59 protein-coding genes (2 of these 59 cut by a window edge) are annotated in these 54715 nt (G+C 64.6%); 22 read left to right on the top strand and 37 right to left on the bottom strand.

Annotated elements, in window-relative coordinates; all coding sequences use genetic code 11:
* Positions 1-139, top strand: partial view of an MAPEG family protein gene (locus tag ACSHT2_RS24325; protein WP_028179197.1) — the 3' portion only. The gene continues 260 nt to the left of window position 1, outside the view; the window shows 139 of its 399 coding nt (coding positions 261-399); its start codon lies off the left edge, out of view; the stop codon is at positions 137-139.
* A 156-nt stretch (positions 140-295) separates the two neighbouring features.
* On the opposite strand, the gene ACSHT2_RS24320 is transcribed toward ACSHT2_RS24325, so the two are convergent.
* Genes ACSHT2_RS24320 through ACSHT2_RS24305 form a run of 4 tightly spaced genes read right to left on the bottom strand, consistent with a single transcriptional unit; the run spans position 296 to position 4801 of the window.
* Positions 296-1420 (bottom strand): nickel/cobalt transporter, encoded by a 1125-nt coding sequence (locus tag ACSHT2_RS24320; protein ID WP_440637007.1) that lies wholly within the window; start codon positions 1418-1420, stop codon positions 296-298.
* Positions 1417-2076, bottom strand: a complete 660-nt coding sequence (locus tag ACSHT2_RS24315) for a DUF1007 family protein (protein WP_440637006.1) — start codon at positions 2074-2076, stop codon at positions 1417-1419. The genes ACSHT2_RS24320 and ACSHT2_RS24315 overlap by 4 nt, the downstream gene beginning before the upstream one ends.
* A complete protein-coding gene (locus tag ACSHT2_RS24310) occupies positions 2073-2720 on the bottom strand; it encodes a DUF1007 family protein (RefSeq protein ID WP_440637004.1) in 648 nt (215 codons plus the stop codon). Before ACSHT2_RS24310 ends, ACSHT2_RS24315 begins: the two co-directional genes overlap by 4 nt.
* The gene (locus ACSHT2_RS24305; RefSeq protein ID WP_440637003.1) at positions 2720-4801 is read right to left on the bottom strand and encodes a M3 family metallopeptidase; all 2082 of its coding nucleotides are present in this window, start codon (positions 4799-4801) and stop codon (positions 2720-2722) included. Before ACSHT2_RS24305 ends, ACSHT2_RS24310 begins: the two co-directional genes overlap by 1 nt.
* 135 nt (positions 4802-4936) lie before the next feature.
* Here ACSHT2_RS24305 and ACSHT2_RS24300 point away from each other — a divergent pair, with 135 nt between their 5' ends.
* The 5 genes from ACSHT2_RS24300 (at position 4937) to ACSHT2_RS24280 (ending at position 9767) form a co-directional block, all read left to right on the top strand.
* Positions 4937-5191: a hypothetical protein gene (locus ACSHT2_RS24300; protein ID WP_440637001.1), complete on the top strand. Its 255-nt coding sequence runs from the start codon at positions 4937-4939 to the stop codon at positions 5189-5191.
* 671 nt (positions 5192-5862) lie between these two features.
* The gene (locus ACSHT2_RS24295; protein WP_440636999.1) at positions 5863-7005 is read left to right on the top strand and encodes a type III PLP-dependent enzyme; all 1143 of its coding nucleotides are present in this window, start codon (positions 5863-5865) and stop codon (positions 7003-7005) included.
* Positions 7006-7135: 130 nt separating this feature from the next.
* Entirely contained in the window at positions 7136-7723 is a 588-nt protein-coding gene (locus ACSHT2_RS24290) for a GNAT family N-acetyltransferase (RefSeq protein ID WP_440636997.1), read from the top strand.
* A gap of 144 nt (positions 7724-7867) precedes the next feature.
* Positions 7868-8257, top strand: coding sequence for a RidA family protein (locus ACSHT2_RS24285; RefSeq protein ID WP_440642918.1), 390 nt, complete (start codon positions 7868-7870; stop codon positions 8255-8257).
* A 67-nt stretch (positions 8258-8324) separates the two neighbouring features.
* Positions 8325-9767 carry a homospermidine synthase gene (locus tag ACSHT2_RS24280; RefSeq protein WP_440636996.1) on the top strand — a complete coding sequence of 481 codons (1443 nt, stop codon included), beginning with the start codon at positions 8325-8327 and terminating at the stop codon, positions 9765-9767.
* Positions 9768-9897: 130 nt separating this feature from the next.
* Here the strand turns inward: ACSHT2_RS24280 and ACSHT2_RS24275 are convergent, their stop codons facing one another.
* The 11 genes from ACSHT2_RS24275 to ACSHT2_RS24225 form a co-directional block, all read right to left on the bottom strand.
* Positions 9898-10230, bottom strand: coding sequence for a hypothetical protein (locus ACSHT2_RS24275; RefSeq protein ID WP_440636995.1), 333 nt, complete (start codon positions 10228-10230; stop codon positions 9898-9900).
* Positions 10231-10331: 101 nt separating this feature from the next.
* Entirely contained in the window at positions 10332-11048 is a 717-nt protein-coding gene (locus tag ACSHT2_RS24270) for an MgtC/SapB family protein (protein ID WP_440636993.1), read from the bottom strand.
* 30 nt (positions 11049-11078) lie between these two features.
* Complete coding sequence (locus ACSHT2_RS24265; RefSeq protein WP_440636991.1) at positions 11079-12098, bottom strand: WD40 repeat domain-containing protein; 1020 nt, start codon at positions 12096-12098, stop codon at positions 11079-11081.
* A complete protein-coding gene (locus ACSHT2_RS24260) occupies positions 12098-13132 on the bottom strand; it encodes a CobW family GTP-binding protein (RefSeq protein WP_440636990.1) in 1035 nt (344 codons plus the stop codon). The genes ACSHT2_RS24265 and ACSHT2_RS24260 overlap by 1 nt, the downstream gene beginning before the upstream one ends.
* 53 nt (positions 13133-13185) lie before the next feature.
* On the bottom strand, positions 13186-14049 hold the full coding sequence (locus ACSHT2_RS24255; RefSeq protein WP_440642917.1) for a metal ABC transporter substrate-binding protein: 864 nt from the start codon (positions 14047-14049) through the stop codon (positions 13186-13188).
* A gap of 2 nt (positions 14050-14051) precedes the next feature.
* A complete protein-coding gene (locus ACSHT2_RS24250) occupies positions 14052-14921 on the bottom strand; it encodes a metal ABC transporter permease (RefSeq protein ID WP_440636989.1) in 870 nt (289 codons plus the stop codon).
* A gap of 6 nt (positions 14922-14927) precedes the next feature.
* Positions 14928-15683, bottom strand: a complete 756-nt coding sequence (locus tag ACSHT2_RS24245; RefSeq protein ID WP_440636988.1) for a metal ABC transporter ATP-binding protein — start codon at positions 15681-15683, stop codon at positions 14928-14930.
* A 2-nt stretch (positions 15684-15685) separates the two neighbouring features.
* Complete coding sequence (locus ACSHT2_RS24240; protein ID WP_440636987.1) at positions 15686-15922, bottom strand: hypothetical protein; 237 nt, start codon at positions 15920-15922, stop codon at positions 15686-15688.
* Between the two features lie 44 nt (positions 15923-15966).
* On the bottom strand, positions 15967-16467 hold the full coding sequence (locus ACSHT2_RS24235; RefSeq protein ID WP_440636986.1) for a hypothetical protein: 501 nt from the start codon (positions 16465-16467) through the stop codon (positions 15967-15969).
* A complete protein-coding gene (locus tag ACSHT2_RS24230; protein ID WP_440636985.1) occupies positions 16464-17075 on the bottom strand; it encodes a permease in 612 nt (203 codons plus the stop codon). Before ACSHT2_RS24230 ends, ACSHT2_RS24235 begins: the two co-directional genes overlap by 4 nt.
* Before the next feature lie 245 nt (positions 17076-17320).
* Positions 17321-17917, bottom strand: coding sequence for a superoxide dismutase (locus ACSHT2_RS24225; protein WP_027573470.1), 597 nt, complete (start codon positions 17915-17917; stop codon positions 17321-17323).
* Positions 17918-18162: 245 nt separating this feature from the next.
* Between ACSHT2_RS24225 and ACSHT2_RS24220 the strand changes: the two genes are divergently transcribed.
* The 3 genes from ACSHT2_RS24220 to ACSHT2_RS24210 all read left to right on the top strand — a co-directional run bounded on the left by ACSHT2_RS24220 (position 18163) and on the right by ACSHT2_RS24210 (position 20697).
* Positions 18163-18690, top strand: a complete 528-nt coding sequence (locus tag ACSHT2_RS24220; RefSeq protein WP_440636983.1) for a GNAT family N-acetyltransferase — start codon at positions 18163-18165, stop codon at positions 18688-18690.
* Between the two features lie 81 nt (positions 18691-18771).
* Entirely contained in the window at positions 18772-20157 is a 1386-nt protein-coding gene (locus ACSHT2_RS24215) for an MATE family efflux transporter (protein ID WP_440636982.1), read from the top strand.
* Positions 20158-20262: 105 nt separating this feature from the next.
* The gene (locus ACSHT2_RS24210; RefSeq protein ID WP_440636980.1) at positions 20263-20697 is read left to right on the top strand and encodes a DUF2147 domain-containing protein; all 435 of its coding nucleotides are present in this window, start codon (positions 20263-20265) and stop codon (positions 20695-20697) included.
* Here ACSHT2_RS24210 and ACSHT2_RS24205 read toward each other — a convergent pair.
* On the bottom strand, positions 20694-21845 hold the full coding sequence (locus ACSHT2_RS24205; RefSeq protein ID WP_440636978.1) for a DUF3095 domain-containing protein: 1152 nt from the start codon (positions 21843-21845) through the stop codon (positions 20694-20696). The genes ACSHT2_RS24210 and ACSHT2_RS24205 overlap by 4 nt on opposite strands.
* Before the next feature lie 210 nt (positions 21846-22055).
* Here ACSHT2_RS24205 and ACSHT2_RS24200 point away from each other — a divergent pair, with 210 nt between their 5' ends.
* Positions 22056-22454, top strand: coding sequence for a hypothetical protein (locus tag ACSHT2_RS24200; RefSeq protein ID WP_440642916.1), 399 nt, complete (start codon positions 22056-22058; stop codon positions 22452-22454).
* Positions 22455-22559: 105 nt separating this feature from the next.
* Here the strand turns inward: ACSHT2_RS24200 and ACSHT2_RS24195 are convergent, their stop codons facing one another.
* The 10 genes from ACSHT2_RS24195 to ACSHT2_RS24150 form a co-directional block, all read right to left on the bottom strand.
* On the bottom strand, positions 22560-22769 hold the full coding sequence (locus ACSHT2_RS24195; RefSeq protein ID WP_440636976.1) for a hypothetical protein: 210 nt from the start codon (positions 22767-22769) through the stop codon (positions 22560-22562).
* 126 nt (positions 22770-22895) lie between these two features.
* Positions 22896-23618: an SDR family NAD(P)-dependent oxidoreductase gene (locus ACSHT2_RS24190; protein ID WP_440636975.1), complete on the bottom strand. Its 723-nt coding sequence runs from the start codon at positions 23616-23618 to the stop codon at positions 22896-22898.
* Positions 23611-24993 carry a class I adenylate-forming enzyme family protein gene (locus tag ACSHT2_RS24185; protein ID WP_440636973.1) on the bottom strand — a complete coding sequence of 461 codons (1383 nt, stop codon included), beginning with the start codon at positions 24991-24993 and terminating at the stop codon, positions 23611-23613. Before ACSHT2_RS24185 ends, ACSHT2_RS24190 begins: the two co-directional genes overlap by 8 nt.
* The gene (locus ACSHT2_RS24180; RefSeq protein WP_015688794.1) at positions 24980-25225 is read right to left on the bottom strand and encodes an acyl carrier protein; all 246 of its coding nucleotides are present in this window, start codon (positions 25223-25225) and stop codon (positions 24980-24982) included. The genes ACSHT2_RS24185 and ACSHT2_RS24180 overlap by 14 nt, the downstream gene beginning before the upstream one ends.
* 143 nt (positions 25226-25368) lie before the next feature.
* Positions 25369-27183 carry a long-chain-acyl-CoA synthetase gene (locus ACSHT2_RS24175; RefSeq protein WP_440636971.1) on the bottom strand — a complete coding sequence of 605 codons (1815 nt, stop codon included), beginning with the start codon at positions 27181-27183 and terminating at the stop codon, positions 25369-25371.
* Between the two features lie 350 nt (positions 27184-27533).
* Entirely contained in the window at positions 27534-27836 is a 303-nt protein-coding gene (locus tag ACSHT2_RS24170) for a DUF3551 domain-containing protein (protein ID WP_440636969.1), read from the bottom strand.
* 9 nt (positions 27837-27845) lie between these two features.
* A complete protein-coding gene (locus ACSHT2_RS24165) occupies positions 27846-28127 on the bottom strand; it encodes a DUF3551 domain-containing protein (protein ID WP_194391353.1) in 282 nt (93 codons plus the stop codon).
* A gap of 129 nt (positions 28128-28256) precedes the next feature.
* A complete protein-coding gene (htpG, locus tag ACSHT2_RS24160) occupies positions 28257-30134 on the bottom strand; it encodes a molecular chaperone HtpG (RefSeq protein ID WP_440636968.1) in 1878 nt (625 codons plus the stop codon).
* Positions 30135-30246: 112 nt separating this feature from the next.
* Positions 30247-30669: a hypothetical protein gene (locus ACSHT2_RS24155; protein ID WP_440636967.1), complete on the bottom strand. Its 423-nt coding sequence runs from the start codon at positions 30667-30669 to the stop codon at positions 30247-30249.
* 249 nt (positions 30670-30918) lie between these two features.
* Positions 30919-31518 carry a nuclear transport factor 2 family protein gene (locus ACSHT2_RS24150; protein WP_440636965.1) on the bottom strand — a complete coding sequence of 200 codons (600 nt, stop codon included), beginning with the start codon at positions 31516-31518 and terminating at the stop codon, positions 30919-30921.
* Between the two features lie 183 nt (positions 31519-31701).
* Between ACSHT2_RS24150 and ACSHT2_RS24145 the strand changes: the two genes are divergently transcribed.
* Positions 31702-32172, top strand: coding sequence for a TonB family protein (locus ACSHT2_RS24145; RefSeq protein ID WP_440636964.1), 471 nt, complete (start codon positions 31702-31704; stop codon positions 32170-32172).
* 66 nt (positions 32173-32238) lie between these two features.
* Here ACSHT2_RS24145 and ACSHT2_RS24140 read toward each other — a convergent pair whose 3' ends face one another.
* A complete protein-coding gene (locus ACSHT2_RS24140; protein WP_440636963.1) occupies positions 32239-33045 on the bottom strand; it encodes a response regulator in 807 nt (268 codons plus the stop codon).
* Between the two features lie 218 nt (positions 33046-33263).
* On the opposite strand from ACSHT2_RS24140, the gene ACSHT2_RS24135 reads away from it, so the two are divergent.
* A complete protein-coding gene (locus ACSHT2_RS24135) occupies positions 33264-33494 on the top strand; it encodes a NepR family anti-sigma factor (RefSeq protein ID WP_199752298.1) in 231 nt (76 codons plus the stop codon).
* Entirely contained in the window at positions 33494-34042 is a 549-nt protein-coding gene (locus ACSHT2_RS24130) for a sigma-70 family RNA polymerase sigma factor (RefSeq protein WP_140976407.1), read from the top strand. Before ACSHT2_RS24135 ends, ACSHT2_RS24130 begins: the two co-directional genes overlap by 1 nt.
* Before the next feature lie 76 nt (positions 34043-34118).
* On the opposite strand, the gene ACSHT2_RS24125 is transcribed toward ACSHT2_RS24130, so the two are convergent.
* From ACSHT2_RS24125 to ACSHT2_RS24090, 8 genes are all read right to left on the bottom strand, one after another.
* Positions 34119-34832, bottom strand: coding sequence for a nitroreductase (locus tag ACSHT2_RS24125; protein WP_440636960.1), 714 nt, complete (start codon positions 34830-34832; stop codon positions 34119-34121).
* A gap of 171 nt (positions 34833-35003) precedes the next feature.
* Positions 35004-36248 (bottom strand): acyl-CoA dehydrogenase, encoded by a 1245-nt coding sequence (locus ACSHT2_RS24120; protein WP_440636959.1) that lies wholly within the window; start codon positions 36246-36248, stop codon positions 35004-35006.
* A gap of 115 nt (positions 36249-36363) precedes the next feature.
* On the bottom strand, positions 36364-37611 hold the full coding sequence (locus ACSHT2_RS24115; protein ID WP_440636958.1) for an acyl-CoA dehydrogenase: 1248 nt from the start codon (positions 37609-37611) through the stop codon (positions 36364-36366).
* A 119-nt stretch (positions 37612-37730) separates the two neighbouring features.
* A complete protein-coding gene (locus ACSHT2_RS24110) occupies positions 37731-38858 on the bottom strand; it encodes an acyl-CoA dehydrogenase family protein (RefSeq protein WP_440636957.1) in 1128 nt (375 codons plus the stop codon).
* 157 nt (positions 38859-39015) lie between these two features.
* The gene (locus ACSHT2_RS24105) at positions 39016-40887 is read right to left on the bottom strand and encodes an AMP-binding protein (RefSeq protein ID WP_440636956.1); all 1872 of its coding nucleotides are present in this window, start codon (positions 40885-40887) and stop codon (positions 39016-39018) included.
* A gap of 43 nt (positions 40888-40930) precedes the next feature.
* Positions 40931-41737, bottom strand: coding sequence for an enoyl-CoA hydratase/isomerase family protein (locus ACSHT2_RS24100; protein WP_440636955.1), 807 nt, complete (start codon positions 41735-41737; stop codon positions 40931-40933).
* Positions 41738-41923: 186 nt separating this feature from the next.
* Positions 41924-42682, bottom strand: a complete 759-nt coding sequence (locus tag ACSHT2_RS24095; protein ID WP_024337318.1) for an SDR family NAD(P)-dependent oxidoreductase — start codon at positions 42680-42682, stop codon at positions 41924-41926.
* Between the two features lie 52 nt (positions 42683-42734).
* Entirely contained in the window at positions 42735-43337 is a 603-nt protein-coding gene (locus ACSHT2_RS24090; protein ID WP_035707126.1) for a TetR family transcriptional regulator, read from the bottom strand.
* A gap of 211 nt (positions 43338-43548) precedes the next feature.
* Between ACSHT2_RS24090 and ACSHT2_RS24085 the strand changes: the two genes are divergently transcribed.
* Both ACSHT2_RS24085 and ACSHT2_RS24080 read left to right on the top strand, forming a co-directional pair.
* Positions 43549-44721, top strand: a complete 1173-nt coding sequence (locus ACSHT2_RS24085; protein ID WP_319339181.1) for an acetyl-CoA C-acetyltransferase — start codon at positions 43549-43551, stop codon at positions 44719-44721.
* A 116-nt stretch (positions 44722-44837) separates the two neighbouring features.
* Complete coding sequence (locus ACSHT2_RS24080; RefSeq protein ID WP_440636954.1) at positions 44838-46382, top strand: acyl-CoA synthetase; 1545 nt, start codon at positions 44838-44840, stop codon at positions 46380-46382.
* A gap of 70 nt (positions 46383-46452) precedes the next feature.
* Here the strand turns inward: ACSHT2_RS24080 and ACSHT2_RS24075 are convergent, their stop codons facing one another.
* Entirely contained in the window at positions 46453-46995 is a 543-nt protein-coding gene (locus ACSHT2_RS24075; RefSeq protein ID WP_440636952.1) for a methylated-DNA--[protein]-cysteine S-methyltransferase, read from the bottom strand.
* Positions 46996-47128: 133 nt separating this feature from the next.
* Here ACSHT2_RS24075 and ACSHT2_RS24070 point away from each other — a divergent pair, with 133 nt between their 5' ends.
* The 6 genes from ACSHT2_RS24070 to ACSHT2_RS24045 all read left to right on the top strand — a co-directional run bounded on the left by ACSHT2_RS24070 (position 47129) and on the right by ACSHT2_RS24045 (position 53298).
* Entirely contained in the window at positions 47129-47947 is an 819-nt protein-coding gene (locus ACSHT2_RS24070; RefSeq protein ID WP_440636951.1) for an alpha/beta fold hydrolase, read from the top strand.
* Between the two features lie 3 nt (positions 47948-47950).
* On the top strand, positions 47951-48763 hold the full coding sequence (locus tag ACSHT2_RS24065) for an alpha/beta fold hydrolase (RefSeq protein ID WP_440636950.1): 813 nt from the start codon (positions 47951-47953) through the stop codon (positions 48761-48763).
* Positions 48764-48948: 185 nt separating this feature from the next.
* On the top strand, positions 48949-49626 hold the full coding sequence (locus ACSHT2_RS24060; protein ID WP_440636949.1) for a GntR family transcriptional regulator: 678 nt from the start codon (positions 48949-48951) through the stop codon (positions 49624-49626).
* Positions 49627-49758: 132 nt separating this feature from the next.
* On the top strand, positions 49759-50559 hold the full coding sequence (locus ACSHT2_RS24055) for a phytanoyl-CoA dioxygenase family protein (protein ID WP_440636948.1): 801 nt from the start codon (positions 49759-49761) through the stop codon (positions 50557-50559).
* 156 nt (positions 50560-50715) lie between these two features.
* Positions 50716-52029, top strand: a complete 1314-nt coding sequence (locus ACSHT2_RS24050) for an NAD(P)H-dependent oxidoreductase (RefSeq protein ID WP_440636947.1) — start codon at positions 50716-50718, stop codon at positions 52027-52029.
* 180 nt (positions 52030-52209) lie between these two features.
* A complete protein-coding gene (locus ACSHT2_RS24045) occupies positions 52210-53298 on the top strand; it encodes a TRAP transporter substrate-binding protein (RefSeq protein ID WP_440636946.1) in 1089 nt (362 codons plus the stop codon).
* A gap of 456 nt (positions 53299-53754) precedes the next feature.
* Here ACSHT2_RS24045 and ACSHT2_RS24040 read toward each other — a convergent pair whose 3' ends face one another.
* Positions 53755-54351 (bottom strand): hypothetical protein, encoded by a 597-nt coding sequence (locus ACSHT2_RS24040; RefSeq protein ID WP_440636945.1) that lies wholly within the window; start codon positions 54349-54351, stop codon positions 53755-53757.
* Positions 54352-54565: 214 nt separating this feature from the next.
* Here ACSHT2_RS24040 and ACSHT2_RS24035 point away from each other — a divergent pair, with 214 nt between their 5' ends.
* Positions 54566-54715 carry the beginning of a DUF2199 domain-containing protein gene (locus ACSHT2_RS24035; RefSeq protein WP_440636944.1) on the top strand. 357 nt of this gene lie beyond the right edge of the window, so only the first 150 of its 507 coding nucleotides appear in the window; it begins with the start codon at positions 54566-54568; its stop codon lies beyond the right edge, outside the window.

The raw sequence follows: 54715 nt of genomic DNA, 5'->3' as shown, positions 1-54715 counted from the left end.
CCTGATCGTGCGCCTCGCCTATGTGCTGACCTATCTCGGCAACCGCCCGACCCTGCGCTCGATTCTCTGGAGCATCGGCTTTGCGATCAATCTCGCGATCTTCTTCATGCCGGCCTTGAAGCGGTTCCTGCCGGTGTGAGGTTGTGAGACCGTGTCCCGGACGCGGTGCAGCGCCCTTGCGCTGCTCCGCAGAGCCGGGACCCAGAGGACGCCACCGAGCGTGCGGAGAGGTGGGCCCCGGCTCTACAGCGCACCGTCGAAGGGACGCTGCGCCGCGTCCGGGGCACGAGTGTGGCTAGAAACACGTCGTCCGTTCAGCGGCGATGTAGCCGAACAGCAGGCCGACACCGAACAGCAGCACGAGGCCGGCGGCGCCGAACTCAATGCCGCGCATGAAGAGAGCGCCGCCGCCGTCGCGCCCGGCGCTGAGGCGGGCGGCGATGTCCTTGGCGGAGACGGCGACGATCGCGATGGCCGCGACCGTGATCGCGGTGCCGAGACCCATCAGGAAGGTTGCGGCGACGCCGGCCCAGAACAGGCCCTGGGCCAGTGCGAACACCAGGACCAGGATCGCGCCCGAGCACGGGCGGATGCCGACGGTCAGGATCGCAGCGAACCCGCGCCGCCAGCCACCGGGCCCAGCCAGCTCGCCGGGAGTGGGGCCGTGGGAATGGCCGCAATGCTCGTCATGGACGTGACCATGGCCGTGGTCGTGATGAGCGTGGCTATGGCCATGGTGGTGATCATGGCCGTGATCGTGGTCATGATGAGCATGGGCCTCACGATGATGGTGATGATCGTGATCATGATGGTGCGGCACGCCCGCAATCGCCGGCACCGGCTGGGCCGCCTGAAGCGCGCGGATGAAGGTGCCGCCCTTGACCCAGACCAGGCGCAGGCCGAACAGCGCGATCAGGGCGTAGCTCGCGATCTCTATCGCCCCTTCCGCCTTGCACATGGTCTTTGCGGTCGCATTCAGGATCCAGGCCGAAATGCCGACGATGAGAATCGCCACCAGCGACTGCATCAGGGCAGAGGCGAAGGACAGCGCAATTCCGCGGCGCGCGGTCTCGCGGTTGGCAACCAGATAGGAGGCGATGACCGCCTTGCCGTGGCCGGGACCGGCGGCGTGAAAGATGCCATAGGCAAACGAGATGAACAGCAGCGTCCACACCGCCGAGCCGTCGGACTTCGCGGCCCGGATGGTCGCCGACATCTGGCGATAGAACTCCGACTGTTTTGCCAGCAGCCAGCCGATGACGCCGCCGGCCTCGGGCCCGGCCGCCTGCTGGGGGCGCGGCGCGCCGAACGGATTTTGCGCGAGCAGATCATGGAGCGCGGCATCGGCCACGGCCGCGACCAGCAGGACGGCGGTGCAGGCGAGCAGCCCGCGCGCGAGCGGAGAGAGTTGCGGCTTCAAGGGCAATCCACCGTGATCTTGTTGGCGAACATCATGCCGAAATTCGAGTTCTCGCCGCTCAGGAAGGTCTGCTCGTTGAGCTTCTGCGCGCTCGCGGTGCCGTCGTTCGGTCGCTCCAACTTCATCTGGCAGCCCGCGGGCGCGCCGACCAGCTTGACCGGATCGTCCTTGGCCATCTGGAAGTCGATGAAGAAGGAACGGTCGAACACTTCGAGCACCAATTGCTTCGGCTTGACCGGGCTCTTCAGCGGCAGCGTGAAGTGCAGGGTCAGCACCGTATCCTTGTAGTCGAGGAAGTAGTCGACCGGCTCCTGGAATCGTTCCTTCTTGCCGTCGGCTCGCGCAAAGGTGAAGTAGGCATATTCCTTCAGCGACTCGACATTGGTCTGCGCCAGCGGCGTCAGCTCCTCGCGCGTATAGACGCCCTTGGTCTTGGTTTCGAGCCCCTGCACCGCATAGGTCGAGAACATATCGTCGAAGGTCCAGGCGTGGCGGACTCCGGTGATGCTGCCGTCGGCAGCGTAGAGCAGCTCGCTGGTCGCGGTGATCCAGACATGCGGATGCGCGCTTGCCGCACCGGCGGCGAGCATCATCGCGGCGGCCAGCAGCGATCCGAACAGGCGGCGTCTCGAAGGTATCCAAACCGGCAGGATCATGGGCACTCCACCTCGATCGGCACGATGAACAACAGGCCGACAGCAACGTTCGCACCGCCCTCCTTGAAGGTATCCTCGCTCGCATCCTGCACCAGCTTGCGGTCCCGGTCGTTGCCAACTGACCGCCGCAGCCATACCTCACAACCGGTGGGCGCACCGATGAGTTTGAGCGGATGCTCCTTTGCCAATCGAAAATCGATGAAAAAGGAACGATCGAAAATAGTCAGACGAACATACTTCGCCTTCACAGGCGTTTTCAGCGGCAGCGTGAAATGGAGAGTGAGGTGGCCGTCCTTGTAATCGAAAAAATAATCGACCGGCTCTGCAAACGGGAGCCTCTCGCCCACCCTCAAGAAAGTGAAGTAGGTGTTATCCTTTAGTGCCTCGACTTGGGTCTGCGCCAACGGCGCCAGCTCCTCGCGGGTATAGGCGGCCGTAGACGCCCCCCGAAGCCCCTGCACAGCACTGGCCGAGAATGCGTCGTCGAAGGTCCAAGCGTGACGCAGACCGGTAACGCTGCCGTCCGCCGCGTAAAGAAGCTCGCTGGTCGCGGTGATCCAGACATGCGGATGCGCCTGCGCCGCGCCCGCCGCGAGCGTCATCGCGGCGGCGAGCAGCAGGCCGAGAAGAGCACGCATGCCCATCAGGCCGCCTTTGCGTCGTCGAGCAGGCCGCGGCGGCGGAGCAGCGCGTCGGGCTCCGGCGGGCGGCCGCGGAACGCCTCGTAGGCGGCTTCCGGATCGACCGATCCGCCGCTCGAATAGATGTCGTCGTGCAGGCGCTTTGCCACGGCAGGATCGAAGATGTCGCCGGCCTCCTCGAAAGCGCCGAAGGCATCGGCGTCCATCACCTCCGACCACATGTAGCTGTAATAGCCGGCGGCATAATGATCGCCGGTGAAGATGTGGCCGAACTGCGTGGGCCGGTGACGCAGCGCGATCTCCTCGGGCATGCCGATCTTCTCCAGCTCCTTCTTCTCGAAGGCGCGGACATCCTGCGCGGCGGCGGCCGGCTGGGTGTGGAATTCGAGGTCGATCAGCGCCGAGGAGACGAACTCGACCGTGGCAAAGCCCTGGTTGAATTTTCGCGCGGCCAGGAACCGTTGCAGCAGTTCATCCGGCAGCGGCTCGCCGGTCTGGTAATGGCGGGCGAACTTCTGCAGCACCTCGGGTCGCTCCTGCCAGTGCTCGTAGAGCTGCGACGGCAGCTCGACGAAGTCGGTGAACACGGAGGTGCCCGACAGCGAGGGGTAGGTCACGTTGGAGAGCATGCCGTGCAGGCCGTGGCCGAACTCGTGGAACAGGGTGCGGGCATCGTCGGGCGACAGCAGCGAAGGCTCGCCGCCGGCTCCCTTGGCAAAATTGCAGATGTTGAGAACGAGCGGCGCGACGTCGCCGTCGAGCTTCTGCTGGTCGCGCAGCGAGGTCATCCAGGCGCCGGAGCGCTTCGAGGGCCGGGCGAAGTAGTCGCCATAGAACAGCGCCTTGTGCTTGCCGTCCGGCCCCTTCATCTCCCAGACCCGGACGTCCGGGTGCCAGACTGGAACGTCCTTGCGCTCCTCGAACGTAATGCCGAACAGGCGCGTGGCGCAGTCGAAGGCAGCGGCGATCATGTTGTCGAGCGAGAGATAGGGCTTGATCGCGGCGTCGTCGAAATTGGCGCGCTGAAGGCGCAGCTTCTCGGCATAGAAGCGCCAGTCCCAGGGCGCGAGCCTGAAATTGCCGCCCTCTTCCGCGATCAGCGCCTGCATCTCGTCGCGGTCGGCGAGCGCGCGTGCCCTCGCCGGCTTCCAGACCCGCTCCAACAGGCCCCGCACCGCTTCCGGCGTCTTGGCCATGGAGTCCTCGAGACGGTAGGCGGCGAAAGTCGGGTAGCCCAGGAGCTTGGCGCTCTCCTCGCGCAGCTTCAGGATCTCGACAATAGTTCCATTGTTGTCATTGGCGTTGCCGTTGTCGCCACGCGCGATGAAGGCTTTGTAGACCTTCTCGCGAAGGTCACGCCGGGCCGAGCTCTTCAGGAACGGTTCGACCGAGGAGCGCGATAGCGTCACGATGGCCTTGCCTTCCATGCCGCGCTCTTCTGCCGCAGCCCTGGCGCCGGCAACAAAGCTCTCCGGCAGGCCCTGGTGGTCGGCCTCTCCTAGCTCCATGAACCAGTCCTGCTCGTCCCCGAGCAGATGGTGGCTGAAGCTGGTGCCGAGCTGGGCGAGCCGCTCGTTGATCTCGGCCATCCGCGCCTTGGCCTCATCCGAGAGACCGGCGCCGGAGCGGTGGAAGCGGGTGTAGGTGCGCTCCAGCAGGCGAAGCTGCTCGGGCGTGAGCCCAAGATTGGCGCGGTTCTGGTGCAGCTGGGCGATGCGGCCGAACAGCACGGCGTTCATCATGATCGGATTCCAGTGCCGCGCCATCCGCAAGGAGACCTCCTTGTCGATCTCCAGGATGGCCGGGTTGGAATGCGCCGAGACGAGGTCATAGAAGACCGCCGCGACCTTGCTCAGCAGCTTGCCCGAGCGCTCCAGCGCCGTGACGGTGTTGGCGAAATCGGGCGCCGCCGGATCGTTGGTGATCGCCGCAATCTCGGCGGAATGGTCGGCGAAGGCCTGCTCGAACGCCGGGAGGAAGTGCTCCGGCTTGATCTCGTCGAAGGGCGGGGTCGCAAACGGCGTCACCCAGGCCTTCAGCAGCGGGTTGGTCTCGGCGTCCGTAATCTGGCGGGTTTCTGACATCACAAGTCCCGAATTCGTGGCTCGATTGTTGCGGCCAGCTATAGCACGCGATGGGGCTTTTTTGGGCCGTTTGCCCTTGCTCCCGGCCGCCTTTTCGGGGAGATTGCGCCCCTCGAAGCTACGGACCTGGAGCTCATGAACGCGCCTTCCTCATCTTCCCGTCAGATTGCCTGGCCGAGCGTCATCACCGTCATCAGCGCCGCCATCCTGATCGGCGCGGAGGTGTTCGGCGCGGCCTTTGCCGGCGGCTGGGCGCTCGCGATCCTGTTCGGGCTCGGCGACCAGGGCGCCCACATCCTCCAGGCCGTTTTGTTCGCACTCGGCGTGCTGGTGATGACCGCGTTCATCCGCACAGCTCAGCGCGTCGAGCCGTTCACGAAGCGCGGCTGAAGCTCGCGCGCAACAGACGCGCGCGCTGTATGGAGAAGCTTAACGCGCGTTCATCTTCCGCGTCGCCCGCGCAACACTGCGCAAGCAGATGTTAGGCAATTCGGTTGGCAGCCTAAAAAAATTCTTGCGAAGCAGAGCCAAAACCCTTATGTGCGGATTTGCCCAATTTCGCACGTGCCTGTGGTCGTGTGTCAGTCGGTAGGTATCCGGACAAGAGGCCGGACAGCCGCCAAGGGGTGAAGAAGCCGAGGGGCTCTTCGGAAGTGCAGAAGTCAGAGGATCGAGGTCCGAAGACGAAAGCAAACCCGGAGCGCCCAGCATCTCTCTCAAAGAGATGCCATGTCGAAGGTGACTTCGCCCTTTGCAACCGTGACTGGCAGCCGGAGGCGAACCGGCGCACCCCGCTCTCAACGGGGGACGCGACTTAAAGCAACGACGGATCGGGCTTTTTTGGTCTCTACCGGCAGTCCAACGCCGGCGCGGGCTACTGAAAAGGCTTGTCCTTCATTGCCAGGTGTGCGGGCGGGAACACTCCCAACCAATCCACGGCAGCACAGTCTGATCTGAGTCTTGTGGCTTCGTCGCGCCTCCATCGCGCGATCCGGCCAGAGCACTCTTATCCGACGTCATGTTTTGAACGGGCCCGTCGCTGGGCCGTTTGGGAGAGTGCCATGACCGAACGTATCCAGGAATTCCTGCGCAATCGCCGCAAGGATGGCCTCGACACCGAGCCGTGCCTCGTCGTCGACCTCGAGGTCGTGCGCGACAACTACCAGAGCTTCGCCAAGGCGCTGCCCGACAGCCGCGTGTTCTACGCCGTCAAGGCGAACCCGGCGCCGGAAGTGCTGGCCCTGCTCGCCTCCATGGGCTCCTGCTTCGACACCGCGACCGTCGCCGAGATCGAGATGGCGCTGGCCGCTGGTGCGACGCCCGACCGCATCTCCTTCGGCAACACGATCAAGAAGGAGCGCGACATCGCGCGCGCCTTCGCGCTCGGCATCCGGCTGTTCGCCGTGGACTGCGCCGCCGAGGTCGAGAAGGTCGCGCGTGCCGCCCCCGGCGCGAAGGTGTTCTGCCGCATCCTCTATGACTGCGCCGGCGCCGAGTGGCCGCTGTCGCGCAAGTTCGGCTGCGATCCGGAAATGGCGGTCGAGGTGCTCGACCTCGCCAAGCGCCTGGGGCTGGAGCCGTGCGGCATCTCGTTCCATGTCGGCTCGCAGCAGCGCAAGGTGAAGGCGTGGGACCGTGCGCTGGCGATGGCCTCGCAGGTGTTCCGCGACTGCGCCGAGCGCGGCATCAACCTGTCCATGGTCAACATGGGCGGCGGCTTCCCGACCAAGTACCTGAAGGACGTGCCGCCGGTCGTGACCTACGGCCGCTCGATCTTCCGCGCGCTACGCAAGCACTTCGGCAACCAGATCCCGGAGACCATCATCGAGCCGGGCCGCGGCATGGTGGGCAACGCCGGCATCATCGAATCCGAGGTCGTGCTCATCTCGAAGAAGAGCGACGAGGACGAGGTCCGCTGGGTGTATCTCGACATCGGCAAGTTCGGCGGTCTCGCCGAGACCATGGACGAGTCGATCCGTTACGCCATCCGCACCCGTCACGACGGCGCGGACATGACGCCGTGCGTGCTCGCAGGTCCGACCTGCGACAGCGCCGACGTGCTGTACGAGAAGAGCCCGTATCCGCTTCCCGTCACGCTCGAGATCGGCGACAAGGTGCTGATCGAAGGCACCGGCGCCTATACGTCGACCTACTCGTCGGTGGCGTTCAACGGCATCCCGCCGCTGAGGACGTACCACATCTGATCCGCCTCTCTGTCTGAGGCCTGACGAACCCGGGAGCCGGTCCGCCGGCTCCCTTCCTGACATTGCCATTCTGACGACGCTTGAGTCCGCGTGCCCCTGGCGCACGGATTCAAGCGGGGACTGACGCGCCATGACTGCTCCTCGGAAGCCACAGATCGCCCTCTCCTCGAAAGCCGCTCCGTTCGCGATCCGCAACGAGCGTGCTGCCGACGTCGCGATGCGTGAGGCGCTGCTCGATGCCTGCTTTGGCGAGACCCGCCACGGCCGCACCTGCCAGCGCCTGCGCGACGGGCGCGCACCTGCCGCCGGCCTCGCGCTGGCCGCCGTGCGCGAGGGCAGGCTCGTGGGAACCGTGCGGCTGTGGCACGTCAGCGCCGGAGGCAGGCCCGCTCTGGTCCTCGGACCGCTGGCGGTGGACCCTGCCTGCCGCGAGCTCGGGATAGGCGCCGCGCTGATGCATCAAGCGCTGGCCGCCGCCCGGGCGCGCGGGCATGCCGCCGTGATCCTGCTCGGCGACGCCCCCTATTACGCCCGCTTCGGCTTCTCGGCGGAGAAGACCGGCGAGCTCTCGCTGCCCGGCCCGTTCGAGCGCGACCGCCTGCTGGCGGTCGAATTCACCGATCGCGCGCTCGATGGCGCCGAAGGAATGATCGTCCCGACCGGCGCGGCCCTGTCCAAACGGAGGGCGGTTCGCGCCCTCCAGGCGCACGCGGCCTAAGAGATCGCCTTCATAGAAGAGCGAAATAGTACTGAGCGGCAGCGCCCGGCCGCGCCTGCGCTGGCTTCCTTTTGGGGTTGCGCAGGCGCGAGAAACGCCCTTAAACCCCGCGAAACACCCTTCCGTCCGTCGAGGCCCATGACCATGTCCCGCCGCCTGATCTCCACCGGCTCGCCCCTCGAGAAGACCGTCGGCTACAGCCGCGCTGTGATCGACGGCGATTTTGCCTTCGTCGCGGGAACGACCGGCTATGACTACACCACGATGACGATGCCGGCCGATGTCACGAGCCAGTCACGCAACTGCTTCAAGACCATCGAAGCCGCCCTGAAGGAGGGCGGATTCGAGATGGCCGATATCGTCCGTGCGACCTACTACGTCACCGACGCTAGCTACATCGACGCCCACTTCGCCGTCTGCGGCGAGGTTCTCGGCGACATCAGGCCGGCTGCGACGTTGCTTGTCGTCACCGCCCTCGCCAACCCCGAGATGAAGGTCGAGATCGAAGTCACCGCCAAGCGCCGCAGCATCTGACAAGCGCCGCAGCGCCTGATCCACCCCGCACTCTTTGTCCGCCGGCACTTTCTGGAGAAACCATCCCATGAGCCCCGCCTCGCAGATCTACGCGAAGATCACCGGCCCCATCGTCATGGTCGGCTTCGGCTCCATCGGCAAAGGCACATTGCCGTTGATCGAGCGGCATCTCGACTACGACAAGTCGCGCATCACCGTGCTCGATCCCAAGGACGAGGGCCGCAAGGCGCTTTGCGAGAAGCACAATGTCAGGTTCATCCAGAAGGGCCTGACCAGGGACAATTATCGCGAGGTGCTGACGCCGCTGCTCACCGAAGGCGGCGGCCAGGGCTTTTGCGTCAATCTCTCGGTCGATACCGGCTCGACCGACATCATGGAGCTCTGCAACGAGCTCGGCGCTCTCTACATCGACACCGTCAACGAACCCTGGCTCGGTTTCTATTTCGATTCATCGAAGGGCCCGGAAGCGCGCTCCAACTACGCCCTCCGCGAGGTGACGCTGGCGGCCAAGAAGGCGCGCCCCGCCGGCTCGACGACGGCCGTCTCCTGCTGCGGCGCCAATCCCGGCATGGTCTCCTTTTTCGTCAAGCAGGCGCTGCTCAACGTCGCCGCTGATCTGAAGCTCAACGCCCCAAGGCCGAAGACCAGGGCCGAATGGGCGGATTTGATGCGACAGGCCGGCATCAAGGGCATCCACATCGCCGAACGCGACACCCAGCGATCCAAGAAGCCCAAGGAGCCTGACGTCTTCGTCAACACCTGGTCGGTGGAAGGCTTCCTGTCGGAAGGCGTGCAGCCGTCCGAACTCGGCTGGGGCACCCATGAGAAATGGATGCCCGAGAACGCGCGGACCCACGAAGCCGGCTGCGGCGCCGCAATCTATCTGATGCAGCCCGGCGCCAACACGCGCGTGCGCACCTGGTGCCCGACCCGCGGCGCGCAATATGGCTTCCTCGTCACCCACAACGAGTCGATCTCGATCGCGGATTACTTCACCGTGCGTGACGCATCGGGCACGGCGGTCTACCGGCCGACCTGCCACTATGCCTACCATCCGGCTGACGATGCCGTGCTGTCGCTGCATGAAATGTTCGGCCGCGCCGGGAAGATGCAGGAAAAGCACCACATCCTCGACGAGAACGAGATCGTCGACGGCATCGACGAGCTCGGCGTGCTGCTATTCGGCCATGACAAGAACGCCTACTGGTACGGCTCGCAGCTCTCCATCGAAGAGACCCGCAGGCTCGCGCCCTATCAGAACGCCACCGGGTTGCAAGTGACCTCCGCAGTGCTCGGCGGCATGGTGTGGGCGCTGGAGAACCCGAACGCAGGCATCGTCGAAGCCGACGAAATGGATTTCGATCGCCTGCTCGAAATCCAGCTGCCCTATCTCGGCCCCGTGAAGGGTTTCTACACCGACTGGACGCCGCTGACCGATCGTCCGGGATTGTTTCCGGAAGACATCGACACGAGCGATCCCTGGCAGTTCCGGAATGTTCTGGTGCGGTGAGCTCACCTCTCTCTGCCCGTCATTCCGGGGCGCGCCACTTGGCGCGAGCCCGGAATCCATCGGGCGGCAGAACGTGCAGGTGAATGGATGCCGGGCTCGCGCTTCGCGCGCCCCGGAATGACAGAGAAGCCTACTTCTCCTTCATCGGCGGCGCGATCTTCTCCGCTGGAGCCGGCGGCAGCGCCGGTTTGGTCGCGGCGCCCTGCGTCTGGGAATCCGGTCGCGCGGGCTCGGGGGCCGGCGTGGTCGGCCGGTCACCGCCGGGCTTGGACTCCGCGGGCGTCTTGTTCTGATCGTCGGACGGAGTGCCCTGGAGCGGTGGCGTTGCCTGCACCAGCTCCATCCGGCTTTCGGCGCGGATTTGCGCGAGCGACATCACTGACACCACGACGCCTGCTGCGAACAACGCGCCGGCAATTGTCAGATCGAGCTTCAGTCTGCGCTTCTCATCTTGGCCGGGCATATCGATCACCGCCTTTGTCCGCGGGATCAACGAAACTGGGCCGCGCCGGTTCCCCGGCGGAAGGAGCGGGAACCCAACCCTTGCGCGCCAAAACGCCGCGCTCAGTCGGTCGTGCTGACCTCCCAGGTCGCGTGGCGCACGCCCGGCAAATGCTGGAGATCTGTCGCCACCGCGTTCAGCTCGTTCGGGTCGACCGCGGTCGCAACCAGCCGTGCGGCGATCTCGAGAACGTCCTCGCCGATTTCGGCCACGTCGATATCGGCCACCGAATATTTCGCGGCCTCGAGCTTCTCGACGAGCCGGTCGCGCATATCCGGAAGAGCGTCGGCCGCAACTGCGAGCTTGAAATAGTAACTCGCCTCCAGCGCCTTCTCGTTCAGGGGAATGCGATTGATGGCATTGACCAGCGGGCGCAGCATGGTGTTGCCGGCGATGACGAACACGGTCAGGCCGGTCGCCTGCGCGACCATGTCGGCGCCGGCGCAGGAGCCGACCGCGGCCGAGGCCCACAGCGTCGCCGCGGTATTGAGCCCGCGCACATCCATGCCCTGCTTCATGATGACGCCGGCGCCCAGGAAGCCGATGCCGGAGACGACATAGGCGATCACCCGCACCGCGCCATCGGCGCCGTCCAGCTGCATGGCGAGATCGACGAAGGCGGCCGCGCCGACCGCGACCAGCACGTTGGTGCGCAAGCCCGCGGTGCGCTGGCGGTACTGCCTCTCGGCGCCGATCAGCGTGCCCAGCACGAAGGCCGTGGTCAGGCTGATCAGCGTGTCGCCGAAGTCGGCAAGCTGGAAGGTCGTCAGAAACCGCATGGCCCCCTATACGGCCAGAACGATGACAGATTAAAGCTCCAGCAGGCCGCCATCCCCATTTTCATCGGCGAAGGCCAGCAACGTCCCCTTGGCGTTCCAGGCGAGCGCGGCCACGGCCGGTGTGCCGTTGCGGCGGACCAGGATCTCGGCGCCATCCTCCAGGCGCACCATCAGCACGGTGCCGTCGCTGTAACCGGCGGCGAGAATGTCGTTCTTCGGATGGCAGGCGACGACCGACACGCGCGCCTGCAGCGGGGCGAGCATCGCGGGCTCCTTGCCCATCGGGCCGTCCTTGCTGCCGAACGGCCATACGATGACGGTGTCGGCACCCGAAGTCGCCAATCCCTTGCCGCCCGCACTCCAGGACATCGAGCGGACGCGGCCGGGATAGCCGGTCATGCGCATGTGCCTGTTGTCGGCAAGCCGCCAGCCATGCAGCGCCGGCTCGTGCATCGCGGTGACCAGGAATTTGTTATCCGGGCTGAAGCTGACACCGTGATGCGAACCGGCCCAGGGCAGGAATTCGGCTGATCCCGCCATGTTCGGAAACCACAGCGTCACGCCGTTGTAATGCGCGATCGCGAGCCGCAGGCCCTTCGGCGCGAAGGCAAGGCCGCCGACGGTCGAGGGCACCTCGAGCGACTTCTCCTCGGCCTTGCCGCTCTTGACGGTGGCCGTCTTGCCGGCCGACCAGGCGAAGGCACCGTCGGCATGCAGCGCCACCGCATCGATCCAGCGCCGCTTCGGGTCGGTGGCGAGCAGCGTCACCTCGCCCTCGGCGTCGAGCGACACGACCTTGCCGTCGTCGCCGCCCATCACGAGCTGCTTGCCGTCGGAAGCGGTCGAGAGAATGCCGCCGTTGTGCACGGCAACCGTGGTGATCTCGCCTTTGCTATCGACGAACGCGACGTTTTCCTCGCCACCGACGAAGGCAGCGCGGGGACCAAGGAAATGCACCGAGGTCACGGCCATGCCGAGCGCGATCGGTTTGACGCGGTCGGTGACTGAGACGATCGAGGCGGAATCGGGAGGCGGCGTGAACTCTTTCATCACGAGACGATGCAGCTCTCGAAACCCTTGCGGATGGCCTCTTCCGGCAATTCGCGGCCGATGAAGACGAGACGACTCTCGCGCGGCTCACCCTCCTTCCACTTCCGCTGGTGGTTGCCCTCCAGCATCATGTGGACGCCCTGGAAGACATAGCGGTCCTCGTCGTCATGGAAGGCGAGGATGCCCTTGGAGCGAAGGATCTTGCCGCCCTCGACCTGCACCAGGTTCTGGAGCCAGGGCATGAACACATTCGGGTCGAGCGGCTTGTCGGTCTTGAGCGAGAGCGACTGCATCTCCTCATCATGATAGTGCTTCAGGCCGTGGCCGTGATCGTGGTGGTGATGGTCGTGGCCGTGATGGTGATGATCATGGTCGTCGGCCTCCAGGAAGTCCGGCTCGATGTCGAGGATGCGGTCGAGATCGAACGCGCCGCGGTCGAGCACGTCGGCCAAGGCGACCGAGCAGCGCTCGGTGCGGTGAAGCTTCGCATAGGGGTTGATGCCGCGAATGCGGGCCTCGACCTCGGCGAGCTCGCCCTTGGAGACGAGGTCGGTCTTGTTCAGGACGATCACGTCGGCAAAGGCGATCTGGTTCTTGGCCTCGGGTGCATCCTTGAGCCGGTCGGACAGCCATTTGGCATCGGCAACCGTGACGACCGCGTCGAGCCGCGCGTTCTTCTGCACGTCCTCGTCGACGAAGAATGTCTGGGCGACCGGCGCCGGATCGGCGAGACCCGTGGTCTCGACGATGATGGCGTCGAACTTGCCCTTGCGCTTCATCAGTCCGTCCATGATGCGGACGAGGTCGCCGCGCACGGTGCAGCAGATGCAACCATTGTTCATCTCGAACACTTCCTCATCGGCGCCGATGATGAGGTCGTTGTCGATGCCGATTTCGCCGAATTCGTTGACGATGACGGCGTATTTCTTGCCGTGGTTTTCGGACAGGATGCGGTTCAGGAGCGTGGTCTTGCCGGCTCCGAGATAGCCGGTCAGGACAGTCACGGGAATCTTTTGGGAGGTCGCTTCAGACATAACAACTCCGGACTTCGGGCTTGTCGCGCGACGCGAGGCGGGGTGGCCCCTGCCTAATGGTCAAGCGCGCTGGTCAGGGCCTTTATATTGTGCCTGACCATGTCAATGTAAGTGGGTGCAGACCCCTTTTCGCCGGTCAAACTGTCCGAAATCAGGGTCCCGCCGACCTTGGCGCCGCTCTCGGCCGCGATCCGGCGGATCAGGCGATCGTCGCTGATATTTTCCAGGAACACGGCCGGGATCTTCTGGGCCTTGATCTGGCTGATGATGGCCGCAATGTCGCGCGCGCTGGGTTCGGTTTCCGTGGAGACGCCCAGGGGGGCGATGAACCGGATACCGTACTCGGCGGAAAAATAGCCGAAGGCATCGTGGGTGGAGATCACCTTGCGCCGCTCCGGCGGAATTTTCGCCACGGCGTCGCGGATCTCGCGGTCGAGCGTTTCGAGCTTTTCCAGATAGGCCTTGGCCTGGGTGCGGAAGAAGTCCGCCTCACCCGGGACGGCGGCGGCCAACGCATTGGCGATGTCGGTCACGTAGATTCTGGCATTCGGGACAGACTGCCATGCGTGGGGATCCGCAGCTGAGCCAAGCTTCAGAGGTACGATTCCGGCGCTGGCAACGACGACCGTTGCCTTGCTGCCGGAGGATTGGACGAGACGCGGCAGCCAGCCCTCGAGGCCGAGTCCATTGACGATGACGAGCTTTGCATCCGCGACCCGCTTCGCGTCGGCGGGGGCCGGCGTGTAGACGTGGACGTCGCCGTCCGCGCCGACCAGCGTCGTCAGATTGATGCGGTCACCACCGACGTTGCGGACGAAATCGCCGAGAATCGAGAAGCTCGCGACGACGTTGAGCCGCTCCGCGGCATGCAGCGGCGCGGCGATCAGCAACAGCGCACAAAACAGGATGAGCCGCATCGTCATGCTTCCAGATGCCGGCCGGGAAGCAGTTGCCGGACGATGCCGCCGACACGGCCGAACAGCACGGAGACGATGTAGAGCATCGTCGCCACGAGAATGATGGCGGGACCTGACGGCACACGGGTCTGGAACGACAGGACCAGCCCCGCATAGCCCGAGACCGCGGCAGCAACGACGGCGATGCAGATCATCCTGGTCAGATCTCGCGACCAGAACCGGGCAATGCCCGCCGGCAGGATCATGAGGCCGACCGCGAGCAGCGTACCGAGCGCCTGAAAGCCGTTGACGAGGTTGACGACGACGAGCGCGAGGAAGGCGAGATGCGCGGGGCCGCCGGCGCGACTCACGGTGCGCAAAAACAGGGGATCGACGCTCTCGATCACCAGCGGGCGATAGATCACCGCGAGCACCAGCAGAGTCACCGTGGCGTTGAAGGCGACCACCAGCAGCGTCTGATCGTCCATTGCGAGGATGTTGCCGAACAGCACGTGCAGCAGATCGATATTCGTGCCCTTGATCGAGACGATGGTGACGCCGAGCGCAAGCGAGGCCAGATAGAAGGTCGCAAGCGACGCGTCCTCCTTCAGCCCGGTCGAGCGGGCGACCACGCCGGCGAGGATCGCGACTGCAAAGCCGGCGATCAGGCCGCCGGCCGTCATCGCGAACAGGCTAAGGCCCGAGAGCAGGAATCCGACGGCCGCGCCGGGCAGGATCGCATGCGCCATGGCATCGCCGACGAGGCTCATCCGCCGCAGCATCAGGAATACGCCGATCGGCGCACCCGCCAGCGCCAGCGCGATCACGGCGGCGAGCGCCCGCCGCATGAACTCGAATTCGGTGAACGGACCGATCAGCGCGTCATAGATCATCGGATATCAAGCCGCCCGCGAGCTGATATCATCGGCCGCGCAGGCCGCGGCGCTGTCGTCGAAGGCCTCGCACATCCGCATCGCAACGATCAGGTTTTCCGGCGTCAGCACCTCGGCGGTCGGGCCCCATGCCACGGGGCCGCGCGCCAGCACCAGCGTGTCGCTGAAATGGTTGCGCACCATCTCCATGTCATGCAGCGCGGCGAGCACGGTGCGGCCTTCGCCGTGCCATCGCTTCACCAGCGCGAGCAGATCGGCCGTTGTCTTGGTGTCGATGGCGTTGAAGGGCTCGTCGAGCACGATCAGGCTCGCATCCTGGAGCAGCACGCGCGCGAACAGCACGCGCTGCATCTGGCCGCCCGAGAGCGTGCCGATCGGGCGGTTCTCGAATCCATTGAGGCCGACGGACGCGATCGCACCGAGGATCCTCTCGCGGGCAGCCTTGCCGATGCCACCGAACAGGCCAGTCGCGCGCCACAGCCCGGTGCCGACGAAGTCGAACACCGAGATCGGGAAGCTGCGGTCGATCTCCGCGCTCTGCGGCAGATAGGCGATGTCGCGGGGGTCGAGGCCGCCGAGATGGATGGTGCCATCGAGCGGTTTGAGGATGCCGACGATGCCGCGCAGCAGGGTCGACTTGCCGGCGCCGTTCGGGCCGATCACCGCGACAAGCGCGCCCGGGGCGACCTCGCCGCTGAGATGGTGCACCGCCGGATGACGGTCATAGCCCAGCGTGACGTTGTGGAAATGCAGCGCCGCCATCCTCACCTCATCGCCAGAAAAACGACGCCCCAGAGAACGGCACAAACGGCAGCGGCAGCCGCGAGACGGCCTGCCATGGTCATGCGCAGGATCGACCAGGGCGCCGCCTGGGCCGGATGCGGAGACGTCGCATCATGAACATGGGCATGGCTGTGGTCGCGCCCATGCGCATGCCCGTGTCCATGGGCGTTGCCGTGGGCATGGTCGTGATTGTGGGCACGGGATGCGGCGGGAACCATGCCAAGAACGTTATATTATAACATTCCCGCTGTCCACGCCGGGCTCACGGCTTGCCGATCACCATCGCGATGGCGGCGGCCACGAACGGGAATGGCATGGATACGGCGCAGCGGAACCAGACGAAACGGGCCGGCATGAACGGGATTTCCCACAAAATCACACGCTGGAAGGCGAACAGGGCCCAGGCGACGACATAAGCGACCACCTGGGGCACCCCGCCGCCGGACTTCAGCGCCACGGTGCCGATGGAGAAGCCGATCACCGGGCCGCCCGGCGTGGCGGCGCCGGCGACCACGGCGGCCGCGACCCCGAACCAACCGCTGTCCGGGCCGAGCCAGCCGGTGATGACCTCCTGCGGGATGATGGCGGCGATGTAGCCGGAGCCGATCACACCCAGCGCGATCCGCGGCACGATGTTGATGAAGTCCATCGAGCCTTCGCGGAGCGAGGCCTTGAACACCGGAGGGCCGCGGCGGAACGCGATCAGGCCGACGCCCAGCACCGAGCCCCACAACAGGATGTCGATCAGAAGCGCCGCGCTCAATTCTCGTCCTCCTTCGCGAGCGGCTTCGGATAGAGCCTGACATAGACGAAGCGGCCGAGGGCACCTGCGAGCACCGGCAGCGGCAGCGAGATCACGATCCGCCACAGCGTAAAATCGGTGCCCATGATCGGGATCTCCCAGGCGACCGCCCGGCCGTAGCCGATCAGGGTCCAGCTCACGACCATGGCGATGGTGGCGCCGAAATCGGCGCCAACTGCGAGCAGCGCGCTCGCCACGGGATAGGCGGTGAAGGGACCGCCCGGCAGGATCGCGCCAAAGGCGGTGCCGATCAGAAGGCCCCTCAGGCCGGATTTCGGCCCCAGCGAGCGCGAGACCTTTTCGTGCGGCAGGATCTCGGAGATGAAGGCGCCGAGCAGGCAACCGGCCAGCACGCGCGGCAGGATGCCGCCGAACAGCGAGAGGTCGTGGGTGAGAATGTCGAGGACGCCGTCGGCGCCGTCACGCCGCCAGACCAGCGCCGCACTCACCGCCACCAGGGCTGCGATGATGATGGTCGACCAGCCGATCGGCTTGCGCACGCGCCCCGGCCGCGGCTCGAAGTCTGCGTCCTCGGCAGGCGCCGGGTCTTTCGGGGAAGGTTCTGACAACGGGCTCGGGTCGGATCGAGGGGATGGCCCGTTCTGATTAGGAGCGCCGGCCGGGCGTTGCAAACGGAACGATCACAGGCCGATACACGCACCGTGCAGGACAAATTCCGCACAGCAAAAAAGGCGACCGCTGATGCGACCGCCTTTTTGACTTCCGTCATTCCGGGGCGCGCGAAGCCGAACCCGGAATCTCGAGATTCCGGGTCTGGTGCTAACGCACCATCCCGGAATGACGAGGTGAGAACTCAGGCCTTCTCGAACAGGGACTCCACGTATTCCCAGTTCACGAGGTTCTCGACGAACGCCTTGAGATAGTCGGGGCGGCGGTTGCGATAGTCGATGTAGTAGGAGTGCTCCCAGACGTCGCAGCCGAGGATCGGGGTGGCGCCGTGCACCAGCGGATTCTCGCCGTTCGGGGTCTTGGAGATTTCGAGCTTGCCGTTCTTGACCTGGAGCCAGCACCAGCCGGAACCGAACTGGCCGACACCGGCCGCCTGGAAGTCGGTCTTGAACTTCTCGAAGCCGCCGAGGTCCTCGTTGATCTTCTTCTCGAGCTTGCCCGGCAGCTTGGTGCCGCCGCCATTGGGCTTCATCCAGCTCCAGAAGTGGATGTGGTTGTAGTGCTGGCCGGCATTGTTGAACACCGCAGGGTTCTTGCCGAACGAGCCCTTGACGATCTCTTCAAGGGACTTGCCTTCCCATTCGGTCCCCTTGAGCGCGTTGTTGCCGTTGGTGACGTAGGCCTGATGATGCTTGTCGTGATGATATTCCAGCGTCTCCTTCGACATGTACTGGCCGAGGGCGTCATAGGCGTAAGGGAGTGGGGGAAGCGTAAAGGTCATGGGTTCTTGTCCGCAACTGGTGGGGAACGAGTTCTAACGGTCACCCCTTATAGAAGGTTCCGCGGCCGTTAAATACCTCAGAATTTCGAAAACGCGCGGCGAGGACGCTTGGCACGATTGCATAAAATCGTCGCAGCACGCGAAGATTTGCGCGGTCCTGGTGGCTCGATGCAAAATATCATTGCCTTTGAGGTGCTTATGGCAGAACGAATGCCCTGCGCACCGAGGTTGCGAAAGACAGGGCCATGAGCATTGAAATCGACATTTTGAACGGCGACGCCTCGTGGCCGATTGCAAAGCCGCTGCTCAGCGCGGTCTGGGGACACGATGCGGCGGAGAAGCCGCCTTGGGCTCACGTCAAATGGGCCAATGCGGACCTCCGCGTGCTGATCGAGACGCCCGAGGACGGTCTCGTCTGCCACGTCGGCATCTACTTCCGGACCGTCAGCTGGAACGGACAGAAGGTCCACATTGGCGGCCTCGGCGGGGTCTGCACCCGCGAGGACCGCCGCGGCCGCGGCTATGCGACCGTGGCGATCGACGCGGCCGTGCACACCATCAGGGCCAATGAGGCAGCCCGCTTCGCGCTGCTGTTCTGCGAGCCGCACAATTTCGCGTTCTATGAGGCCCGTAAATGGCAGCCCTTCAAGGGAGAGGTCTATTGCGAGCAGCCGGAGGGGCGGATCCGCTTCGACTACATGGCGCCGTATGTCCTCGACATCGTGCGCGCCCCGACGCTCGGAACAATCGACCTATGCGGCCTGCCGTGGTGAGCCCTGCGTGAGCGAGGGCTGCGCCGGCTGCCGCACGCCTGATAATATGTCGATCATCATTTAATATTCCACCCGGTGAACATGACGATCGACGCCCCTGCAGACGCCGTCCCGCCGGTTGCGCCGGTTGCCTCCCCCATCGCCAGCCTCCTGACCGCGCCGATCCTGCCGACGCTGCTGCGGCTCGCGATTCCCAACATGATCGCGATGGTCGGCAGCACGCTGGTTGCGATTGCCGAGACCTCCTATATCGGCCGCCTCGGCACCATTCCGCTCGCCGCGATCGCACTGGTGTTTCCTTTCGCGATGCTGACGCAGATGATGAGCGCGGGCGCGATGGGCGGCGGTGTCTCCTCTGCGATCAGCCGCGCGCTCGGTGCCGGTGATCGCGACCGCGCCGCGACGCTGGCGCTGCATGCCGCCATCATCGGCCTCTGCGGCGGGCTGTTCTTCACGGTGATGATGCTCGTCTTCGGCCGCTCCTTCTTCGCGCTGCTCGGCGGGCGCGAGCGCGTGCTGGAAGAAGCCAGCGGCTATTCGCAGGTGCTGTTCTCCGGCGCGGTCGCGATCTGGCTCGTCAACACGCTGGCCTCGGTGATCCGCGGCACCGGCGACATGCGCCTGCCCTCGATGACATTGATCGGAGCGAGCGTGCTCCAGATCGCGCTTGGCGGCACGCTCGGGCTCGGCCTGTTCGGAGTGCCGCAATTCGGCATGCCGGGTGTCGCAAGCGGGCAGCTGATCGCGTTCAGCTGCGCCGCGATCTTCTTCCTCTGGTATCTGTTGTCCGGGCGCAGCCGGCTGCCGCTCGATATCCGCGCGTTTCATTTCGAGCGCGCGATGTTCCTGGACATCCTCAAGGTCGGCGCGGTGGCCTGCTTGTCGCCGCTCCAGACCGTGCTCACCATCCTGATCTTCACAAAAATCCTCGCGACCTTCGGCAACGAGATGCTGGCAGGCTATGGCATCGGATCGCGGCTGGAATTTCTGCTGATCCCGATCACCTTCGCCTTCGGCATCGCCTCGGTGCCGATGGTCGGCATGGCGATCGGCGCCGGACACGTGAAGCGCGCGCGGCGTGTGGCCTGGACAGCGGCTGCGGCCTCCGGACTCACGATCGGCCTGATCGGCCTCGCCGTCGCGCTCGCTCCGTCGCTGTGGGTCGGGCTCTTCACGCGGGATCCCGGCGTCACCGCCGCCGCGCACAGCTATTTCCACTGGGCAGGTCCGGCCTTCGTGTTCTTCGGCATGGGTGTGTCGTTATACTTCTCGTCACAGGGCGCGGCACGCGTGGGCGGGCCCGTGCTCGCATCCACGGCCCGGCTCCTGATCGTCGCGATCGGCGGCGTCGGACTCATGTCTGCGCAAGCTCCGGCCTGGACCCTGTTCGCGCTGGTCGGCGGCGCCATGGTGGTGTTCGGGCTGTCGACCGCGGCCTCGGTCGCCTTCGTGCGCTGGGGCAAATGATCGCAGGCAGGTGAGCGCGAAATGAACGCAGGAATGTGATTCCAGCCCGCGTTGCACAATCCTGCCGGGCTGCTATGGAGGCGCTCCATTTTCGGGACCCTCTGCATGATTTCCAGATTCGCAGCGCTCATCGTCCTCCTCGCCCCGCTGCTTGGGGCATCTGCCGCTCGTGCGCAGAACGCCGACGGGACATGGCTCACGCAAGCGGGTGATGCGCGCGTCAAGATCAGCAAGTGCGGCGGCGGCATCTGCGGCCACATCGTCTGGCTGCGCGAGCCCTATGACACCTCAACCGGCCAGCCCGCCACCGACAACAAGAATCCCAATCCCGCGCTCGCCAGGCGCCCGATGATCGGCCTGCCATTGTTCAGCGGCATGCAGCCCTCCGGTCCGAGCAAATGGTCGGGCCAGATCTACAATGCCGACGACGGCAGCACCTATGCCAGCAGCATCAGCTTGACATCGGCGGATTCGCTGCGGGTCGAAGGCTGCGTCGGCGCGCTCTGCGGCGGCGAGACCTGGACGCGCACGGGGCGCTAACTCGCTGCAATCATCGCCTTCAGCGCCGTCGCCGCCGAGGCGTAGCCGCCCCGCGCGCCGTCGATGAAATGGACGTGATCGCTCCGCAGCAGCGACGGCGTGAAGCAGGTCATCATGGCGGCGTCCTGCCGGTAGAGGCCGTAACGCACGATACCCTCGCGCGCAGCCGCCGCGAGACGATCGGTGAGGGCACGTTCGAGCTCGCCCGTACAGTCGAGGATCATGCGCAACCCGTCGTCATATTTCCTGAAGTCCGAGTTCTCCGCCACCTGACGCCTGTAGACGTCTGGCACGAAGCCGCCGACCTTGAGGTCGAAGCGCATGATCAGATAGGCGAACAGCGTGTAGGCCAGCACGCTGGCCCGGCGCGCGAGCAGGGGACCGCCACGCCTGGTGCGGGCCTCGAAGTCCAGCCCCTGCGGCGGCCATTTCAGCGGCGGCCCCTGCGACGGCACCGGGCGGCCGCCATCCGGACTTCGCTCGACGAGATGGATGACGTCCTCGATCACCTTGCGGAAGGCCTGCGGATCGGCGCCGCGTGCCGGCAGCACCAGCACCGACAGGATCAATCCACGGGAGGCCGGAATCACCTCGAAGCGGCAGGACAGGCCGGAGAGATCGGGCTGCGTGCCGGCGGGCGCCGCCGTGACCGCAAACTCGCCACGCTTCATCGCGGCGTCGGCCCAAGCGAGTCCTCCGCCCGAGAACATCGCATAGGACAGGTTTGCCGACGGCCCGAAGCGGGCGACGCGCACGTCAAGGCCTCGAGCGCGAATGATGCCGACCGGCACCAGCGCGACGCGCATGGTCAGATCGAGATCTTCCCGCACCCAGGTCGCGGTCGCAGCCAGCGCCTCGCGGGCAAGTTCGAGATCGTGGGGCGCGACCGCGAAGGTGGCGCCGTCGCCGCCGAACACGAAGGGGAATTCGCGTCCTCCCAACGCGTTCGTCACCGCCGCGATCACGGCGGCGCCAGCCATGTTGACCGCCTTGTAGCGCTGCGCTGCGATCGCCTTGGTCGAATCGACGATGTCGGCAACACCGATGCTCCAGTCGTCCGGGAGCGGCGAATACAGCGCAGGGTCCATCAGGCTGGTGAAGCCTCGGAAGACCGGAATGCCGCCATAGAAGGATTCGCCAGAGGTCATCGGGGACGCCGGATGGTTGGAGTGCGAAACAAATACGTGGCGGGATCGATCCGGGTTCGCTGGCCGGCGCCCCATTCAATCATTGGCCGAAACCGACCCTGACAACAAGATGCGGCAGCGTTGCAATGCCGCGGCGGGGTCATTGATCGGCATCAAACGACCGCCGGGGAAGACCGGCTATCGTCGCTTGGCTCCAAGAGGTTGCATGGGATGATCGAGGTGCCCGACTTCGGCGACAAGGACTCCACCTCTCCGGTCCGTCGGCGCACGGGCATCGACCCGATCAGCGCGGTGAAGATGCCCGAAAGACTGACGGCAGCCGTCGACGCTTGGGCTGAAGCTCATCACCTGACCCGCTCGGATGCGATCTGCAAGCTGATCGAGCTGGGCCTGAATATCCCGCCCCCGGTCCTCACGCCGGTGCACCCGATCGAATCGGAGGCCACCAGGATCGAAGAGATCGCAGTCCACGAGATCGAGACGCTGCTCGACCCCGCATTGCCGACGGACGAACGCGAGCGCCGCATCCGCCGCCTCACCGAAGGGCCGCCCGAATTTTCACACGAACGGATTGACCTGCCGAAGGACTCACCGAAGCAGCGGACGTGAGCAGCTAAAGCGTGATGAGTCTGGATAGATCGTCATCGCGCTTTGGTTCATCCGTGTGTGCATGATCTCCTCGGAAAGCCGCTGCACACTGTTCCGGATCATGCTCTAGTGCAGCTTCACGTCTTGACGCTTGCGCAGCGGATCGAGAGACGCATCATGGCAGCCGACCAGGCGCACGAATTGCTGCGGGTATATTTCATGCCCGTGACTGCCGGAATTCTGATGCGACATCGGCGGGCAGTGGACATCGTCCGACTTCGCACGGGATTGCTCCGTGCAGCCCCGATTTGAAGCGGTCATGTTTGGCGTGGTCATGGACTGCTCCCCGTCGATTAGGGCAGATCGATTGACGTAACCCAACCGATTGCGGGGCATCTTACGACCAAATCCGGCTGAATGTCATTGTGCCGGATCAACGCGATCATGATGGCAGAGTTCCACTTATGCCGTATTCCCCGCGTCGACGGTGAACACCGTCCCGGTGACATTGCGGCCGCCTTCCCCCAGCAGATATTCCACCATGCGCGCGACGTCGTCCGTCTGCGGCAGGCGACGCAGCGCGCTGCGGCCAGCGATGCGCTTGCGTCCCTCGTCGGAGAGACTATGCGTGAGCTCGGTGTCGATGAAGCCCGGTGCGACCGCGTTCACGGTGATGCCGAGCTTGCCGACCTCGCGCGCGAGCGAGCGGGTGAACCCGGTGGCGGCGGCCTTGGTCGCGCCGTAGACGGACAGGCCGTTGTAGCCGGTGGTAGCGATGATCGAGGAGATGTTGATGATGCGGCCGGCGCCATCGGCCATCATCTGCCGCGCGACATATTTGGTGAGGATGATCGGCGACAGCACGTTGAGCTGCACCAGTGCCGCGATCTCGGAATTGTGCATGGTGGCGAGCAGGCCTTCGGTGCCGAGGCCGGCATTGTTGACGAGACCGTAGATCGGGCCGAATTCGTCGCGGACGAGTTTTGCGAAGGCCGGGATCGCATCGATCACCGCAAGATCGCAGGCGCGGAAATGCAGCCGCCCTTCGGACCGGGCAATCGCCGCCCCGAGCTCGTCGCTCTCGCGCCGCGCCGCCGCGATCACGTTGAAGCCACCGCCGACGAGGCGCGTTGCAATGGCAAGACCTATACCGCGGCTGCCGCCGGTGACCAGAACGTTATGCATCGGTGCGCGCCAGCTTGCCGGCCGGGGTGACGTCGAGCGCCTCGACGAAGCGGATCACCGCCGGCACCTTGTGGGACGCGAGTTGGGCGCGGCACTGATCCAGGATCTGGTCGCGAATCTCTTTCGCACGCGCCGGATCGGTGCCGTCGGCGAGGATCACGTCGGCGACGACGATGCCGCCGGTGATCGGGCTGCGGCGCGACTTCGCGCGCGACATCCGCACGTCGGGATGGCGGTTGATCACCGCCTCGATTTCCTCGGGGTGGACCTTCAGCCCGCCGATATTGATGATGCCGCCGCGACGGCCGACGAAGTAATAACGGTCGCCGCGCAGCTCGACGATGTCGCCGCTGTCGACAAAGCCGTCGGCATCGGTGAGCGCCGCCGCGTCGCGGCCGACATAGGCATGCGCGGTGCGTGCCGAGCGGATCCGCAGCGAACCGTCGACGACCTTCATCTCGACGCCGTTGCGACTGCCGAGATAATTGGCCGGAAAGCCTTCCAGCCCGTCATTCACGGCGAAGCCGACGCCGGCCTCGGTCGAGGCATAGGCGTGACCGACGGAAGCATGGGGGAACGCCGCCTTCAAGCCGTCGAGCACAGCCTGGTCGGCGATCTCGCCGGAGAGACGGACGTAAGCCGGGGCGAATTGCGCGGCCGCGCCGCTCATCAGGAGCTTGCGCCAATGCGAGGGCGTGCCGGAGATATGCGAGACGCCGCGCGCATTCAACCGAGCGACATGGTCGCCGAGCGCTTCATGCGGATCGGACAGCACCATCGAGCCGCCGGACAGGATGGCGCGGAGGAAGATTTGCAGGCCGCCGTAGCGGCGAATGTCGTAGAACGTCGCCCATACCGGCGCCGGACCACGCGTTGGGCCTTCGGCAACGATCGCTCCGGTCAGCGCCTCCAGGGTATGGCCGACGATCTTTGGCACGCCTGAGGTGCCCGAAGTCAGCATCAGCCATTCGGTGGCGCGTTCGGTTCTGGCCGGCGCGGTGGCTTGAAGCGGCAAATGCGCGGTGACGACCAGCGGCACGCCGGTGCCGCCCCAGCGATCGGGCTCGTCGGTGACGACGGCATCGATGCCGGCATCAGCGATCAGCGAGTCAAGATGCGCCGGGTTGAGATCCGGCGGACACAGCAGCATGCGGCGGGCGATGCCGTCGAGCTCGATCATGGCAAGGCCTGACCGGAGCTGGTCGGACAGCTTGAGCAGCACGGCGCGACCGGACAGCTCGCGCAGGCGACCGCCCAGAACCGTGTGCGACAGCACGTCGGTCAGCGACACGACGTCGTGCGCATCGGAGATCGTGCGGCCTTTCAGCTCCGCGCCGAGATGGTCGCGAAGCGCAAAGATCTCACGCGGGGACATTTTCGTAGGCCCGCACGAAATCGCCCACAGTGGCGGGGAACGCTGCGTCCTCGGAAATGGTGAAAGGGTCGACGCCGGTCTCGTCCTCGAGGCGCGCCACAAGAATTGCAAAGGCGAGCGAGTCGAAGCCCGTCTCGTGCAGGGACAGATCGTCCGAGAGTGCGGGCAGCGTGACGTGCTGCTCCTTGGCGATCTGCTGGATCGCTTCAATGACCTTTGACCTTACCGACATGGCTGGCTCGCTTTTCGTTATCGTTCGTGTTGCGGCGGCTCTTGATGACCGCCTCCCCGTAGCCGTCTGTCTACCCGACAGAAGTAAATGGCTTCTTGGACAATGCAGATAAAATTGGACCTATCTGGCGGATTTTGTTGTCGTTACAGCCGGATCGCACCGTCGACGATTGCGGCAAATGTACTGGAATCCAGCGCGACATAGCCGCCGGCTTTCGGGTCGAGCACGAACAGCGGATCCGAGATCGCGGCCGGATCAAATCCCTCTCGCGCGAGATCGCCTTTCTTCTGTTTGAACGTCTCGGTCGCATCGAGTTCGCGCGAGATGCGGACGAAGACGGGACGCGCATAGGCCGGCAGGCACCGCGCGAGATGCGCAGGCAGCGCGGTGATGTCAAAGCCCTCGTTCACGACGATCGCACTCATGCCGGCGCGGCCGTCGGTGCCGGGGATGGCGACGCCGTAGGTGGTGGCGTCAACCACGCCGGTGAAATCGCGTACGGCGTCGTTCACCTCCGAGGTCGCGACGTTCTCGCCCTTCCAGCGGAAGGTGTCGCCGATGCGGTCGACGAAATGGAAGAAGCCCTTGTCGTCGATCCGCATCAGATCGCCGGTGCGGAACCAGGCATCACCCTTGGCAAAGACGTTGCGCAAGATCTTCTTGTCGGTCTCACCGGCATCGGTGTAGCCCTCGAAGCGGCCGCCGCCCTCGTCCGCGGTGCCGATGCGGCCGATGGCTTCGCCGGCCTCGCCGCGGGCACAGGCGATGCAAAAGCCCTCGTCATTGCGCAGCGGCACGCCGCTGTCGGGATCGAGCTTGACGAGACTGGCGGGAAAGCGATGCGCAAGCAGCGGTGGAATGCGCCCGATCGCGCCCGGTTGCCCCTCGACATTGAACAGCGAGAAGTTGCCTTCGGTCGCCGCGTAAAATTCGAGAATGCGCGGAATGCCGAAGCGCGCCTGGAAATCTTCCCATATGTCGCCGCGCAGGCCGTTGCCGCAGACGAGCCGCAGGCGGTGCCGGTTCTCGTATTCCGACGGCGCCGCCTTCAGCAGGTAACGGCAGAGCTCGCCGATATACTGGAACAACGTGCAGTCATGCCGGACGATGTCGGACCAGAAGTGCGAAGCCGAGAACCTCTCGGCAATCACCACCGAGCCGCCGGCAGCCAGCATGCTGCAGGGCGCGACGATGCCGCCGACCGAGTGGAATAGCGGCAGGCAATCGTAAAGCCGGTCCTGGGGCGTCGCGCCGGCGAGGCCGGCGAACCAGAAGCCCCAGCTAAGGATGCGGCGGTGGCTGATGCTGGCCGCCTTCGGCAGGCCGGTGGTGCCTGAAGTGTAGATCAGCAGGGCACGGTCGTCGATCGTGACGTCGCCATGTTCATCCGACGAGAGCGGCCCGTCGTCGAGGACGGCATGAGCGACGTCGATCGCGCGCTGGCTGCGGGCATCGCCGTGGGTCCAGACCTTGGGCTGCGTCTTCAGATGTGGCGTTGCGCCGTCCAGCAGCTCCGTCAGCTGGTGCGCGAGGATGATGTGCGCCGGCTTTGCGACGTCGATGCAATGCGCAAGCGACTGTCCCACCAGCTTTGTATTGAGCAGCGCCGCCACACCGCCGACCCGGCTGATGCCGAGCCAGGCCGCGAGATAGTCGATACCATTCGGCATGATGAGGGCCACGGTATCGCCCTTGGCGACCCCGACCGAGCGCGCCCAGCGCGCGTAGCGATTGATGCGCTTCGACAGGCCTTGATAGTCGAGACTTGTGTCAGCCGTGACCAGCGCGACGCGGCCGGGCTGGCGTTGCGCCCAATCGTCGATGACGTCCGCGAACAGACGCCCGGGCAACGCCTCGATCCGCGCAGTGAGCTCGATCGCCTTGAGCCAGACCTTCGAAGCCGACGGCGCGCGTGCGGCTTTCGGCTGCTCGATGACGCCGGTGGTCATATTGTTCACTCTCTCGGGCCGTCTGCTGGTTTCCGGCAGCTTAGCCCGCGCGCACTGCCCAGGTGTTAAGAGACAAGGTAAAACACCGTTAGTGCGCGATTAACTCTAGCGATCCTTTACCAAGCCGGCGGGATCGACGTGCAGCCCGGTGCGATTCTTGCGACAGCAAAATAGCGAGACCAAGCCGGGCGCCTGCAGCAACACCGGGACACAGATCGTAGCGCACAGCAATGCCCATGAGTTCGGCAGCATGCTGATGGCGGAAATCATCGCTGGCGCAAAATGGTCGAGCTGTCGGGCGTGAGGAAGGAGTAGCGGGAGGCGCTAGGCGGCCTTCGCCAAGCAGGAAATTCCTTGCTCTACCATCCCTTGTGCTGACCGCTTCGCCTGTGGCGCGGGTGCGGCGCGTTGACCGGGTAGTACGGATTGAGATCGCAGCTCGCCGAGCGGCCCGACGCGGTCGCGCGGCACTGCGGCAGCGCGGTGAAGGAGCAGTCGTACCAGTCCCCGCCACCGCCATTCGCACCGGAATAGACGTGCATGCAGACGGGATAGCGGGGATCGAAGGTTTGCCCATGCGACGGCGCGGCGGCGAGCAAGACACCGACGGCCATGGTCAGGCCGAGCGAACCACGCGACGCGAATATCCGGGAGAACCGCATCACCGACCGCTAGTGCTGTTTCTTGTGGCGCCGGCGCGGCGGCGGCGGCGGTTCGTCGAAGGCGTAATAGGGGTTGAGATCGCAGCTCGCCGAGCGGCCCGACGCGGTCGCGCGGCACTGCGGCAGCGAGGTGAAGGAGCAGTCGAAATAGTCCCCGCCGCCACCGCCGAAGCCGCCGGGCGTATAGACGTGCATGCACACCGGATAGCGCGGATCATAGGTCTGGGCGCTGGCATCTGCCGCGACGAACAGCGTGGCAATCGCGGTGAGGGTCAAGATCGGCAAGCGCATGGACGCATCCTCAAGTCAGTAGCCGCTGGCGGATCGGGGGCCGGCGGCTTCATATGGCACAACATCACGGCGGACGCGACTGTTCCTGGAGAAAAATGACGGCAAGGTGAGTACGGTGGGGCTGCGGCGCTAGGCGCCGAGCCCCTGCAGCACGAGCCGATTCAGCCTTGCCGCGAACGCCGCCGGGTCTTCCGGCAATTCGCCGTCCAGGATCTGCGCCTGTTCGAGCAGGAGCAGGCTGAGATCGTCGACGACCTTCGAGCCGGCTTGCGCCTTGGTGACCGCGGTGACCAGCGGATGGCGCAAATTGATCTCGAGGATCGGCTTGGTCTTCATGCCACGGTTCTGCTGCGACAGGATGCGCTCGAGCTCGCGGCTGGGGCCCTGGCTGTCGGCGACGAGGCAGGACGCCGAGCTGGTAAGCCGCGTCGAGGCCTTGACGTCGCTGACGCGCTCGCCGAGCGCAGCCTTGATCACGGCGATGGTGGCCGCTTCATCCGCGGCGGGCTCGTCCTTCTTCGCCTCGTCCGCCTCGTCGACGCGCGGAATCAGGTCGAGATTGAGATCGCCCTGGCTCAGCGACTTCAGCGGCTTGCCTTCGAACTCCGACGGCATCGAAGTCCAGAAGGCATCGACGGGATCGGACAGCAGCAACACCTCGATGCCGCGCGCGGTCGCAGCTTCCAGCCGCGGATTGGATTTCAGCCGCTCGATGCTGTCGCCGACGAGATAATAGATCTCGGTCTGGTTCGGCTTGAAATCGGCGATGACCTGCTTCAGCGACCGCTTGTCGCCCGAGGTGGTGGTGAAGCGCGACAGCGCGAGCAGCTTTTCGCGCCGCTCGAAATCCTCGTAGATGCCTTCCTTCAGCACCGCGCCGAAGGCGTCCCAGATCTTGGCAAAATTCTCCGGGTCCTTATCGGCAAGGCTTTCGAGCTCGGATACGACCCGGGTCGCCACGGCTTTGCGGATCTGCGCGAGCTGCGGATTGTTCTGAAGCATCTCGCGCGAAATGTTGAGCGGGAGATCCTCGCTGTCGACGACGCCGCGGATGAAGCGCAGATAGCCCGGCAACAGATCGGCATCATCGGTGATGAAGACGCGCCGGACGTAGAGCTTCACGCGTCCCTTGCGGTTCGGCTCGAACAGGTCGAACGGCTTGGTCGAGGGCGCGAACAGCAGCACGGCGTAGGAGTAGCGGCCCTCGGCGCGGTAGTGCAGCGTCATCGCGGGATCGTCGAAGGCGGAGGCGATCTGCTGATAGGCCTTCTTGTAGTCGTCTGCAGTCAGCTCAGATTTCGCGCGCTGCCACAGCGCGCTGGCCGAATTGATCTGGCGCGGCTCGCCCTCTTCGGGCACGAGCTCGATGGGAAACAGGATGTTGTCGGAATAGGCTGTGACGATGCGCTCGATCTCGTAGGTCTCGAGATATTTCTTGGCGTCGTCCTTCAGGTGCAGGACGATTTCGGTGCCGCGTGTCACGCGCGCCGCTTCCTCCTCGCTGGCCCGGGCGATCTCGAAGCCGGAGCCGCCGGAGGAGGTCCAGGTCCAGACATCGCTCTCGCCGGCGCGGCGGCTGGTCACGACGATCTTCTCGGCGACCATGAAGGCGGAATAGAAGCCGACGCCGAACTGGCCGATCAGACCGAGACCGTCCTTGGCCTCCTTCAGCTTGGACACGAACGCCTTGGTGCCGGAGCGGGCGATGGTGCCGAGGTGGTCGATCAGCTCCTGCCGCTCCATGCCGATGCCGTTGTCGGCGACCGCGAGCGTCTTGGCCGTCTTGTTGGGGATGATGCGGATCTTGAGCGCGTCGCCTTCGCCCAGCAGGGCGGGACTTTCGATGGCCTCGTAGCGCAGCTTGTCGCAGGCATCGGAGGCATTGGAGATGAGCTCGCGGAGGAAGATGTCGGTTTCCGAATAGACGGAGTGCACCATCAGGTGCAGCAGTTCGGAAACTTCGGCCTGGAAAGGCTGCATATGCACAGCCGTATCTGACGTCGTCATGCGCTTACCCGGTCAAAACAAAAGGGAGGAACCCGGATATAGCGCGAGGCCACGGCGGATCAAGAGGATGTGAAGCATCCGCCCGGAGGGCCGCCCTCACAAGAGGCGCGGATCAGGTCACGCAACGGCCGGGCTGGAGCAGCTTAGCGACCTCGGTCAGGGAGCTGACCATCGGCTCACAGGCGATCGTCGGCTTGCTGCGAACCTTCTGCTGGTTCTGGAGCAGCACTGGCTGTTTGGCATTGCCGGTCTCGATCACCGCGGGCACCCGCAGCAGCACGGACGTATCGGCGAGGTCGTTCAGCCGCATCGACACCGTGCGGGTCGGAACCGGCGCCGGCTTGATCTCGGCGAGCCGGCCCGCCTTTGCGGCGCGATTGACGTTCTGGGCCGGGGCGAAGTTCGAGCTGTGGCTGGAGGTGTCGGCGACCGCCTGCCAGCGACTAGCCAAATCATGGCCGGAGGCTAATTGCACAGCACCGAGCGTCGCGACGATCGCAAAGGCGCCTAAAAAAACCTTTTGAATCTGTGACATGACCGTCGATCCCTCGCCCCATGGCGATCACGGGAACAACGCCGCCGCAGGATCGGCGGTTCTCGATCGTTACGATCACTTAACCGTGTGCGAAAAATGCCGCAGGTCGGCGAAATATTTCGCTAGCCGTGGAACGACTCCGACAGTCGGGAGTCGTCTCAGCAGCCGGCTATTCCCCCCTGCCCCATAAGCCGGCGACGTAGGGCGCGACTGTGGTGATGCCAGTCGCGCCTTACTTTTGTCTGGCAGCTACTTCGCCTTCGCCGCGAGCCAGTCCCGCCCTTCGCCATAGAGCTTCTCGACTTCCGGGCCGGTGAGGCCCGGCATGTCGCGCTTGACCTTGTAGCCGATCAGCTCCTGCATGTAGGCGAGGTGGCGGTAGCCTTCGGGGAGCGCGGCGAGCGCCTTCTGGTCGAGGCGGAGTGTCGCGGCGGGATCGACCGGGTCGATCCGGTCCTTCTCGTAGATCGGCTGGCGGCGGACGATGCCCCATTTGCCCAGCCGCTTCTCCAGGAAATCGTAGAAGCGCCCGGTGCAGACGACGTCGCAGAGCACGTCGTGCACGAGGGCACGCTGCGAGATCGTCATCTTGGTCTGGGCGATGGCTCGCTCGCCGGCAAGATCGATGCTGGTGCCGCCGAGGAAATGCAGGATGCGCACGCCTTTGGCGAATCCCTCCTGGCTGACGCGCATGAAATCCCGCGCCGGCCCCTGAAACCAGGTGGCGGACATCCAGCCCTCGTCATGCCAGACCGTGGCAAAGCGCTCCCAGTCGCCGGCGTCGCGCCACACCGCCCAGTTCTCGACGAGGTCGCGGATGGCGAGGCGATCGAGGAGTTGCTGGTCCATGGTCCGTATGCTCCCGGCGGCTTGAGGCTGCGATGGACGTCATCGGCTCGATGTATCAATGGGGCAATTGGGTTTCAGTCAAGCGGGTGCTGCTACACGGCCTGCGAATTGCCCACAGCCAGGCAAACGCGATACGCGTAACGGTTATTGCCATCAATCAGAACGAGATTAACATTCGCAGCGATGAAGATGAAATTCCGCTTGCTGGCCGCGTTTCTCGGATTTCTCGCGGCCCTCCCCGCATATGCGCAGACTGCGGCGCCAGACGCGCAAGAGAGCTCTATCGCCTGGAAGAGGCAAGTTTCCAATCGGTTGGTGAGCAAGAGGATCTATCCGCGCAATATGCCTGTCGAAGGCGGTACGGCTAAAGTCCTGCTTGTTCTCGATCGGACGGGCAATTTGATTTCGAGCGCGCTGGTCGAAAGCACGGGCTCCAGCGAACTCGACGCCGCGGCTTTGGCTATGGTGGAAGCGGCTGCGCCATTTCCCAAGCCGCCCGCCGAGATTGAGGAGGACGGTCTTCACCTTACGGCGCCCATCATCTTCAGGGCGAAAACGACATTACCGTGGTCGGGCAGCCTGCCGCCGGCAGAGTCGGCCGGAGAACAAGCCAAGATCGACGCCAAGATGCGCAGCATCTGCCGGGGCTGCTGAAAAGGTATGCAAACTAAAAACGGCGCGCCTTGCGACGCGCCGTCCTCGTGTTCGATACCGTCGTTGTTACGCCGCCGGCGCCTTCGGCGCGCGATTGCGCGAATTGCGCTGGAAGAACAGCGCCTGGCTCGCCACCGCCGACACCATCGCCGGCTGGAATGGTTTTGAGATCAGGAACGCCGGCTCGGGGCGCTCGCCGGTGAGGAAGCGCTCCGGGTATGCGGTGATGAACACCACGGGCACCTCGAAGGTGCGCAGCAGTTCGTTGACCGCATCCAGGCCCGACGAGCCGTCGGCGAGCTGGATGTCGGCGAGGATCAGGCCGGGCCGCTTGTTCTTGGCCAGCGCCACTGCATCGGCATGGGTGCGCGCGACGCCGACGACGTTGTGGCCGAGATTCTTCACCAGGCTCTCGAGGTCCATGGCGATGAAGGTCTCGTCCTCGATGATCAGCACGTCGGTCGCAATCTCGGCCGCCATCTCGCGTCCGGCGGCGTCTGCAAGGCGTCGCGTTTCCGCGACGTCGGTGCCGAGAACGAAGGCGACTTCCTCTTCCGAGAAGCCCTCGAGCGAAAGCAGCAGGAAGGCCTGGCGCGGCAGCGGCGTGATGTTCGACAGCCGCCGCTCCGGCGGCATCGGCAGGGCTGTCACCTCGGCATCCTCGTTGACCGAGACCGAATTCCAGATCTGGGTGAATAGCCGGAACAGGCCGGCCCGAGGCCCATGGCTCTCGTCGAGTACCGACGGATCTCCCAGCATGGCTTCCAACATGGCTGCGACATAGGCGTCACCGGAGGCCTGGCTGCCGGTCAGGGCGCGCGCGTACCGGCGCAACAACGGCAAGTGTTCAGCAACAAGCTGTGAACGGGACATCCCCACTCCATTCGTCTTCGGGCCAACCTTGAGGTCAGGAGACACGCGGGGGGCCCGGGTTCCCCTGCTGAACTGATTACGCATCAGGGCAAGAAAAGTTCCGCTGAGCTGGGAACTTTTCCGCGGACCTGGAATTGTGCCTATCCAGGGAACGGCTCCCGGTTGAGAAAACCTCTCGAATTTGCAGTCACTTAACTCGGGGAAACGTGGAACAGGCCATGAAAGATCTCAAGTCTCAAGCCAGCAGAAGCACGACCCCCGGCAAGGGAGGCCTCACTCCGGAGATCCAATCGCGGATCGGGCACCAGTTGCGCGCCATGTACGACGATGTCGTGCGACAGGGGGTTCCGGATCGGTTCGCAGAACTGATCAAGAAGCTTGATGCGCCGGGGGCGACACCCCACGTGGAAAATGAGGGCGGATCCAACGACAACAATGGGAGGGACTAATGCCTCTCACGGACTCCCTGCGTGACGACATCTTGGCGGCAGTCCCTAGTCTGCGCGCCTTCGCCATCTCGCTCAGCGGCAATGCGGACCGTGCCGACGACCTGGTGCAGGAGACGCTGCTGCGTGCGCTCGCCAACATCGACTCGTTCCAGCCCGGCTCTAACCTGCCGGCTTGGCTGTTCACGATTCTGCGCAACCTGTTCCGCTCCGACTATCGCAAGCGGCGGCGCGAGGTCGAGGATGCCGAAGGCAACTACGCCAAGACGCTGAAGACCCAGCCTTCGCAGAATGCGCATCTCGAATTCGAGGAGTTTCGCACGGCGCTGGACAAGCTTCCGCAGGATCAGCGTGAAGCATTGATCCTGGTCGGCGCGTCCGGCTTCTCCTACGAGGACGCGGCCTCGATCTGCGGCTGCGCAGTCGGCACGATCAAGAGCCGCGTGAACCGCGCCCGCTCGAAGCTCGCCGCGCTGCTCTATGTCGACGGTGCCGAGGATTTCGGACCCGACGAGACCGTGCGGGCCGTGATCGGCGGCAGCGGCGGCTGATAGCCGGCGTCGACTGGATCGGGACGAGATGAAGACGGCCGTTTCTACGGCCGTCTTCGCGCGCGTCCGAGACCGATCACACGTCCACGAAGGTCACGGTATCGGCCACGCTGGCACGCGATGTGCGGTAGCTGTTGACCTTGTTCGCATGGTCCGCATAGCCGAACGAGATGCCGCAGACGACGCGGCGGTCGTCGGACAGGTTGAAGTGGCGGCGGATCAGGCCGGAATGCCGCGCGAGCGCTGCCTGCGGAATGGTGCCGAGCCCGAGCGCCTGCGCGGTCAGCATGAAATTGCCGACATAAGCGCCGCAATCGATCGCACCGTAAATGCCGAGCGGCTCGTTGGTGTGGATGATCGCGACATGCGGCGCGCCGAAGAAATTGTAGTTCTCCAGCGCCTGCCTGGCGTAGGCCGCCTTGTCTCCGCGCGCGATGCCGAGCGTGTTGTAGAGCTGGAAGCCGCTTTCACGGCGGCGCTCCAGATAGACCCCGACATATTCGCGCGGCGGCGTGAAATCGTAATCATCGCCAAGGCCCTTTGAGGCCTCCGCGTAGATCGCCTTGCGAAAGCGCTCCTTGGCCTCGCCACTGGCGATGATGACCTGCCAGGGCTGGCTATTGCACCAGGACGCGGTGCGCTGTGCCGTGGTCAGCACATGCTCGATGGTCGCGCGATCGACCTCCTCGGGAAGAAACGCGCGGACGGAGTAGCGCTCGTTGAGGAGCTCTTCGAGCACGCCGATGCGGTCTTCATTGGAATAGTGGGCGTTGGGCACTTTGGCGTCCATGGCTAGTCTCGCTTTCGTGCCCCGGACGCGACGCAGCACGAATTGATGCGGCGCAGAGCCGGGGCCCATTGTGGCTCCTGGATCCCGGCTCTGCGGAGCGGCACCATAGCGCGTCAAAGACGCGCGTAAACCCGCTTATGGCGTCGCACCGCGTCCGGGGCACGAGAGATATCATCGTCCCTTGGTCGGGATCTTGTTATACGGCACGTCCTTGTCCACGCGAATGTCGCCGGGCAATCCCAGCACGCGCTCGGCAATGATGTTGCGCAGGATCTCGTCGGTGCCGCCGGCGATGCGCATCGAGGGCGAGGACAGCAGCATCTGCTGGAACTGACCTTGCACCGTCTCCTCGTCGTTGCCGGTGAGAACACCGGCCGCGCCCTGGAGGTCCATGGCGTAGGTCGCAATGTCCTGGAGCATCATGCCCGAGACGAGCTTGCCGATGGAATTTTCCGGACCCGGCCGCTCGCCCTTCGACAGCGCCGAGATCGTGCGGTAGCTGGTGTATTTCAGCCCATTCGACTTCGCCGCCCAGCTCGCGAGCTTCGAGCGCACGGCGGGATCGTCGATGGCGAGTCCGTCCTCCAGCATCAGGTCGGAGCAGAACTCGAACATCTCAGGCACGCCGGTCGCAAGCCGCGCACCGATCGACATGCGCTCGTTCATCAGCGTGGTGAGCGACACGCTCCAGCCCTCGCCGACCGCGCCGAGTCGCTGGCCGTCGGGGATCACGACGTCGGTGAAATAGACCTCGTTGAACTCCTGCATGCCATTGGCCTGCTTGATCGGTCGCACCTCGACGCCGGGGCTCTTCATGTCCAGGAAGAACATGGTGAGGCCCTTGTGCTTGGGCACGTTCGGATCGGTTCGCGCGATCAGGAGGCCGTAGTCGGAATAATGCGCGCCCGAGGTCCAGATCTTCTGGCCGTTGACGACCCAGTTGTCGCCCTTCTTCTCGGCGCGCGTGCGCAAGCCCGCAACGTCCGAGCCGGCCGATGGCTCCGAGAACAGCTGGCACCAGATCTCCTCGCCCGAGGCGAGCTTGGGCAAATAGCGGCGCTTGGCGTCTTCGCTGCCGAACGCCATCACGGTCGGACCGCACATGCCTTCGCCGATCTGGAACGGCTGGGTCAGCTTGCCGTAGACGCCCTCCTCCTGCTGCCAGATCACGCGCTCGATCGGCGTCGCACCGCGGCCGCCATATTCCTTCGGCCAATGCAGGCAGGCCCAATTGCCTTCGAACTTCTTCTTCTGCCAGGCCTTGCCGACATCCACGATGTCGCGGTGAGCGAGCCGGATACGGCCGAGCGAGGATTTTGACAGCTCGGCATGCAGCTCCTTCGGCGCATTGGCCTCGATCCATTTGCGCGCGGTCTCGCGGAATGCGGCTTCCTGTGGCGTGTCGTCGAAATTCATGGCGCTTCCCTTTCTTGTCATTCCGGGGCGCGCAACGCGCGAACCCGGAATCTAGAGCTTGCATATTCACTTCGAGATTCGGGGGGCGGCTCTTCGACCTGCCCCGGAATGACGGCTAATTCCTTCCCTTCGTCGGGATCTTGTTGAATGGCACGTCCTTGTCGACACGGATGTCGCCGGGCAGGCCCAGCACCCGCTCGGCGATGATGTTGCGCATGATCTCGTCGGTGCCGCCTTCGACGCGGGTGCCCGGCGCGCGCAGCAGCATCGCCTGGAAGCGGCCAGCGACCTCGGCATCTTCCGGACCGCTGACGACGCCAGCCGCACCCTGCAAGTCCAGCGCGTAGGTCGCGACATCCTGGATCATCGAGCCCGCAACCAGCTTGCCGATCGAATTCTCCGGCCCCGGACGCTCGCCCTTGGACAGTGCCGAGATCGCGCGCATGCTGGTGTAGCGCAGGCCGCTCGCCTTCACCGCCCAGCTCGCCAGCTTCGAGCGCACCGCGCGGTCCTCGATCGCAGGCCCATCGTCGAGCATCAGGCTCGAGCAATATTCGAACAGCTCCGGAAAACCGGTCGACACGCCCGCGCCGATCGACATGCGCTCGTTCATCAGCGTGGTCAGCGAGACGTTCCAACCGTCACCGACCTCGCCGAGCCGCTGATGGTCGGGAATGCGGACATTGGTGAAATAGACCTCGTTGAAGTCGGAGGCACCGCTCGCCTGCTTGATCGGCCGCACCTCGACGCCGGGACTCTTCATGTCCAGGAAGAACATGGTGAGGCCCTTGTGCTTGGGCACGGTGGGATCGCTGCGGGTCAAGAGGATGCCGTAGTCGGAGTAATGCGCGCCCGACGTCCAGATCTTCTGGCCGTTGACGATCCAGTCGTCGCCATCCTTCTCGGCACGCGTGCGCAGGCCCGCGACGTCCGAGCCGCCGGCCGGCTCGGAGAACAGCTGGCACCAGACCTTCTCGCCGGACGCGAGCGGCGGCAGATATTTGCGCCTATGCTCCTCGCGCGCGAAGGCCATCATGGTCGGCCCGCACATGCCATGGCCGATGATGAACATGTGCGAGAGCTTGCCGAACGGGCCCTCCTCCTGCTGCCAGATCACGCGCTCGATCGGCGACGAGCCACGGCCGCCATAGTCCTTCGGCCAGTGCAGACAGGCCCAGCCGGCATCGGCTTTCTTCTTCTGCCAGGCCTTTGCGACCTCGAGGATGTCAGCGTTCTTGAGCTGCGTTCGGCCAAGCGAGGACTTGCGCAGTTCCTCTTCATACTGCTTGGGCGCGTTGGCAGCGATCCACGCGCGCGCGGTGGCGCGGAACTCGGCTTCCTGCGGGGTGTCGTCGAAGTTCATGGCTTTTTCTCTCTGTCATTCCGGGGCGCGCGCAGCGCGAACCCGGAATCTCGACGTTATTCACTCATCTCCGGATTCCGGGTTCGGCGCTATCGCGCCGCCCCGGAATGACGACAACATCAAGCCGCGTTCTTCTTGCGCATGCGGTCGATCAACTGGTCTTCCCAATAGGACAGGCTACCAAGCCCCAGCGCCATCACATTGGCGCGGCGGTAGTACATGTGGCAGTCGAACTCCCAGGTGAAACCCATGCCGCCGTGAACCTGGATGTTGTTCTTGGCGCAGTGCTGGAACGCCTGCGTCGCGCTGATGCGCGCCGCGGCCGCTGCCTCCGGCAGCTCGGCTGCGTTGGTCGAGAGCGCCCAGGCGCCGTAATAACTGTTGGAGCGCGCCAGCGTCGCCGAGACGTACATGTCGGCCAGCATGTGCTTGACCGCCTGGAAGGAGCCGATCTGCCGGCCGAAGGCGATGCGGTCGAGCGCGTAGTCGCGGCCCATCTCCAGGGCGCGATCAGCACCACCGACCTGCTCGAACGCGCACAGCACCGCGGCGCGGTCGAGCACCTGGGTAAGAATGCTCCAGCCCTCGCCCGCGGCGCCGAGCGGCTCCGCCTTGCATTCCCTGAAGGCGATCTCGGCCTGCCCGCGGGTCGGATCGAGATTGGTGAGGCTTTTCACCTCGACGCCGCCGGCCTTGAGATCGACCAGGAACAGCGAGACGTCATTCTCGCGCCCGCTCGATCCCGTGCGCGCGGCAACCACCGCGAAATCGGCGATTGCCCCGTCGGCAACCGGCTTCTTGACACCATTGAGCACGCCGTTCGCTGCGGCAAGCTGGACGTTCTTCGGCGACGGATTGCCCTTGCCCTCGAACAGCGCGAGCGTGCCGATCGCCTCTCCCGAGGCGATCGCCGGCAACCATTTCTTCTTTTGCGCCTCGCTGCCGGCGAGCAGCAGCGCTTCGGCGGCAAGATACACGGTCGAGGAGAACGGTACCGGCGCGTTGGCCCGGCCCATTTCCTCCGCAATCACGCAGAGCTCGAGATGGCCGGCACCCGCACCGCCGAACTCCTCGGGAATTGCGACGCCGAGAAAGCCCATCTCGGCAAGACCCTTCCACAGCTCCTTGTCGTAAGGCGCCTTGCCATCGAGCACGACGCGCACCGCCTTGGGCGGACACTTCTCAGTGAGGAACTTGCGCGCCTGGTCGCGGAGCTGCTTCTGGTCGTCGGAAAAATCGAAGTTCATGGCGGGCTACCTTTGTTCATTGTCGTTCGAGGCCGTCATTCCGGGGCGCGACAACGTCGCGAGCCCGGAATCCATTTCGCCGGGCGTATGTCGCCCGATGGATTCCGGGTTCGCGCTACGCGCGCCCCGGAATGACAGTGGTGAGAGAATTGCGCGTTCATCGCAGCACAATCACATCCTGATCCGGCCGGTCGGCATAGAGCCGCTCCACCAGCTCCGCGCGGCGCTCGAGGCCGGCGCGCTGGTTGATATAGCCTTTGTCCGTGAGCTCATTGCCGTCGATTGAAGGCGGCTCGACCATCAGCATCGCGCGCGCAATGATGCGGCTGCTGGCGCCCTCGCATTCCCGGTTGTGCGCTTCCAGCCCGCGCCTGAAGCAGGCAATCACCTCGGGATGCCTCACCGCATCGGCAAAGCTCAAATCGGGATTGCCGACGAGCTGGCGGCAGGCGTGCAAATTGGGCCAGGCCAAGAGGCCGATGTAGGCGCGATCCTGTCCCGCGACCAGCGCGTCGTGCACCACAGGCGATGCTGCGGCGATCGCGTCGGTGCGGAGCGAGCCGACATGCACGAAAGTGCCGGTGGTGAGCTTGAAGTCTTCCACCACGCGGCCGGCGAAGATGATGCCTTGCACCGGGTTGGAATCGTCGACGAAGATGCCGGCATCGCCGATGCAATAGAACCCCTCCTCGTCGAACATCTTCTTCGTCAGCTCCGGCTGGCCGAAATAGCCCGGCGTGACGTTGACGCCGCGCAGGCGCAATTCGTATTTCGAGCCGCACGGCACCATCTTCAATTCGACGCCGGGGAACGGCAGCCCGATCAGGCCGACGCGCTCGGTATCCCAATAGGTGCCGGTCGAGGTCGGCGCCGTCTCGGTCGAGCCCCAGCCGGTGTAGAACACGATGCGCTCGCCGGTGGTCTTCACCGCAAGCGCCTGCATGCGCTCGTAGAGATCGTCAGGCAGACGCGCGCCGCCATAGGCCATGATCGAGAGGTTCTTGAAGAAGGAGCGGCAGAGTGCATCATCCTTCTCCATGGCGGCGGCGAGCGCGGCATAGCCGGCCGGCACGTTGGCGTAATAGGTCGGCGAGATCTCGCGCAAATTCCGCAGCGTCTCCTCGAACTGGCCCGGCATCGGCCGGCCATCGTCGATATAGAGCGTGCCGCCATCGACCAGGATCGGGTGAAACGCCGCATTGCCGCCCATGGTGTGGTTCCAGGGCATCCAGTCCAGCATGGTCGAGATCGGACCGCTCGGGTCGCGTGGACGAACCTGCATCATCATCGCCGCATTGGCGCACATCATCTCCTGCGTGTTGATGACGGCCTTGGGCATGCCGGTCGAGCCTGACGTGAACAGCAGCTTGCCGACGGTCTGCGGCGTGATCTGTACAATCGACGCTTCGACATCGGCCGTCACCGGCGTTGCCGCGAGCTCGGCAAAGCTGACGCTCTTGATGCCGTCGCAGGGTCGCGCGACGTGAACCACGGTGACGCCGGTGAGATCGAGCGCGTTCAGCGCCTTCTCGAAGATCGGGCCGTCCTGCACCATCACGACAGCCGGCTTGATCAGGTCGAACAGGTATTTCAGCTTGACGTGATCGTGGCTCATCAGCGAGTACGCCGGCGAAACCGGCGCAGCGGGCGAGCGCGCTTGCATCGCGGCCTGCGTCATCAGCGCGTGCTCGATCGAATTGCCGGAGAGAATCGCGACCGGACGTCCCTCGAGCTTGAGATTGAGCAAGCCTTGCGTCAGCGCATCCACGGTGCGCTTGGCTTCGCCATAAGACACCTTGCGCCATTCGCGGTTGGGCCCGCCGCGCTGCGCGAGCCAGATGCGCTCGGGCGCTTCCTCCGCCCATTTCGCCAGCGAAGCCGGGATGTGCGTCTCGTAAGCTTGCAGCGGAATGCGCGACTTCAGCACCACCGTGCCGCCATCGCGACGCTCGACATCGATGTCGCGCGCGAGCCACGCGACCTTGCGAAAGGCGGGCCTCGTCATCACCGCCGCCGCGCTTCCACTCATTTTGCGTCTCCCGGAATTACTGTCCTTTGCGGATCTTCGTCGTTCAGCGCTTGATATAGACAGGCTTTCGCTTCTCAAGGAAGGCCCTGATGCCTTCCGAAAACTCTTCCGAGCGGCTGCACAGGACCTGGTTGCGATCTTCCATCGCGATCGCAGCTTCCAGCGATCCGGCATCGACGCTCATGTTGAGACATTCCTTGGACAGGCGCAGGCCCACGGGCGAAGCCGTCATCATCGCCTCGACATAAGGCGCAGCCGCGTCGTCGAGCCTGTCCTCCTCAACGATTTCCGAGACGAGCCCGACCGCGAGCGCTCGCTCGGCGCCGATGAAGCGTCCGGTGAGGATCAGTTCCGATGCCACGGAGACGCCGACCAGCCGCGGCAGAAAATAGCTGGTGCCGATGTCGCAGCCGCCGAGGCCGAGCTTGATGAAGGCGCAGTTCATCCGCGTCGATCGCGTCGCGATGCGGATGTCGGAGGCGAGCGCCAGTGCAAAGCCGCCGCCGGCTGCCGCGCCCTGCACCAGCGCCAGGATCGGCTGCGGACAACGGCGCATCAGCATCACGATGTCGGCGATGCGTCGCTGCGAATCCAGCGACTCCGTAACGCCGGGTGGTTCCTGCTGCCCGGCATGGCGCGCCATCGCGGCCTTAAGGTCGAGGCCGGCACAGAAGTTCTTGCCGGCGCCCTTCAGCACGACGACGCGCGTGTCGCGATTGCGCTGAAGACCCTGAAAGTAGTCGTTGAGCGCATCGATCAGCGCAGGATCGAGCGCATTGAGACTGTCAGGTCGATTGAGCGTCACCCGGTCGACGCCGTCGTCATGCTCGATCAGCAACGGTTGGGACATGGGGCGCTCCTGCTCACCGGCGTTGGCGGTGCCGAATGCTGAGCCCTCTCCCCTTGTGGGAGAGGGCATGTACGTCGCTAGCCAGGAATTCGCTTGGGTGAGGGGTCTGTCTCCGCGGATAGAGCCCCCTCATCCGGCGCGCTACGCGCGCCACCTTCTCCCACAAGGAGAGAAGGAAGAAGTACGCTACCGCGGCGCCATGCGGATGGCGCCGTCGAGACGGATGGTCTCGCCGTTGAGCATCGGGTTCTCGACGATGTGCACGGCGAGCATGCCGTATTCGTTGGCGTCGCCGAGACGCGAGGGGTGCGGCACCTGGGCGCCCAGGCTCTTGCGTGCCTCTTCGTTCAGGCCCATCAGCAGCGGCGTGAAGAACAGGCCGGGCGCGATGGTGTTGACGCGGATCTTCTGGCTGGCGAGATCGCGCGCGGCCGGAAGCGTGAGGCCGACGACGCCGCCCTTCGAGGCCGAATAGGCGATCTGGCCGATCTGGCCTTCGTAAGCGGCCACTGAGGCGGTATTGATGATGACGCCCCGCTCTTCGCCAATGGGCTCCGCAGTGACGAGGCGTTCGGCGAACAGACGCAGGCAGTTGAAGGTGCCGATCAAATTGACGTTGATGATGCGCGCGAACTTCTCCAGCGGATAGACGCCGTCGCGGCCGACGATACGCTGCGAGCCGCCGATGCCGGCGCAGTTCATCAGCACGCGCGCGACGCCGTGCGCGGCTTCCGCCTTGGCGATCGCGGCCTTGATCTGCTCCTCGCTGGTGACGTCGGCGTGAAGCGCGACACCCTTCACTTCAGCGGCAACCTTCTCGGCGTTTTCCTTGCTCTGGTCGATCACGCCGATTTTGGCGCCCTTGGCAGCCATGGCGCGCGCGGTCGCGGCACCAAGACCCGAACCACCGCCGGTGATGAGAACGGCAACGTCTTTCAACTGCATCGCTTGTACCTTTCCTTGGGCGTTTCTTCTCTGGACTTGGGAATTCGGCCGATTATCCGGCCGCGGCAGCTTCCTCGGCTTGCGTGAGGATGCCGCCGCAGATCAGCGTTTCCATATGCTTGATGTATTGCCGGCAGACATCATCGGTGACCGGGCCGACGCCGGTCGCGCGGGACATCGCATGCCGGCCGAAGAACAGATGATCGCAGGCGCCGATCAGGCTGGTGTAGAACAGCACCGGATCGGTCTGGCGGAATTCGCCGCGGCTGACGCCTTCGGCGAGCAGGCGGCGGTGGAAGTCGAGCAGCGGGGCGACGAAGAACTTCGAGACTTCATCGGCGGAGCCCGCGCTGGTCTCGTGCAGCAGATAGTGGATCAGCCGGTTCATGTAGGGGAACCGGTGATAGGCGCGGATGATGCCGGCGATATGCAGCTTCAGCTTCGCCGTCGACGTGATCGGCTGCGCCAGCAGATATTCGAGGTTCGACATCTCGGTCGCAGCATCCCGTGCGAGCAGCGCCAGCAAGAGGCCGTCCTTGTTGCCGAAGTGATATTTGACCAGCGCGGCGTTGGCGCCGGACTTCTGCGCGATATCGGAGAGCGAGATCTCGATCGAGGAGCGCTCGATCATCAGCTCGCTCGCGGCCACCAGCAATTTCTCTGCCGTGGAATTTTTCCCGCCGGGGAGCCTGTTCGGTACGCTGGTAGCCACGGAGATCCCTGTTTTCGCCGCTTGAAGCGGAGCGCAGATAAGCCCAAGCAGCGCCTCGTCACAAGAGTTAATTGATCGATTGACTAAATGATCTCCCGTCCCTTAAATCCGATCCCGACAACCAACTCAGTCAAGAATTCAGGGAGAGACCGACATGGCCGAGGCTTATATCGTCGCCGCTGCGCGCACCGCGGGCGGGCGCAAGGGGGGCCGTCTCGCCGGCTGGCATCCGGCCGATCTCGCCGCGAAAGTGCTGGACGAACTGGTCGATCGCACCAAGGTCGACCCCGCCTTGGTCGAGGATGTGATCATGGGCTGCGTGATGCAGGTGGGCGAGCAGTCCAACAACGTCGCGCGCAACGCGGTGATGGCGTCAAAGCTGCCGGAGAGCGTGCCGGGCACCTCGATCGACCGCCAGTGCGGCTCCTCGCAGCAGGCACTGCACTTCGCCGCTCAAGCCGTGATGTCCGGTGCGATGGACGTCGTGATCGCGGCCGGCGTGGAATCGATGACGCGGGTTCCGATGGGCCTGTCCTCGCAGCTTCCGGCCAAGAACGGTTTTGGCAATTACAAGAGCCCGGGCATCGAGAAGAAGTACCCGAACATCGTGTTCAGCCAGTTCACCGGCGCGGAGATGATGGCCGAGAAGTACGGCCTCTCGAAGGATGAACTCGACGAGTACTCCTACAACAGCCACCAGCGCGCGATCGCGGCGACGCAGGCCGGTCACTTCAAGAAAGAGATCGTGCCGCTCGAGATTACCCGCGCCGACGGCAGCAAGGACACCCACCATATCGACGAGGGCATCCGCTTCGACGTCAGCCTCGACGGCATCAAGGGCGTCAAGCTGATCGCCGAGAACGGCAGGCTCTCCGCCGCCAGCGCCAGCCAGATCTGCGACGGCGCCTCCGGCGTGATGGTCGTGAACGAGCGCGGCCTGAAGCAACTCGGCGTCAAGCCGCTCGCGCGCGTCCACCACATGACCATGACCGGCGGCGATCCCGTCATCATGCTGGACGCGCCGCTGCACGCCACCAAGCGCGCGCTTGAGAAGGCCGGCATGAAGATTGGCGACATCGACCTGTTCGAGGTCAACGAGGCCTTCGCCTCGGTGCCGACCGCATGGCTGAAAAACACCGGCGCCGATCCGGAGCGTCTCAACGTCAATGGCGGCGCCATCGCGCTCGGTCACCCCCTCGGCGGCTCCGGCACCAAGCTGATGACAACGCTGGTCCACGCCCTGCACCAGCGCGGCAAGCGCTACGGCCTGCAGACCATGTGCGAAGGCGGCGGCATGGCCAACGTGACGATCGTGGAACGACTGTAAAAAAACAAAAGCGAGTAGTGAGTGGCGAGTAGCGAATGGTGAGTAGGCGAAGAACGGTTTGCCCTTCTTCCCTATTCGCCACTCGCTACTCGCCATTCGCGTTTTGAGGAAACGCCATGACCCATCCGTCTATCCATGCCCGCACCACGCCCGACAAGATCGCCTACCAGATGGCCGGGACCGGCAAGGCGATCACCTATCGCGAGCTCGACGAGCTCTCCAATCAGGGTGCGCAGCTATTCCGCTCGCTCGGCCTGAAGGCCGGCGATCACATCGCGCTGTTGATGGAGAACCGCCTCGCCTTCATGGAGATCTGCTGGGCGGCACAGCGCAGCGGGCTCTATTACACAGCCATCAGCCGCTATCTGAAACAGGACGAGATCGACTACATCATCAAGGATTGCGGCGCCAAGGTCGTCATCACCACGCCGAAATGCGCCGACCAGATCAAGAGCCTGATCAAGGGCGCACCCAGCGAGCCGATCTTCTACATGATGGACGAGCCGCTGCCCGGCTTCCGTTCCTACGACAAGGAAGCGGGCGCGCAGCCGACCACGCCGATCGCCGACGAGGTCGCCGGCTACGACATGCTCTATTCGTCGGGCACCACCGGCCGGCCCAAAGGCATCAAGAAGGCCTTCGAGGGCAACAGGATCGACGTGCCGAACGCCTTCCTGCGCGTGCTCTGCGCAGATATGTGCGGCATGAACGCGGATAGCACCTATCTCTCGCCGGCGCCGCTCTATCACGCCGCCCCCCTGCGCTTCAACATGATGGCGATCGTGCTCGGCGGTACCTCCATCATCATGGAGCACTTTGACGCCGAAGAATTCCTGAAGCTGGTCGAGAAATACAAGGTCACGCAGTCGCAGCTGGTGCCGACCATGTTCGTGCGCATGCTGAAGCTGCCGGACGAGGTGCGGACGAAGTACAATGTTTCCACGCTTAAGGGTGCGATCCACGCCGCCGCGCCCTGTCCCATCGACGTCAAGGCAAAGATGATCGAATGGTGGGGCCCGATCCTCATCGAGTACTATGCGGGCTCGGAAGGCAACGGCGTCACCGTCTGTAACTCGCAACAATGGCTGGAGCATCGCGGCAGCGTCGGCCGCGCCGTGGTCGGCAAGATCAAGATTCTGGATGAGAACGACGAGGAGCAGCCGACAGGCGAAATCGGAACGGTCTATTTCGCCGACGCGCCCGCCTTCACCTATCACAACGACCCCGAGAAGACGAAGAACGCCTACAACGCCAAGGGATGGTCGACCCTCGGCGATGTCGGCTATCTCGACAAGGATGGCTTCCTCTATCTCACCGACCGCAAGTCCTACATGATCATCTCGGGCGGGGTGAACATCTACCCGCAGGAGACCGAGGACGTGTTGATCACGCATCCGGAGGTCGCCGACGTCGCCGTGTTCGGCGTGCCGAACGAAGAGATGGGCGAGGAAGTGAAGGCCGTGGTGCAGCCGCACGACACGACGCGCGCCGGCAAGGCGCTGGAGGCCGATCTGATCGCCTACTGCAAGAGCCGCCTCTCCGCGATCAAATGCCCACGCTCGATCGACTTCGAAGCCGAGCTGCCGCGCACGCCCACGGGCAAGCTGGTGAAGCGGCATCTGCGCGACAAATACTGGCCGAAGACGGCGACGAGGGTTTAGGGGGTGATCTCGTGTCCCGGACGCGGTGCAGCGCGCAGCGGTGCACCGCAGAGGGGACGATCAACATCCCTCAATCGAACAAACTCGGCGTGTGGTTCACCAGCGCGCCTTCGATCTCGAGCATCTTCAGCTTCGTCACCACCCCGCCATTGGCCGAGAAGCCGCCGGGCTTGTTGCCGGCCGCCAGCACGCGATGGCAGGGCACGACAATCGGGCACGGATTGTGGCCGAGCGCCTGGCCGACGTCGCGCGACAGCTGGACGCCGCCGAGCTGCTTGGCGATGTCGCCATAGGTGATCGTCTTGCCGGGCGGAATGGTGCGGGCGATGTCGTAGACGCCGCGGTTGAATTCGGGAACGCCGTCGAGGTCGAGCGGGATGTCGGTGAGATCATCCGGCTCGCCGGCGAGCAGTTTCGTGATGCGGTCGATCGCCTGCTGCACCTCGGCGGTCGGCTCGGCTTCACTGGCATCGGCGTGGCGCTGGTGGATGCGGGTGCGGATCTTCTGCTCGCCACCCATCGGCAATTGCGTGCCGTTGATGCCGCGCGGGCCCCAGGCGATGGCGCACAGGCCGATCCGGGTGTCGAACAGGGCAAAATGCTGGTCGGTCATGGCTAGGTTCCTAGCTTGCTTCCGTTGCAGGCCCCCACTTTGATGTCGTGCCAAATCTAGGCTTGGAAATAGTTGCGATCCACCCGGTTTCCGGGAATCTTGCACAGGAGTTCCAACCCATCGCGAGCCCGGAATGCAAAGCCTCCACGTCAACGGATACGACATGCCCTATCTCGACGTGGGCGAAGACAGAAGCCGTCCGCCTCTGGTCTGCGTGCACGGTTCGCTCAACGACTTCCGTGTCTGGGGCTGCGTGCTCGGGCCGCTGTCGCAGCGACATCGGGTGATCGCCGTCAGCCTGCGGCACTTCTTCCCCGAGCGATGGGACGGCCTCGGTGACACCTATTCGATCGCCCAGCATGTCGACGACATCATCGCCTTCATCGACAAGATCGACCTCGGCCCGGTCGACCTGATGGGCCATTCCCGCGGCGGGCATATCTGCTTCCGCGTGGCGCAGCGGCGGCCGGACCTGCTCCGGCGGCTGATCCTGGCCGAGCCTGGCGGCGAGCTCGATGCGAGCCTCGATCCGGATTACGTCGGCGGCCCCTCGCCGCTGCTGGCGCGCTTCACGGCTTCCGCAGAGAAGATCGCAGCCGGCGACGTCGATGGCGGTCTCGCCGTCTTCGTCGACACGCTGGAGGGGCCCGGCACCTGGCCGCGACTGCCGGCGATGGTGAAGCAGAATCTGCGCGACAACGCCATGACGCTGATCGGCCAGGTCCGCGACAACCGCCCGCCGTTCTCGAAGGCGGATGCGGAATCCATCAAGATGCCGACGCTGTTCATCCTGGGCGCACGGACCAAAGGCCTGCTGCCGAAAGTACTGCACGCGCTGGCCGCGCATGTGCCCTATTCGAAGACGGCGATCATCCCGAACACGACGCATCCGATGTTCGAGCAGGCGCCGCGGAAATATTCGGAACTGGTGCTGGATTTCCTGGCGAGCTGACACATGCAGACAATTCGCGTCAACGGCTACGACATGGCCTATCTGGAAGTCGGAAGCGGCCACCCGCTGGTCTGCGTGCACGGCACGCTCGGGGACTTCCGCACCTGGTATTCGGTGCTGGGCCCGCTGTCGAAAGCACACCGGGTGATCTCGGTGAGCCTGCGGCATTTCTTCCCCGAGCATTGGGATGCGGTCGGCGACGACTACAAGATGGCGCAGCATGTTGCCGACGTGATCGCTTTCATCGAGCAGGTTGAGCCTGCGCCGGTCGATCTGATGGGCCATTCGCGTGGCGGGCATATCGCCTTTCGCGTGGCGCAGGCGAGGCCTGATCTGTTGCGCAAGCTGGTGCTGGCCGAGCCCGGCGGCGATCTCGACGCATCCCTGCCGGTGCCGGAAGGCACGCCCGCGCATCCGCCGCTGGCGGCTCGCACCGTGCGATCGGTCGAGATGATCCGCGCCGGCGACATCGAGGGCGCGCTGCAGAATTTTTACGAAGGCATCGAGGGCGACGGCTCCTGGCGGCGCGTGCCCGCCGCGGCCAAGCAGCAACTTCGCGACAACGCGCTCACCTTCATCGGCCAGATCAACGAGCAGCGCCGGCCCTACACGCTCAGCGATGCGCAGGCGATCAGGACGCCGACGCTGCTGATCGGCGGCGGCGCCACCGCCGGCAGCCTGTCGGTGATGTGGCGCGTGCTGGCCGCGCACATCGCGGGCAGCAAGACGGCGGTGATCGAGAATGCCGGCCATTGGATGTTCGAACAGGCGCCGCTGGGGTTCGGCGAAGTCGTGAACAGGTTCCTGGCGGAGTAGGGGGGCTGCCACCTCCAAACTTCGAAAACAACCCCATGCACAGTAGACGGACCTAGCGATATCAATGGGTTAGAATGGCCCCATAGGCCGCTTTGGATGGGACCTCGAAGTCCGCCTTGACGCCTCTCCCCTCCCGGCATACCGTCCAATATGGAATTCCGTATTCCGTACAAGGAGTCGCCGGCGTGATCCCTCTCGACCCGCTCCCGAACCTGATCGACCAGGTCTATGACCGGATTCTGGAAGCGATCTCCGATCGCACGCTGCGCCCCGGCCAGCGTATCCGTCAGAACGAGCTCGCCGACAGGCTCGGCGTGTCGCGCCAGCCGGTATCGCATGCGTTGCATCTGTTGCACCGCCAGGGCCTGGTCGCCGAAAGCGGCCGCCGGGGTTTTGAAGTCACCCAGCTCGATCCCGCGCGCATCCGCCAGCTCTATGAGGTCCGCGGCGCCATCGACGCGCTGGCGGCCCGGCTCGCCGCATTGCGCGCAGGCACTGACGCGGCCGGACGCGCGCGCCTGGACGCGGCGCTTGCCGCCGGACGCCGCAGCGACCGCAACACGACGCTGGCCGAGCTCATCGTGCTCGATGTCGACTTCCACCGCGCGATCTATCAGCTCGCCGGCAATCCCGTGATCGAGGAAACGATCGCACCACAATGGCCGCATATGCGGCGCTCGATGGCGACGGTGCTGTCCGAGCTCGATTATCGCGACAGCGCCTGGGCCGAACATGCCGACATCGCCGGACGCATTCTCGCCGGTGACGCGAACGGAGCCGAACGCGCGGCGCTGGCGCATGCGCAGACGGCGGGACGGATGACTGAGGAAAGGTTGAGGGCAACGCAGGAGGCGGCGGCGTAGCGGCAGGCGCCGTCATGCCCGGCCTTGTGCCGGGCATCCACGTTCTTTCTTGACGAGCCGCAAGAACGGGGATGGCCGGGTCAAGCCCGGCCATGACGAGAAAGAGAACAAATCAAAACAGGAGGACGACCCATGAGACTGTCTCAGGAGCAATTGGAGTTCTTCCACCGCGAGGGATGGCTGTTCCTGCCCGAATTGTTCAGCCAGGAGGAGGTCGATCTGCTCGCGCGCGAGGCGGTCGGCATCTACGACGCCGACCGGCCGGAGGTCTGGCGCGAGAAGAGCGGTGCGCCGCGCACGGCCTTTGCCGCACATCTCTACAACGAGGCCTTTGGCATTCTGGGCGCGCATCCGCGCATGATCGAGCCGGTCGAGCAGGTGTTCGGCGAGCCCGTCTACATGCACCAGTTCAAGATCAACGCGAAATCGGCCTTCACGGGCGACGTCTGGCAGTGGCATCAGGACTACGGCACCTGGAAGCGGGACGACGGCATGCCGGAGCCGCGCGCGATGAACATCGCGATCTTCCTCGACGAGGTGATGCCGATCAACGGCCCGCTGATGCTGGTGCCGCGCAGCCAGAATGCCGGCGATCTCGAAGCCTCACATGACCTCGCCACCACCTCCTATCCGCTCTGGACGCTGGACGAGGACACCGTGACCCGCCTCGTCAAGCAGGGCGGCATCGTGGCGCCCACAGGCAAGCCAGGCGGCATGCTGATGTTCCACGGCAATCTCGTGCATGGGTCTGCCGGCAACATCACGCCCTACCCGCGCAAGATCGTGTACCTGACGCTGAACGCGGTCTCGAACTACATCCGCACACCGACACGGCCGGACTACATCGCGCATCGCGATTTTGCGCCGATCAAGACCGTGGACGACGACGCACTGCTGCGACTCGCCCGTGCGCAGCGGCAAGCGGCGGAGTAGGATGCTCTCGTGCCCCGGACGCAGCGCAGCACGTCAGTGATGCGCTGCTGGGCCGGGGCCCGTACCGCACGGATGGTTTTTCTCCGGATCCCGGCTCTGCGGAGCAGCGTTACACGCTGCACCGCGTCCGGGACACGATCATGATCGGGTGCCCCCATGAACCTCTTCCGCCTCCTCCAGGCCCGCGCCAGCGCCGGCAAGCCGGTCCGTGTCGCACTGATCGGCGCGGGCAAATTCGGCTCGATGTTTTTGGCGCAGGTACCGCACACGCCGGGGCTGGAAGTGCCCATCATCGTCGACATCGACCGCGACCGCGCGCGCGAGGCCTGCCGCACCGTCGGCTGGGATGCGGCGCGCATCGCAGCGACTGTCTTCACCGATGACGGCGCGCGCGCCATTGCCGGCGGCGCGATGGACGTGGTGGTGGAGGCGACCGGAAATCCCGCGGTCGGCATCAGGCATGCGCGCGCCGCGATCGCGGCGGGCAAGCATATCGTGATGGTGAATGTCGAGGCCGATGTTCTGGCAGGCCCCCTGCTCGCCGAGGAAGCGCGACGAGCGGGCGTCGTCTATTCGCTGGCCTATGGCGACCAGCCGGCGCTGACGGCAGAGATGGTGGATTGGGCGCGGGCGACCGGCTTTCACGTCGTCGCCGCCGGCAAAGGCACGAAATATCTGCCGGCCTATCACGACGTGACGCCCGATGGCGTCTGGCAGCATTACGGCCTGACTGCTGGCGAGGCGCAGTCGGCCGGCATGAATCCGCAGATGTTCAACTCCTTTCTCGACGGCACCAAATCGGCAATCGAGATGGCCGCGATTGCGAATGCCTGCGGCCTCGACGTGCCCACGGACGGCCTGCTGTTTCCGCCCTGCGGCGTCGACGACCTGCCACACATCATGCGGCCGCGCTCGCGCGGCGGCGTGCTGGAGCGGGCCGGCGTCGTCGAGGTCGTCTCCTCGCTCGAGCGCGACGGCCGGCCGGTATTTCGCGATCTGCGCTGGGGCGTCTATGTCGTGCTGGAGGCGCCGAACGATTATGCCGCCGACTGCTTCAGGCAATATGGCCTGAAAACCGACGCCAGCGGACGCTTCGCCGCGATGTACAAGCCCTACCATCTGATCGGGCTCGAGCTGAACATCTCGGTGTTGTCGACCGTGCTGTGGGGCGAACCGACCGGACAGGCCATCGGCTTCCGCGGCGATGTCGCAGCGGTGGCCAAGCGCAATCTGCGCACCGGGGAGATGCTCGACGGCGAAGGCGGCTACACGGTGTGGGGCAAGCTGGTACCGGCAGCTGCGAGCCTCAGGGCCGGCGCCCTGCCCATCGGACTCGCACATCGCGTGAAGCTGAAACATGACGTCGCACATGGCGCGGTGGTGCGCTGGAGCGACGTCGAATTCGACCCGGGCAACGAAACGGTGAAGACGCGCAAGGCCATGGAAGCCGCATTCGCAGCGCAGCATTGACCGGCTTGGCCATCGCACAACCAAAGCGCGCTTGATTTGCGGTTCCCCTTTGGTCATGCTGACTGCGATCCGGGAATACTGAATTTCGGACATTAGGAAACGTCGGCCACCGGCGAAGACGAAAGCGGCGCCAAGACCGCGATCCCTCGTCGAGGACACGACATCACAGGAGGGAAACGCATGGAACGTCGTAAATTCCTGACGGCAGGCGGATTGGGCCTGGCCGCGAGTGCCGTAGCTGCGCCGGCTATCGCGCAGTCGATGCCCGAGGTGAAATGGCGGCTGACGGCGAGTTGGCCGAAGTCGCTCGATACGCTCTATGGCGGCTGCGAATATTTCTGCAAGCGCGTCGCGGAGATCACGGACAACCGCTTTCAGATCCAGCCCTTTGCTGCCGGTGAGATCGTGCCGGGCCTGCAAGTGCTCGACGCTGTCTCGAACGGCACCGTCGAGATGGGCAACACTGCGCTCTATTACTATTGGGGCAAGAACCCGGCGTTCACCTTCGGCACGTCGCTGCCGTTCGGTCTCAACACGCGCCAGCACATCTCCTGGCTGTTGTGGAACGGCGGTCAGGACATGCTCAACGGTCTCTTGAAGGAGCACAATGCGATCGGCGTCCCCACAGGCTCGACCGGCGCGCAGATGGGCGGCTGGTTTCGCAAGGAGATCAAGACCGTCGATGATCTCAAGGGCCTGAAATTCCGCGTCGGCGGCTTCGCCGGCACCATCATCTCGAAGCTTGGCGGCGTGCCGCAGCAGATCGCGGCCGGCGACATCTACCCGGCGCTGGAGAAGGGGACGATCGACGCGGCGGAGTGGGTCGGGCCCTATGACGACGAGAAGCTCGGCTTCGTGAAGGTGGCGAAGTACTATTACTATCCCGGCTGGTGGGAAGGCACCGGTCAGGGCCACAACATCATGAACCTGGAGAAATGGAACGCGCTGCCGAAGCACTATCAGGCGGCGATCTCGACGGCATCGCTCGATACCTTCACCTGGGTGACCGGCAAGTACGACTCGGTCAATCCCCCCGCCCTCAAGCGGCTGCTCGCTGCCGGCGCAATCCTCAAGCCCTTCCCGCAGGAGGTACTCGAAGCCTGCTACGGCGCAGCGAACGAGATCTACGCCGATCTCGCCAAGAGCAACCCGCATTTCGGCAAGATGTATGCGAGCCTCACCGCCTTTCGCAGCGAGTCGCTCGCCTGGATGCAGGTGGCGGAGCTCAGCTTCGACACCTTCATGATGCGGATGCGGACGAGGACGTAGCTGCATCGCGCTGCAAGCGGCGAAACGACGAAAGCCCCGGAGATGTCTCCGGGGCTTTTTTGTCAGGCGGGGCCGCAATTTCCGAGTTGGCCGCAAGGTCGAGCCACTTCAATGGTGTCATCGCCCGGCTTGACCGGGCGATCCAGTATCCAGAGGCCGGCACTATAGAGCTCGCTCTCACCAAGTCCGGCGCGGCGTACTGGATGCTCCGGTCCCGGCTCCGCTAAAGCATGATCCGGAAAAGTGCGCAGCGGTTTTCTGAAAAGATCATGCCTAAACAACAACCTAAAGCGCGATGACGATTCATCCTAATCGCATCGCGCTTTAGGCTACGCCGGACCTACAACGGCGCTCGGCCGGCGAAGCTTTAGCGAAGACGGCAAGCCGGGGCATGACCGTGAGGAGTGTGTTGACGCAGAGCCATCCGCTGAGTGCAAGCGCCGAGACAGCTCGCGTTCAATTCTCCTCATCACCGAGCGCAGCGACCAGCTTGTCGTAGTACTTGCCGACGAGGTCGATGTTGCCCTTGTTCTCGATTGGCGGGGCAGGCGTCTTCAGCGCCTCGTTGAGCTCGTCGAGCGCTTCTTTCTTGTCTTTGGCCGGCATCTTCGTATCGGCCTCGATCTCCGCGATCTGCGCCTTGATGACGGCTTCGGGGCCGACATACTTCTTGGTCGCGGGATCGAAACCGCCGATCACAAGGCTGATGTTGTCCACGACGTTGTTGTAGTCGTCATAGCTGGCAAAGCCATGCTTCTTGGCGACCTCCTCGAGCTGCGCCATGACCTTCTGGTCGGGCGCCGTGTTCTCCGGAAGCTTCTCTGTGATGGCGTCCATGTCCTTCTGCGCAGCGAGCACGCCATCGAGCTGCTTGTCGGTCAGCGCAACCTGCTTCAACGCAGGCGCCTGCTGCTGCACCGGCGCAGCCGGCTGAGCGGGTGCAGCCTGCTGCTTGGCTTGCGCGAAAGCAGCGCCGGAGGAGGCGAACGAAGCCGCAGACAGAAGGCACGCAACGCTCAGCGCGGCGACGGCGGGACGAAGCAATGCTGGCATGTAGGTCTCCTCCTGAAGGGGATGGATGATTTTGGTGGCCGAAAGCTAGGGGCCACGAAGTGAACTGCGCATGAACTCCGCGCATCCCTGCTAGCGGCAGATCATGGCTGAATGATCACGACTCGGTGGGAGCCTGACGCCAGCCCTGCGCGACCAATCTGAGCGGGTTCTCTGATATCGTGCATGTCGATCGCGTCACGGAATGGTGAGACCGATGTTCCGCTTCAAGTGCACCTGCTGCGACGAGTGGCACGAAGGAATGCCCGGCTATTCGGCCGATGCGCCGCTGTATTTCCATTCGATTCCGGCCGAGGAACGCGACCCCCGCTGCTCGTTGGACGCAGACACCTGCATCGTCGATGAC

It is taken from the genome of Bradyrhizobium sp. PUT101 (genome assembly GCF_052043945.1).
Taxonomy (GTDB): Bacteria; Pseudomonadota; Alphaproteobacteria; order Rhizobiales; family Xanthobacteraceae; genus Bradyrhizobium.
The sequence above is the reverse complement of the archived record's forward strand: the minus strand, read 5'-3'. Positions and strand labels throughout refer to the sequence as shown.

Coding starts and splice junctions, on each gene's coding strand:
- ACSHT2_RS24315 (WP_440637006.1), bottom strand. CDS start 2,076: ATGATCCTGCCGGTTTGGATACCTTCGAGACGCCGCCTGTTCGGATCG.
- ACSHT2_RS24310 (WP_440637004.1), bottom strand. CDS start 2,720: ATGGGCATGCGTGCTCTTCTCGGCCTGCTGCTCGCCGCCGCGATGACG.
- ACSHT2_RS24305 (WP_440637003.1), bottom strand. CDS start 4,801: ATGTCAGAAACCCGCCAGATTACGGACGCCGAGACCAACCCGCTGCTG.
- ACSHT2_RS24300 (WP_440637001.1), top strand. CDS start 4,937: ATGAACGCGCCTTCCTCATCTTCCCGTCAGATTGCCTGGCCGAGCGTC.
- ACSHT2_RS24295 (WP_440636999.1), top strand. CDS start 5,863: ATGACCGAACGTATCCAGGAATTCCTGCGCAATCGCCGCAAGGATGGC.
- ACSHT2_RS24290 (WP_440636997.1), top strand. CDS start 7,136: ATGACTGCTCCTCGGAAGCCACAGATCGCCCTCTCCTCGAAAGCCGCT.
- ACSHT2_RS24285 (WP_440642918.1), top strand. CDS start 7,868: ATGTCCCGCCGCCTGATCTCCACCGGCTCGCCCCTCGAGAAGACCGTC.
- ACSHT2_RS24280 (WP_440636996.1), top strand. CDS start 8,325: ATGAGCCCCGCCTCGCAGATCTACGCGAAGATCACCGGCCCCATCGTC.
- ACSHT2_RS24275 (WP_440636995.1), bottom strand. CDS start 10,230: ATGCCCGGCCAAGATGAGAAGCGCAGACTGAAGCTCGATCTGACAATT.
- ACSHT2_RS24270 (WP_440636993.1), bottom strand. CDS start 11,048: ATGCGGTTTCTGACGACCTTCCAGCTTGCCGACTTCGGCGACACGCTG.
- ACSHT2_RS24265 (WP_440636991.1), bottom strand. CDS start 12,098: ATGAAAGAGTTCACGCCGCCTCCCGATTCCGCCTCGATCGTCTCAGTC.
- ACSHT2_RS24260 (WP_440636990.1), bottom strand. CDS start 13,132: ATGTCTGAAGCGACCTCCCAAAAGATTCCCGTGACTGTCCTGACCGGC.
- ACSHT2_RS24255 (WP_440642917.1), bottom strand. CDS start 14,049: ATGCGGCTCATCCTGTTTTGTGCGCTGTTGCTGATCGCCGCGCCGCTG.
- ACSHT2_RS24250 (WP_440636989.1), bottom strand. CDS start 14,921: ATGATCTATGACGCGCTGATCGGTCCGTTCACCGAATTCGAGTTCATG.
- ACSHT2_RS24245 (WP_440636988.1), bottom strand. CDS start 15,683: ATGGCGGCGCTGCATTTCCACAACGTCACGCTGGGCTATGACCGTCAT.
- ACSHT2_RS24240 (WP_440636987.1), bottom strand. CDS start 15,922: ATGGTTCCCGCCGCATCCCGTGCCCACAATCACGACCATGCCCACGGC.
- ACSHT2_RS24225 (WP_027573470.1), bottom strand. CDS start 17,917: ATGACCTTTACGCTTCCCCCACTCCCTTACGCCTATGACGCCCTCGGC.
- ACSHT2_RS24220 (WP_440636983.1), top strand. CDS start 18,163: ATGAGCATTGAAATCGACATTTTGAACGGCGACGCCTCGTGGCCGATT.
- ACSHT2_RS24215 (WP_440636982.1), top strand. CDS start 18,772: ATGACGATCGACGCCCCTGCAGACGCCGTCCCGCCGGTTGCGCCGGTT.
- ACSHT2_RS24210 (WP_440636980.1), top strand. CDS start 20,263: ATGATTTCCAGATTCGCAGCGCTCATCGTCCTCCTCGCCCCGCTGCTT.
- ACSHT2_RS24205 (WP_440636978.1), bottom strand. CDS start 21,845: ATGACCTCTGGCGAATCCTTCTATGGCGGCATTCCGGTCTTCCGAGGC.
- ACSHT2_RS24200 (WP_440642916.1), top strand. CDS start 22,056: ATGATCGAGGTGCCCGACTTCGGCGACAAGGACTCCACCTCTCCGGTC.
- ACSHT2_RS24195 (WP_440636976.1), bottom strand. CDS start 22,769: ATGACCACGCCAAACATGACCGCTTCAAATCGGGGCTGCACGGAGCAA.
- ACSHT2_RS24190 (WP_440636975.1), bottom strand. CDS start 23,618: ATGCATAACGTTCTGGTCACCGGCGGCAGCCGCGGTATAGGTCTTGCC.
- ACSHT2_RS24185 (WP_440636973.1), bottom strand. CDS start 24,993: ATGTCCCCGCGTGAGATCTTTGCGCTTCGCGACCATCTCGGCGCGGAG.
- ACSHT2_RS24180 (WP_015688794.1), bottom strand. CDS start 25,225: ATGTCGGTAAGGTCAAAGGTCATTGAAGCGATCCAGCAGATCGCCAAG.
- ACSHT2_RS24170 (WP_440636969.1), bottom strand. CDS start 27,836: ATGCGGTTCTCCCGGATATTCGCGTCGCGTGGTTCGCTCGGCCTGACC.
- ACSHT2_RS24165 (WP_194391353.1), bottom strand. CDS start 28,127: ATGCGCTTGCCGATCTTGACCCTCACCGCGATTGCCACGCTGTTCGTC.
- htpG (WP_440636968.1), bottom strand. CDS start 30,134: ATGACGACGTCAGATACGGCTGTGCATATGCAGCCTTTCCAGGCCGAA.
- ACSHT2_RS24155 (WP_440636967.1), bottom strand. CDS start 30,669: ATGTCACAGATTCAAAAGGTTTTTTTAGGCGCCTTTGCGATCGTCGCG.
- ACSHT2_RS24150 (WP_440636965.1), bottom strand. CDS start 31,518: ATGGACCAGCAACTCCTCGATCGCCTCGCCATCCGCGACCTCGTCGAG.
- ACSHT2_RS24145 (WP_440636964.1), top strand. CDS start 31,702: ATGAAGATGAAATTCCGCTTGCTGGCCGCGTTTCTCGGATTTCTCGCG.
- ACSHT2_RS24140 (WP_440636963.1), bottom strand. CDS start 33,045: ATGTCCCGTTCACAGCTTGTTGCTGAACACTTGCCGTTGTTGCGCCGG.
- ACSHT2_RS24135 (WP_199752298.1), top strand. CDS start 33,264: ATGAAAGATCTCAAGTCTCAAGCCAGCAGAAGCACGACCCCCGGCAAG.
- ACSHT2_RS24130 (WP_140976407.1), top strand. CDS start 33,494: ATGCCTCTCACGGACTCCCTGCGTGACGACATCTTGGCGGCAGTCCCT.
- ACSHT2_RS24125 (WP_440636960.1), bottom strand. CDS start 34,832: ATGGACGCCAAAGTGCCCAACGCCCACTATTCCAATGAAGACCGCATC.
- ACSHT2_RS24120 (WP_440636959.1), bottom strand. CDS start 36,248: ATGAATTTCGACGACACGCCACAGGAAGCCGCATTCCGCGAGACCGCG.
- ACSHT2_RS24115 (WP_440636958.1), bottom strand. CDS start 37,611: ATGAACTTCGACGACACCCCGCAGGAAGCCGAGTTCCGCGCCACCGCG.
- ACSHT2_RS24110 (WP_440636957.1), bottom strand. CDS start 38,858: ATGAACTTCGATTTTTCCGACGACCAGAAGCAGCTCCGCGACCAGGCG.
- ACSHT2_RS24105 (WP_440636956.1), bottom strand. CDS start 40,887: ATGAGTGGAAGCGCGGCGGCGGTGATGACGAGGCCCGCCTTTCGCAAG.
- ACSHT2_RS24100 (WP_440636955.1), bottom strand. CDS start 41,737: ATGTCCCAACCGTTGCTGATCGAGCATGACGACGGCGTCGACCGGGTG.
- ACSHT2_RS24095 (WP_024337318.1), bottom strand. CDS start 42,682: ATGCAGTTGAAAGACGTTGCCGTTCTCATCACCGGCGGTGGTTCGGGT.
- ACSHT2_RS24085 (WP_319339181.1), top strand. CDS start 43,549: ATGGCCGAGGCTTATATCGTCGCCGCTGCGCGCACCGCGGGCGGGCGC.
- ACSHT2_RS24080 (WP_440636954.1), top strand. CDS start 44,838: ATGACCCATCCGTCTATCCATGCCCGCACCACGCCCGACAAGATCGCC.
- ACSHT2_RS24075 (WP_440636952.1), bottom strand. CDS start 46,995: ATGACCGACCAGCATTTTGCCCTGTTCGACACCCGGATCGGCCTGTGC.
- ACSHT2_RS24070 (WP_440636951.1), top strand. CDS start 47,129: ATGCAAAGCCTCCACGTCAACGGATACGACATGCCCTATCTCGACGTG.
- ACSHT2_RS24065 (WP_440636950.1), top strand. CDS start 47,951: ATGCAGACAATTCGCGTCAACGGCTACGACATGGCCTATCTGGAAGTC.
- ACSHT2_RS24055 (WP_440636948.1), top strand. CDS start 49,759: ATGAGACTGTCTCAGGAGCAATTGGAGTTCTTCCACCGCGAGGGATGG.
- ACSHT2_RS24050 (WP_440636947.1), top strand. CDS start 50,716: ATGAACCTCTTCCGCCTCCTCCAGGCCCGCGCCAGCGCCGGCAAGCCG.
- ACSHT2_RS24045 (WP_440636946.1), top strand. CDS start 52,210: ATGGAACGTCGTAAATTCCTGACGGCAGGCGGATTGGGCCTGGCCGCG.
- ACSHT2_RS24040 (WP_440636945.1), bottom strand. CDS start 54,351: ATGCCAGCATTGCTTCGTCCCGCCGTCGCCGCGCTGAGCGTTGCGTGC.